Annotated in this window: 50 protein-coding genes, 4 pseudogenes and 3 riboswitches (1 of these 57 only partly in view); of the genes and pseudogenes, 24 read left to right on the top strand and 30 right to left on the bottom strand. The window is 61.6% G+C overall.

Going from position 1 to position 56,664, the window contains the following annotated elements:
• The 3 genes in view from RA24_RS12335 to RA24_RS12325 are tightly spaced (at most 56 nt apart) and all read left to right on the top strand, a layout consistent with a single transcriptional unit that may run on beyond the window.
• A protein-coding gene (locus RA24_RS12335; protein ID WP_039172579.1) for a trimethylamine methyltransferase family protein crosses the window boundary here: on the top strand, positions 1-878 show its 3' portion. 649 nt of this gene lie to the left of the window's left edge; 878 of the gene's 1,527 nt are visible here — the last part of the coding sequence; its start codon lies beyond the left edge, outside the window; its stop codon occupies positions 876-878.
• 56 nt (positions 879-934) lie between these two features.
• Positions 935-1,954, top strand: a complete 1,020-nt coding sequence (locus RA24_RS12330; protein ID WP_029204619.1) for an Ldh family oxidoreductase — start codon at positions 935-937, stop codon at positions 1,952-1,954.
• Entirely contained in the window at positions 1,954-3,192 is a 1,239-nt protein-coding gene (locus RA24_RS12325) for an NAD(P)/FAD-dependent oxidoreductase (protein WP_052269590.1), read from the top strand. Before RA24_RS12330 ends, RA24_RS12325 begins: the two co-directional genes overlap by 1 nt.
• A 407-nt stretch (positions 3,193-3,599) precedes the next feature.
• Here the strand turns inward: RA24_RS12325 and RA24_RS22275 are convergent, their stop codons facing one another.
• The 13 genes from RA24_RS22275 to RA24_RS12265 form a co-directional block, all read right to left on the bottom strand.
• The gene (locus RA24_RS22275) at positions 3,600-4,094 is read right to left on the bottom strand and encodes an IS3 family transposase (RefSeq protein WP_241480940.1); all 495 of its coding nucleotides are present in this window, start codon (positions 4,092-4,094) and stop codon (positions 3,600-3,602) included.
• Positions 4,006-4,542, bottom strand: coding sequence for an IS3 family transposase (locus RA24_RS22270; protein ID WP_152612842.1), 537 nt, complete (start codon positions 4,540-4,542; stop codon positions 4,006-4,008). Before RA24_RS22270 ends, RA24_RS22275 begins: the two co-directional genes overlap by 89 nt.
• Positions 4,539-4,835 (bottom strand): transposase, encoded by a 297-nt coding sequence (locus RA24_RS12315; protein ID WP_036761687.1) that lies wholly within the window; start codon positions 4,833-4,835, stop codon positions 4,539-4,541. The genes RA24_RS22270 and RA24_RS12315 overlap by 4 nt, the downstream gene beginning before the upstream one ends.
• Positions 4,836-5,372: 537 nt before the next feature.
• Positions 5,373-5,738 (bottom strand): energy transducer TonB family protein, encoded by a 366-nt coding sequence (locus RA24_RS22525; RefSeq protein WP_039191877.1) that lies wholly within the window; start codon positions 5,736-5,738, stop codon positions 5,373-5,375.
• A 422-nt stretch (positions 5,739-6,160) separates the two neighbouring features.
• On the bottom strand, positions 6,161-6,544 hold the full coding sequence (locus RA24_RS12305; RefSeq protein WP_039191874.1) for a biopolymer transporter ExbD: 384 nt from the start codon (positions 6,542-6,544) through the stop codon (positions 6,161-6,163).
• A gap of 5 nt (positions 6,545-6,549) precedes the next feature.
• The gene (locus RA24_RS12300) at positions 6,550-6,930 is read right to left on the bottom strand and encodes an ExbD/TolR family protein (protein ID WP_019294400.1); all 381 of its coding nucleotides are present in this window, start codon (positions 6,928-6,930) and stop codon (positions 6,550-6,552) included.
• Positions 6,927-7,568 carry a MotA/TolQ/ExbB proton channel family protein gene (locus RA24_RS12295; RefSeq protein ID WP_019294399.1) on the bottom strand — a complete coding sequence of 214 codons (642 nt, stop codon included), beginning with the start codon at positions 7,566-7,568 and terminating at the stop codon, positions 6,927-6,929. The genes RA24_RS12300 and RA24_RS12295 overlap by 4 nt, the downstream gene beginning before the upstream one ends.
• 11 nt (positions 7,569-7,579) lie before the next feature.
• On the bottom strand, positions 7,580-8,581 hold the full coding sequence (locus RA24_RS12290; protein WP_039191872.1) for a DUF6925 family protein: 1,002 nt from the start codon (positions 8,579-8,581) through the stop codon (positions 7,580-7,582).
• The gene (locus tag RA24_RS12285; protein ID WP_019294397.1) at positions 8,574-9,230 is read right to left on the bottom strand and encodes an adenosylcobinamide amidohydrolase; all 657 of its coding nucleotides are present in this window, start codon (positions 9,228-9,230) and stop codon (positions 8,574-8,576) included. The genes RA24_RS12290 and RA24_RS12285 overlap by 8 nt, the downstream gene beginning before the upstream one ends.
• Positions 9,230-9,985, bottom strand: a complete 756-nt coding sequence (locus RA24_RS12280) for an ABC transporter ATP-binding protein (protein WP_039191870.1) — start codon at positions 9,983-9,985, stop codon at positions 9,230-9,232. The genes RA24_RS12285 and RA24_RS12280 overlap by 1 nt, the downstream gene beginning before the upstream one ends.
• Positions 9,982-10,965, bottom strand: a complete 984-nt coding sequence (locus RA24_RS12275; RefSeq protein WP_039191868.1) for a FecCD family ABC transporter permease — start codon at positions 10,963-10,965, stop codon at positions 9,982-9,984. Before RA24_RS12275 ends, RA24_RS12280 begins: the two co-directional genes overlap by 4 nt.
• Entirely contained in the window at positions 10,962-11,798 is an 837-nt protein-coding gene (locus RA24_RS12270; protein ID WP_029204616.1) for an ABC transporter substrate-binding protein, read from the bottom strand. Before RA24_RS12270 ends, RA24_RS12275 begins: the two co-directional genes overlap by 4 nt.
• A 3-nt stretch (positions 11,799-11,801) precedes the next feature.
• On the bottom strand, positions 11,802-13,685 hold the full coding sequence (locus RA24_RS12265) for a TonB-dependent receptor plug domain-containing protein (protein WP_039191946.1): 1,884 nt from the start codon (positions 13,683-13,685) through the stop codon (positions 11,802-11,804).
• A 160-nt stretch (positions 13,686-13,845) separates the two neighbouring features.
• A riboswitch (cobalamin riboswitch) is annotated at positions 13,846-14,054 on the bottom strand.
• Between the two features lie 278 nt (positions 14,055-14,332).
• Positions 14,333-14,547: riboswitch (cobalamin riboswitch) on the top strand.
• A 143-nt stretch (positions 14,548-14,690) separates the two neighbouring features.
• On the opposite strand from RA24_RS12265, the gene RA24_RS12260 reads away from it, so the two are divergent.
• From RA24_RS12260 to RA24_RS12240, 5 genes are read left to right on the top strand one after another with little or no spacing between them, the layout of a single operon-like run.
• Complete coding sequence (locus RA24_RS12260; protein WP_019294587.1) at positions 14,691-15,476, top strand: DUF4198 domain-containing protein; 786 nt, start codon at positions 14,691-14,693, stop codon at positions 15,474-15,476.
• A 10-nt stretch (positions 15,477-15,486) separates the two neighbouring features.
• Positions 15,487-16,104, top strand: a complete 618-nt coding sequence (gene cbiM, locus RA24_RS12255; RefSeq protein WP_039151022.1) for a cobalt transporter CbiM — start codon at positions 15,487-15,489, stop codon at positions 16,102-16,104.
• The gene (locus RA24_RS12250) at positions 16,101-16,685 is read left to right on the top strand and encodes a cobalt ABC transporter permease (RefSeq protein ID WP_019294585.1); all 585 of its coding nucleotides are present in this window, start codon (positions 16,101-16,103) and stop codon (positions 16,683-16,685) included. Before cbiM ends, RA24_RS12250 begins: the two co-directional genes overlap by 4 nt.
• The gene (cbiQ, locus tag RA24_RS12245; protein ID WP_019294584.1) at positions 16,682-17,470 is read left to right on the top strand and encodes a cobalt ECF transporter T component CbiQ; all 789 of its coding nucleotides are present in this window, start codon (positions 16,682-16,684) and stop codon (positions 17,468-17,470) included. The genes RA24_RS12250 and cbiQ overlap by 4 nt, the downstream gene beginning before the upstream one ends.
• A complete protein-coding gene (locus RA24_RS12240) occupies positions 17,457-18,107 on the top strand; it encodes an energy-coupling factor ABC transporter ATP-binding protein (protein WP_019294583.1) in 651 nt (216 codons plus the stop codon). Before cbiQ ends, RA24_RS12240 begins: the two co-directional genes overlap by 14 nt.
• 535 nt (positions 18,108-18,642) lie before the next feature.
• Here RA24_RS12240 and RA24_RS12235 read toward each other — a convergent pair.
• The 9 genes and pseudogenes from RA24_RS12235 to istA all read right to left on the bottom strand — a co-directional run bounded on the left by RA24_RS12235 (position 18,643) and on the right by istA (position 28,281).
• Positions 18,643-19,545: a DMT family transporter gene (locus RA24_RS12235; RefSeq protein WP_019294582.1), complete on the bottom strand. Its 903-nt coding sequence runs from the start codon at positions 19,543-19,545 to the stop codon at positions 18,643-18,645.
• A gap of 19 nt (positions 19,546-19,564) precedes the next feature.
• A complete protein-coding gene (locus tag RA24_RS12230; RefSeq protein ID WP_019294581.1) occupies positions 19,565-20,410 on the bottom strand; it encodes an ABC transporter permease in 846 nt (281 codons plus the stop codon).
• Complete coding sequence (locus RA24_RS12225; protein ID WP_019294580.1) at positions 20,407-21,354, bottom strand: ABC transporter permease; 948 nt, start codon at positions 21,352-21,354, stop codon at positions 20,407-20,409. The genes RA24_RS12230 and RA24_RS12225 overlap by 4 nt, the downstream gene beginning before the upstream one ends.
• On the bottom strand, positions 21,351-22,139 hold the full coding sequence (locus tag RA24_RS12220) for an ATP-binding cassette domain-containing protein (RefSeq protein WP_272946432.1): 789 nt from the start codon (positions 22,137-22,139) through the stop codon (positions 21,351-21,353). Before RA24_RS12220 ends, RA24_RS12225 begins: the two co-directional genes overlap by 4 nt.
• A complete protein-coding gene (locus RA24_RS12215; protein WP_019294578.1) occupies positions 22,126-22,887 on the bottom strand; it encodes an ATP-binding cassette domain-containing protein in 762 nt (253 codons plus the stop codon). Before RA24_RS12215 ends, RA24_RS12220 begins: the two co-directional genes overlap by 14 nt.
• A gap of 13 nt (positions 22,888-22,900) precedes the next feature.
• Complete coding sequence (locus RA24_RS12210) at positions 22,901-24,460, bottom strand: ABC transporter substrate-binding protein (RefSeq protein ID WP_019294577.1); 1,560 nt, start codon at positions 24,458-24,460, stop codon at positions 22,901-22,903.
• 265 nt (positions 24,461-24,725) lie between these two features.
• Positions 24,726-24,936, bottom strand: a riboswitch (cobalamin riboswitch).
• 319 nt (positions 24,937-25,255) lie between these two features.
• A complete protein-coding gene (locus RA24_RS22265; protein ID WP_152612840.1) occupies positions 25,256-25,657 on the bottom strand; it encodes a hypothetical protein in 402 nt (133 codons plus the stop codon).
• 117 nt (positions 25,658-25,774) lie between these two features.
• Positions 25,775-26,571: pseudogene (istB, locus tag RA24_RS12205) on the bottom strand (IS21-like element helper ATPase IstB).
• A pseudogene (gene istA / locus RA24_RS12200) lies at positions 26,534-28,281 on the bottom strand (IS21 family transposase). The pseudogenes istB and istA overlap by 38 nt, the downstream one beginning before the upstream one ends.
• A 124-nt stretch (positions 28,282-28,405) precedes the next feature.
• Between istA and RA24_RS12195 the strand changes: the two are divergent.
• The 8 genes and pseudogenes from RA24_RS12195 to argE all read left to right on the top strand — a co-directional run.
• A pseudogene (locus RA24_RS12195) lies at positions 28,406-28,825 on the top strand (IS21 family transposase); the annotation flags it as partial.
• A 521-nt stretch (positions 28,826-29,346) separates the two neighbouring features.
• On the top strand, positions 29,347-30,621 hold the full coding sequence (locus RA24_RS12190; RefSeq protein WP_039191865.1) for a flavin-containing monooxygenase: 1,275 nt from the start codon (positions 29,347-29,349) through the stop codon (positions 30,619-30,621).
• Positions 30,622-30,751: 130 nt separating this feature from the next.
• The gene (locus RA24_RS12185) at positions 30,752-31,168 is read left to right on the top strand and encodes a RidA family protein (protein ID WP_019294911.1); all 417 of its coding nucleotides are present in this window, start codon (positions 30,752-30,754) and stop codon (positions 31,166-31,168) included.
• 121 nt (positions 31,169-31,289) lie between these two features.
• Complete coding sequence (locus tag RA24_RS12180) at positions 31,290-31,964, top strand: DUF1028 domain-containing protein (RefSeq protein ID WP_019294912.1); 675 nt, start codon at positions 31,290-31,292, stop codon at positions 31,962-31,964.
• 14 nt (positions 31,965-31,978) lie between these two features.
• The gene (locus tag RA24_RS12175) at positions 31,979-33,475 is read left to right on the top strand and encodes an aldehyde dehydrogenase (protein ID WP_039191862.1); all 1,497 of its coding nucleotides are present in this window, start codon (positions 31,979-31,981) and stop codon (positions 33,473-33,475) included.
• Between the two features lie 33 nt (positions 33,476-33,508).
• Positions 33,509-34,453, top strand: a complete 945-nt coding sequence (locus tag RA24_RS12170) for a LysR family transcriptional regulator (RefSeq protein ID WP_039191859.1) — start codon at positions 33,509-33,511, stop codon at positions 34,451-34,453.
• A gap of 92 nt (positions 34,454-34,545) precedes the next feature.
• Positions 34,546-36,615 (top strand): oxidoreductase, encoded by a 2,070-nt coding sequence (locus tag RA24_RS12165; RefSeq protein WP_039191856.1) that lies wholly within the window; start codon positions 34,546-34,548, stop codon positions 36,613-36,615.
• Positions 36,616-36,617: 2 nt separating this feature from the next.
• Complete coding sequence (argE, locus tag RA24_RS12160; protein WP_039191855.1) at positions 36,618-37,757, top strand: acetylornithine deacetylase; 1,140 nt, start codon at positions 36,618-36,620, stop codon at positions 37,755-37,757.
• 42 nt (positions 37,758-37,799) lie between these two features.
• On the opposite strand, the gene RA24_RS12155 is transcribed toward argE, so the two are convergent.
• A complete protein-coding gene (locus tag RA24_RS12155; RefSeq protein WP_039191854.1) occupies positions 37,800-39,200 on the bottom strand; it encodes an aspartate ammonia-lyase in 1,401 nt (466 codons plus the stop codon).
• 222 nt (positions 39,201-39,422) lie between these two features.
• Between RA24_RS12155 and RA24_RS12150 the strand changes: the two genes are divergently transcribed.
• The 6 genes and pseudogenes from RA24_RS12150 (at position 39,423) to RA24_RS22780 (ending at position 44,745) form a co-directional block, all read left to right on the top strand.
• Positions 39,423-40,553, top strand: coding sequence for an ABC transporter ATP-binding protein (locus RA24_RS12150; protein WP_052269588.1), 1,131 nt, complete (start codon positions 39,423-39,425; stop codon positions 40,551-40,553).
• A complete protein-coding gene (locus tag RA24_RS12145) occupies positions 40,553-41,482 on the top strand; it encodes an ABC transporter permease (protein WP_039191852.1) in 930 nt (309 codons plus the stop codon). Before RA24_RS12150 ends, RA24_RS12145 begins: the two co-directional genes overlap by 1 nt.
• Before the next feature lie 3 nt (positions 41,483-41,485).
• Positions 41,486-42,295, top strand: coding sequence for an ABC transporter permease (locus RA24_RS12140; protein ID WP_039191851.1), 810 nt, complete (start codon positions 41,486-41,488; stop codon positions 42,293-42,295).
• Positions 42,296-42,315: 20 nt separating this feature from the next.
• Complete coding sequence (locus RA24_RS12135; RefSeq protein WP_019294921.1) at positions 42,316-43,353, top strand: extracellular solute-binding protein; 1,038 nt, start codon at positions 42,316-42,318, stop codon at positions 43,351-43,353.
• A gap of 796 nt (positions 43,354-44,149) precedes the next feature.
• Positions 44,150-44,575 (top strand): annotated as a pseudogene (locus RA24_RS22785) (class I SAM-dependent methyltransferase).
• Positions 44,569-44,745, top strand: coding sequence for a hypothetical protein (locus RA24_RS22780; protein WP_241480939.1), 177 nt, complete (start codon positions 44,569-44,571; stop codon positions 44,743-44,745). Before RA24_RS22785 ends, RA24_RS22780 begins: the two are co-directional and overlap by 7 nt.
• Before the next feature lie 1,020 nt (positions 44,746-45,765).
• Here the strand turns inward: RA24_RS22780 and RA24_RS12125 are convergent.
• Genes RA24_RS12125 through RA24_RS12115 form a run of 3 tightly spaced genes read right to left on the bottom strand, consistent with a single transcriptional unit; the run spans position 45,766 to position 49,281 of the window.
• Positions 45,766-47,943 (bottom strand): xanthine dehydrogenase family protein molybdopterin-binding subunit, encoded by a 2,178-nt coding sequence (locus tag RA24_RS12125; RefSeq protein ID WP_039191850.1) that lies wholly within the window; start codon positions 47,941-47,943, stop codon positions 45,766-45,768.
• A 1-nt stretch (position 47,944) separates the two neighbouring features.
• Positions 47,945-48,406, bottom strand: coding sequence for a (2Fe-2S)-binding protein (locus RA24_RS12120; protein ID WP_039191847.1), 462 nt, complete (start codon positions 48,404-48,406; stop codon positions 47,945-47,947).
• Positions 48,407-48,441: 35 nt separating this feature from the next.
• The gene (locus tag RA24_RS12115; RefSeq protein ID WP_039191839.1) at positions 48,442-49,281 is read right to left on the bottom strand and encodes an SDR family NAD(P)-dependent oxidoreductase; all 840 of its coding nucleotides are present in this window, start codon (positions 49,279-49,281) and stop codon (positions 48,442-48,444) included.
• 201 nt (positions 49,282-49,482) lie between these two features.
• Between RA24_RS12115 and RA24_RS12110 the strand changes: the two genes are divergently transcribed.
• Positions 49,483-50,376: an AraC family transcriptional regulator gene (locus RA24_RS12110; protein ID WP_039191835.1), complete on the top strand. Its 894-nt coding sequence runs from the start codon at positions 49,483-49,485 to the stop codon at positions 50,374-50,376.
• 215 nt (positions 50,377-50,591) lie between these two features.
• Here the strand turns inward: RA24_RS12110 and RA24_RS12105 are convergent, their stop codons facing one another.
• From RA24_RS12105 to RA24_RS12090, 4 genes are all read right to left on the bottom strand, one after another.
• Positions 50,592-51,227 (bottom strand): peptide chain release factor-like protein, encoded by a 636-nt coding sequence (locus RA24_RS12105; protein WP_019294899.1) that lies wholly within the window; start codon positions 51,225-51,227, stop codon positions 50,592-50,594.
• Entirely contained in the window at positions 51,224-52,354 is a 1,131-nt protein-coding gene (locus tag RA24_RS12100; protein ID WP_039150982.1) for an RNA ligase RtcB family protein, read from the bottom strand. The genes RA24_RS12105 and RA24_RS12100 overlap by 4 nt, the downstream gene beginning before the upstream one ends.
• A 597-nt stretch (positions 52,355-52,951) precedes the next feature.
• Complete coding sequence (locus RA24_RS12095; protein ID WP_039191834.1) at positions 52,952-54,043, bottom strand: aminomethyltransferase family protein; 1,092 nt, start codon at positions 54,041-54,043, stop codon at positions 52,952-52,954.
• Between the two features lie 16 nt (positions 54,044-54,059).
• A complete protein-coding gene (locus tag RA24_RS12090) occupies positions 54,060-55,601 on the bottom strand; it encodes a trimethylamine methyltransferase family protein (protein WP_039191833.1) in 1,542 nt (513 codons plus the stop codon).
• A 116-nt stretch (positions 55,602-55,717) separates the two neighbouring features.
• Between RA24_RS12090 and RA24_RS12085 the strand changes: the two genes are divergently transcribed.
• Positions 55,718-56,587: a LysR substrate-binding domain-containing protein gene (locus RA24_RS12085; RefSeq protein WP_052269587.1), complete on the top strand. Its 870-nt coding sequence runs from the start codon at positions 55,718-55,720 to the stop codon at positions 56,585-56,587.
• The last annotated feature ends 77 nt before the right edge of the window (positions 56,588-56,664 follow it).

Raw genomic sequence — 56,664 nt, 5'->3', positions numbered from 1 at the left:
TCTTTGGCGAGGAATTTGTCGACAGCAACGTGGTGCTGGCAGCACTTTTGAACTGCAACACGCCGCTGGTTTGGGATGAGACCATGCTGCAGTCTTTGCGGGTCTATGCCGGTGCCAACCAGCCCTGCCTGTTGTCGCCTTTTGTCTTGGCAGGCGCCTCGGCCCCTGCCAGCCTGCAGGGCGGTGTGGCGCTGCTGATTGCCGAAAGCCTGGCGGGTATGGCCTACAGCCAGATCATCCGCCGCGGTGCGCCGATGGTGCTGGGGGTGGCGATCATGGGCGTTTCGATGAAGACCGGTGCCCCGATGATGGGTTCGCCCGAGCCGGGGCTGATGAATCTGCTAGTGGGCCAGATGGCGCGGTTTTACGACGTGCCCTGGCGGACCTGCACCATGTGGACCGGTTCAAAATCGCCGGACATGCAGGCCGGGTTTGACACCGCCAACACCATGTGGCCGGTTCTGCTGGGCGGTGCGAACTACATCGTGCATTCGGCCGGTTTCCTGGAGGGAGCGCTGGGGGTCAGTTACTCGAAATGGGTGCAGGACACGCTGCAGCTTGAGAACTTTCACCGGTTCTTCAGCGGCCTGCAGGAGGAAAACCTGGATGCGCTGCTGGGTGATATCGAAGCGATCGGCCCCGGCGGCCATTTCCTGGGTACCGACCACACCCGCGAAAACCCGATGCATATGAATCCGCTGCAGAACAACGACAGTTTCGAGCAGTGGGAGGCAGAAGGCGCCAAAACCGCGGAACTGGTGGGCCGCGAAGAGGCGCAGCGGATGCTGGACAGCTACGTGCAGCCGCCGATGCCGGACGACCAGCGCAGCAAGCTGGATGAATTTGTTGCCAAAAAGCGCGCGCTGTACCAAGCCTGACACGAGCGGGCGCCAAGGCGCCCCTTTGACCCGACACAAGGACAGGATTTGAGCCCATGACCGCATCTTCGACAAAAACGCTCTCACTCGCCGAAGTGCGGGGTTTGGCCAAATCTGTCCTTGTGGCCGCGGGGATGGACGCGGCGGGCAGCGATGTGATTGCCGATATCGTCACCTGCTCTGAGCGCGACGGCCCGCGCAGCCACGGGCTGCGGATGCTGCCGGTCTATGCGCAGAGCTTCACCTCAGGCTATGCCAATGGCGCCGCGGCGCCGTCGGTTGAAAAGATAGCGCCGGGCGTGCTGCGCGGCGATGCGGACAACGGGTATTACCAGATCGCTGCGGCGGCCGCGCGTGATGAGCTGATTGCCCTGGCGCGGGAAAACGGCATTGCCGCCTTTACCTGTTCCAATTGCCACCACCTGGGGGGGCTGCGTTTTGACACCGAACCGCTGGCCGAGGCCGGGCTGGTGGCGCTGGCGGTAATCAACTCGCTGTCGATGGTGGTGCCGCAGGGGGGCGTTAAGCCGGTATTTGGCACCAACCCGATGTCCTTTGCCTGCCCGCGCGAGGGCGGTGAACCGGTGGTCTGGGATCAGGCGGCCTCGATGGTGGCGCTGATGGATATCCGAATGGCCGCGGCTGAGGGCCACGAGCTGCCGCGGCCGGCTGGGCTGGACCCCGAGGGCAATGCAAGCACCGACCCGAATGCCATCCTGGAAACCCGCAGCCTGTTGCCCTTTGGTGAGCACAAGGGCGCCGCGATTGCTTTTATGATCGAAGTGCTGGGCGCGGCTTTGGCAGGCGGGACCCTGTCCGTTGACAATCAGGAGCGTGAATCCTTCGGGGCCCTCAACATCAAGGGCGGCGCCACCCTGATTGCCATTGATCCGTCCCGTTTCGGAAATGCCGCCTTTGGCGACTACATCACCCGTATCTGCGCCGAAATTGAAGGCAATGGCGCCGCCCGGGTGCCCGGCGACGGGCGGCTGAAAAAACGCGCGGCGGCAGAAGCAGACGGCGTTGAAGTCAGCACCGAATTGCTGGCGCAGCTAAACCAGCTGGCAGGCGCCTGATGAAGCGGGTGGTGATCGCAGGCGGCGGCGTTGTCGGCATCTCCTGCGCGCTGGCGCTGCAGGCCGAGGGCCACAGCGTTACCGTGCTGGAGCCGGGACCGGTGGGCGAAGGCGCCAGCTGGGCCTCCTGCGGCTGTATTGCCGTAGGGGAAATTGTGCCGCTGTCGCAGCCGGGCATGCTGATGAAAGTGCCGGGCTGGCTGCGGGACCCCGAGGCGCCTCTGTCCCTGCGCCCGGCATCTGCACTGGGGCTGCTGCCGTGGTTTGCCCGCTTCACCGCCAATTCAATGCCCTTCCGCATGCGGACGATCGCTGCCGACCTGTCGCGGCTGACCTTTGCTGCAACAGCCGACTTCAAGGCGCAACTGGCGGACATCGGCGCTCCGGAATTGCTGGTGGAGCGCCCGGTGATCAAGCTGTTCGATGATGAGCGCGACAAGGCTACTATGGGCGCGGCCTTTGATCTGGCGCGCGAACTTGGCTGCATCATTGACGACATCTCCGGGCAGGAAGCCCATGAGATGGATCCGGCCATCGCCGCCGATTTCAAATATGCCTCGGTGCTGCGGGACTGGAGCTTTGTCACCTGCCCCAAGCGGCTGGTGGAAAAGCTGATGCAAACCTTTCTGCAGCGCGGCGGCACGGTGCTGCCGCTGGCCTGTGCAGGCTTTCAGCGCGACGGCGCCTGGGTTTCCGGTGTCCAAACAGCTGATGGCCAGCTGCTGCCCGCCGATGAGGTAGTGATTGCGGCTGGCACCCAGTCCAAGGGTCTCTCCAGGCAGCTGGGCATCCCGCTTCGCCTGGAAGGCGTCATGGGTTACTCAACCGGTTTGCAGGATCCAGGCGTGAATCTGAAGCACACGGTTTTCTACCCGGCGGGCGGGTTCGGCATCACACCTTACGAGAGCGAGCTGGCGGTTGCCGGCACGGTGGAATTTGCCAGCCTCTCTGCCGCCCCCAAATGGCGCCGGGCCGATGTGTTGGTCAAACGCGCCCACCGGGTACTGCCAGGGCTGCAGGATAGCCACCGCAGCCGCCGCATGGGCCGCCGCCCCTTCACTCCCGACACCCGCCCCATCATCGGGAGAACCGGCAAACTGGCCAATGTGACACTTGCTGCCGGTCACGGTCAGCTCGGGTTGACGTTAGGAGCCACCACCGGACGGATCATTGCGGACGTCATTGCAGGGCGGCGGCTAGGCGAGGAAATCAGCGCCTTCAGCCCGGACCGGTTTTAGGTTCGGACAATTCAGCATTGCCGGACTTGAGTGCGGCGCATTCAGAAGCGGCAGTTGCCGGTCGGCGCCCCCCCCCGGTCTGGCCAACAACATACTTTGCCGGGTTGGCAATTATTAAACGCCGGAACGCCTTTCCTTCAGAGGCATCCCGTCCAACGTTTAAACTCCTGGCTCACGCTAGACACTTCGAACTGCGGACCCGAAAGAACGGCGCTATTCCGCAAGCCTGCCATCTAACCGCCGCTCGTGAAATGGCTCCTTCCACTTTAACGGGCATGCTGCCGCAGGACGGCTTTGAGCTGGGAGCTGTCCTTTCCAACTGCCCCGCGAACGTCCGGTTTGTCCTGTGTGGATGACGTCTGCAAAGTGGAGTTCGTCCCGATTTCCGGACAGTTTGATTATTGACCCTATGCAGCGTTTTTCCAATCCATGTTTTCATACGCTTGCGCGGGTGTTTGATAGCCGATGGCTGAATGCCGCCTCTGACGGTTGTAGAAGACCTCAATGTATTCGAAGATCGCAGCCTTTGCCTGGGCGCGCGTTTTGAAGCGCTCCCGATGAACCAGTTCCTTTTTCAGTGATGCGAAGAAACTTTCCATTGGTGCGTTATCCAGGCATTCGCCGGTTCGGCTCATTGATTGGATGATCTTCGCGGACCCGAGCAGCGCGCGGTATTCGCTGCCTGCATATTGCACGCCGCGATCCGAATGATGAATGAGCCCAGGAACGGGGCCATTGCGTCCCAGGGCCATGTTCAAGGCATCACAGCACAGTTCGGATCGCAGATGATCGTCCATGGCCCAACCCACGATTTCACGCGTGGCCATGTCCTTGATGGCGGCAACGTAGAGCCATCCTTCGTTCGTATCGACGTAAGTAATGTCCACTGCCTGACAGTGCATTCGCATCGCGAATGTCACGAGAAGGGTCGAGCCAAACCCGGTTCGGAACGGTACAATTGAACTGTTGCTCCAACAGATTTGGTGAGGGTTTGAGGCTGTGATTGCTGTCTGTGGTGCGCGGCTTTCGACGCTTGTGCGGGCGCGGAGAGACCCGGTTTTCCCGCATTATTCTGGCCACACGCCGCTCGGAGACATGGATCCCATCGGCGATCAGATCGCGGTGTATGCGCTTTGAGCCATATCGCTTCTTACTTCGAGAGAAAGCCGCTTTGATCTTGGCCAGCAGGTCTGCGTCCCGGTCGTCGCGCAACTTTTGCCGCTGATTTCGGGCTGGTTGCGACTGAGTAGAACCATAAAACCAACTGCGACCGATCCCCAGAATGCAGCACAGCAGGGAAATGGGATAAAGGGTCTTATGGGCAACGACAAATGCATGTTTCGCGGTCATGTTTTCGCTGCCCTTGAGGCGAAAAAAGCGGAAGCTTTCTCGAGGATTTCATTTTCCAGCTTCAAACGTTTGTTTTCCTTCCGCAGACGATCCAGTTCCGCCGCATCCGCCTGCTGCCTGCGCAGCGCCGCCATTGATCCTGCCGCTTCGATCTCCAAGCGCCACGTCTTCAACTGCGAGCTCGTCACTCCAAGCTCCTTGGCAACACCGCCTTGTGTGGCCCCAGGCTTATAAAGCCGACCAACAGCTGCGGCTTTGAACTCATCTGTGAACGTCCGTCTCGATTGTCCCATTCCATGCTCCATTCGTGGACAGGGGTAATTTACCCCGCTGTCCGGGAACAGGGACGAAGTTCACTGTACCTTGGATTTTCTCGCTGCGTGCGCTCGCAGCACGCCGGATACCGCAGATCCAGAAAAGTACGCGCTGCCTCGCCGCGTTCAAAGCCGCCATGGGTCGAAGTTGCAGCAAAAATTGACCAGGGAAGGATCGAGGCGCCGGACAAAGCCGTCGCTCCCGTCGCCGGGGACAATGGCTGCAGGCCGCCGTATTGCGAACCTTCGTCCTTATAGCAGATCACCGGGGTCGTTCATGCTCACCGGGCGGAAGGCAAAAGTTCGCGGCAGCCAGCCTTCCACAAATTTTGCGCCATTAAATCGGACGTTCAAATGGGAGGTCTGGCGATCTATTGAAAACGAGACATCGACCCTTTGAACGTTGCCAGCGGGCTGGAATGGCGGTTTTTGGGGCAGTATAAGGCTTGTCTCTTTCCATGCCCTTCGCAGGCTACCTAATGTTTCACTATGTGAAGAGGCCGGAGAAAGCTGCAGTCAGCCGGTAAAGGTCGTCCGGAATGTAAAGCTGTAGCCGCCGGGTGCCAGGGCTTTGGGAGCACGCGGCATACGGGCTCTTTTTACCGCGGCTACTGCCGCTTGATCTAACTTGGCGTTGCCGGAGCTTCGGGTAACAGTAACGGTCATCAAACGCCCCTGGGTTGAGACCGTCAGGTGCAGCCGCACTGTCCCCTCCCCGCCGCCGCGGGGCGGGCGTTTCTGCCGCTCGATCCGTGAGATGATTGCTGCGCCCCAGCGGTTCTTGAGACTGGCAGTGCGCTTTGTATCTCCGGTGGTGGCCGCATCTGCGCCGCCGTCGCCCTTGGCCTGTTGGCGGCTGCTGCCGGCAGCTTGCTCTTGCATACTTTCCGTTGAAGGTGCGGGGGATGGGCCGGGTGCCGCTGCAGCGGGCGGAGGTGGTGGAGGCGGCGGTGATACTTGCCGCGCAGGTGCTGTGTCCGCGGCGGGTGCAGCGGCAAGCACAGGCGAACTGACAGCTGCCGGAGCGTGCGGGGCATAAGGCGCAGCCGGAGCGGCAGCCTGCACAGGCTGCTGCGGTGGGTCGGCCGGAGCCTTGGCAGGCGCTGGCGTGTGGATCTCCGGCGGACGGTTCCAGTCAGAGACCTGCTGCGTCAGCGCCTCAGAGGCGGCCGCCAGTGTCACTTGCCCGCTGCCGCTGCTGCCGAAGCCGGCTGCCCTTGTGCCGCCCTCGCGCATTGTCAGAAATTGCAAGGCGTGCAGCGCAGCGGCGGCGGCAAGGCAGGCGGGGAACAAGGCGCGCCGGGTCAAGAGCCTGTGCCTGTCAGGCTGACAGCCTTGATGCCTGCGTCGCGCAGCCGGGAGATCAGCGCCGCAACCTCGCGGGCAGGCACCCCGGCATCGGCGCGCAGAGTTAGGACCTCAAGTTCTGCTGCCTGCGCCGCAACAGCGGCCAGGGCGTCCCCGCCTTCAGCCCCGGAGAAATGCAGCTGGCCGTCTGCGGCCATGAACAGCACCGCCTCCCGCATCGGAGGTTCACCGCTTTCCAGCTCCGGCGGGGTCACCGCAAAGGGCGCGCGTGGCGCGATTTGTGAGGACAGAAGGAAGAAGATCAGCAGCAGGAACACCACATTGATCATCGGCAGGATTGGCTCGCCTGCTTGCCGCTTTTGGGGGGTCGAGAAATTCATGCCGCTCACTCCATCACCACCAGGCCGGTGAAGCCGGCTCCGGACAGCAGACCAGCCGCATCCATCAGCTGCTGCAGCGAGGCGTTGGCGTCCGGTTGCAGGATGATCGCATCCGATTTCTTGTGGGTCAGCGCAGTCAACCTCTCCGCCAGGGCTTCTTCCTCCACTGGAACCCCGTTCAGCCGCAGCCCTTCAGCAGTCACCAGAACCAGCCGCGGCGGCCCCTGATAGGTGCTGCCCGCGCCGCCCATGGCCAATGGCACCACCCGGTCGCGGCCGAATTGCGAGGCGAGCATGAAGAACACCAGCAGAAGAAACACCACGTCGATCATTGGTGCGAGGCTGAGGCGCCTTTTCGCGCGCGGTGTTCCAAAGGCAAGTGTCATTCTGCGGCGTGCCGCAGTGCCGGACGGGCGGCTGCCGCAGTGAACACACGGGTGGCGGCGTCCTCCATTGCGGCTTGCTCACGCTCAGCCAGCCCCTCGATCCAGGAGGCAAGAGCCGAGGCCGGGATTGCCACCGCCATGCCCGCCGCCGTGGTCAGCAGCGCCTCCCAGATGCCGCCGGCCAGCACCGAAGGGTCAGCGCCGCTGCCGCTTTCCTGCAGGGCCTGGAACGCGCCGATCATTCCCAGAACGGTGCCAAGGAGCCCGACCAGAGGCGCTATGGCGGCAATCAGCTCCAGCGGGCGCAGGCCGCGGCGGAGGCCCGCCAGCTCTGCCTTGGCAATGCGGGTGGTCTCCTTTTCCGCGGTCACCGAGCTGAACTCAGGTGTCAGACGTGCCCGCATCGCGGACTGCGTTAGCCGATCCAGCGGCGTGCGGCCCGCGCTGATAGGCGGGGTGTCCCCTGCACTCCATTGATCGAGCCAGACTTCAGCCCGTGGCTTGCGCCAGACGCCCGCCTGTGCAAGCCCGATCACCTGCCAGAAGAACAGCGCCAAGGTCAGCACCGACAGCGCCGCGATCACCCACAGGGCGGGGCCGCCGCGGGCCATGAATTCGAGGAGAGGGGCAAGGGACATCGCAGCCTCCGTCAGTGGCCCGGATTTTCCGGGTCGGTTTGCTCAGCACCGCGGTCAAAGCGTTCGGCGTAAGCCTCGGTCAGCCGGTTCGGACCATGCAGCACCCGCCATTGCCGGATGCCATTGCGCCAGCCGGCCCGGCCTTCGCGGGTGTCGGGCTCTACGGCATCCTCAGCCGGAATTTCCGTCTCCAGCAGCTCCCAGACCGCCTGCTTGCCCTGGCAGTATGCTTCGGCGCCCCAAGTGCTCAGCAGTTTCCGGAACGCGTCAAAGGCGGCGCGGTTGAAGACCTTGTCCTCGCCCAGGCGGCCTATCACCGGGTTCTCAGGATGGACGCCGCAGCAGGGCACCCAGCCTTCGGGGATGGGCGTGTTGGCGGAATGAGTGCGCTCGGCACGCAGCAGTTTGGGCAGCACATGGGTGTGCGGGCCTTCGGGAGACTTGCCGCCGGTGTCGGGACCGCCGATCATTTGATAAACTTCGACCCGGCCAAGGCGGGTCAGCAGCACCCGGTGCGGATGGTGCTTCAGGATTGCCCCCATCGCTGGGTTGCCGTGCTCAAACAGCGAGCGGCCGGCGTTTTCGTTCAGCACCTCCAGCAGCTCAGGGTCGGCGGTGCGGATGCAGAAATCCGCCTGGTACTGGCCCAGCCCCATGTCGAACAACTGGGCGCCGCGGTCTTCGCCGCGCAGCGCATCTTCGTCGGGGCCAAGCGCGGTCAGCGCACCGCGCTGGTTCATCGCGGCGTCATCGTGCGGCAAGCACAGCGACACGGCTTGCGTCCAGCGGTGCGGCTTTGGACTGAGTGTCTCATAGGCGACCGGGCGCACGCCTTCCAGGGTGTCGATGCGCACGCCGCCGCGGGGGGTTACCTGCATAAGCCCGGCATGCTCCTGCGGGGCCGAGTCGCCATAGACATGGTGGAACTCGGCAATGGCGCCAAAGGACCCCATGTTCCAGCCGCAATCTTCTTGCATCAGCGCATCTTTCAGCACCTGTTGAAGCTCAGGCATGTGCTGCCCTCCTGTTGGTTGATTTCCATTCCAGGGCGCCTGTGTGGACGGCCTGGTAAACGGCTTTGCAGATGGCTTCGCCGGTGGCAGTGTGCAGCCCGGCATAGGGGTTTGCGCCAGCGGGAGCAGCTAGTGCGACGCAGTCGGTTCCGGTGCCGGTCGCCGTTCCGCTTGGCAAAATGATGTCAGCGTCCATCACTGCTGCGGTGCGGGCCTGGACCGCGATGCTCATCGCTTCGATCAGTCCGGCGTGGGTCAGCCCTTCGGAGAGGCGCAGTGCGACATTGATGGTCCCCCAGTTGCGGCTGGCGTAGTCCATCCGGCTGCCGACCCGTTCGGCATTGGACAAGCCGACAGTGGCCACCGCATGAGCGCTGATGCCTTCTACAGTGGCTGAGGCCTCGCAATAGCGGCGCACATCCCGCGAGGTCAGGAAGGCCACGGCATCCTCGCAGCCCCTCTGCGCCAGTTCACCCGCGAACCACTCGGTGACATCCAGATCACGCGGCAGGTCGCTGTTGCGGACTTCGCGCCACAGGATGCGGCGGGCGGTAACAAGGCCGGGGCGGTTCACAGCCCAGCTCAGCACTTGCATCTCTGCGCCGAGGTCAAACTCGATCCAGGGGCGTTCCAGGGTGACCGCGCCCATTACAGAACCTCCAGCGGCTGGAACACCGGCCCTTGCGCCGTTGTCTCATGCCAGACCGAGATGCCAAAGGCGCGCGCCATCAAGTTCGGTGTCAGCACTTCGGCGGGCGGCCCGTCGGCGAGGATGCTGCCTTCGGCCAGCAGGATCAGCCTTGTGCAATGGCGCGCCGCCAGTCCCAAGTCATGCAGCGAGACCAGCGCGGCGCGGCCTTCGGCAGCGAGGCTGGCAAAGACCTCCATGGTGGAGATCTGATGCGCCGGGTCCAGCCCGGCGGCAGGTTCATCGGCCATCAAGAGCGGCGTGTCCTGCGCCAATGCACGGGCAATCAGCGCGCGGGCCTGCTCGCCGCCGGACAGGCGGGAGGCGGCGCGCTGACGGAACGGGCCGAGCCCCATGCGCTCAATCGACTGGTCGACCAGCGCCTGATCGCCGGGCGGCAGCCGCAGCCCCTGAGGCAGATGCGGCAGGCGGCCAAGCGCCACCAGCCGCTCTACCGGGATCGGCCAAGCGATTTCGCGCGATTGCGGCATCCAGGCCGCCGCGCGGGCGCGTTCCGCGGCACTCATCTCCGCCAGCGAGCTGTGCCCCTTCGCCGGGATCAGCCCCAGGGCGGCGCGCATCAGGCTGCTTTTGCCAGCGCCGTTTGGCCCCAGCAGGCCGACGAATTCACCTGTTTGGATTTCAAAGGACACATCGCGGAGCACCGGGCGGTTCCGCAAGGTGACGGAGAGGTTCCGGACCGAAAGCACGCTCATGCCAGCCCCTTCCGCGTCTTATAGATCAGGTGCAGGAACAGCGGCGCGCCGACCAGGGCGGTGACCACTCCCAGCTTGAGGTCCCGCGACGGCAGGATTACCCGCACCGCAATGTCAGCCAGTTGCAGCATGATGGCGCCGCCAAGTGCCGAGGCCCACAGCAGCCGCGACGGCTGGCCGCCAACCAGCGGGCGCAGGATATGCGGCACCACCAAGCCGATGAAGCCGATAGCGCCCGCCACAGCAGTGGCGCCGCCGACAATGGCGGCAGTCCCGACAACCAACAGCAGCCGCAGCCGGTTCAAGTTCATCCCCATGGTCTGCGCCGCATCCTCGCCAAGGGTCAGCGCATCCAGACCCCGCGCCAGTGTCAGCAGGATCGCGCCCCCCGATAGCGCAAAGGGCAGCACCAGCCAGACATGCAGCATCGAGCGGTCCGCCAGCGAGCCCATCATCCAGAACACGATCTCATTGGCGGCAAAGGGGTTGGGCGACAAGTTCAGCACCAGCGAGGTCAGCGCCGCCGCCATCGCCGAAATCGCAATGCCCGCCAGGATCAGCGTCAGCGAGCCGCCCTGCGGCCCGGCCAGCGCCATCACCAGAAACACACCTGCCAGAGCACCGGCCAGCGCCGCCAGCGGCAGGCCCAAGGTGAGGCTGGCCGCCAGCCCGGTGTTGATCGCCAGCACCGCCCCCAGCGCCGCCGAGGAGGACACACCGATCAGCCCTGGCTCAGCCAGCGGGTTGCGCAGGTAGCCCTGCATCTCGGCACCCGCCAGCCCCAGCCCGCCGCCGATAATCACTGCCAGCAGCGCCCGCGGCAGCCGGATTTCCCGCATCACCAGGGTGAGCGGCCCGTAACCCTCGTCAAACAGAGCGGCCAGGCTTTCGCCGGCGCCCACATCGGCCGGCCCCACCGTGAGCGACAGCAGGAACAGCGCCAGCACCGCTGCGGCCAGAACCAGCATCAGACGGGTCATTCCCGGCTCTCCTTCTCCATGAACAGACGGCGCTCTGCGGCCAGGGTTTCCACCGCGCGCAGCACATGCGGGGTGCCGCAGACCCAATCCGCATCGCGCATCTGCCCGGCGCCGCTGCGGGCGGCCAGCTGCCGCACCACCGGATGCGCCAGATTGTCCTCACTGCGCGAGGCGCGCGGATAGGGCGACGTGCCGATCAGCAGATCCGGCGCGGCCAACGCCAGCAGTTCCAGCGGCATATGACCGGAGTGCGCATAGCCCAGTTCATCCGCGATATTGCGCAGCCCCGCCGCGCGCAGGATCCGGCCCGCGAGGGTCATACTGCCGGAAGTGAACCCGTTGGCGGCATAAAGCGCGGCGCGTGCCGCCTCCGGTCCGGCTTGCTCAAGCGTTGCCAGTCGCTTGTCGAAGTCTGCCAGCAGTGCGTGGGCCGCTTCTTCGCGGCCCAGAACCTGACCCATCTGCAAGATACGTGCGCGCACATCCTGCAGCGAGCTGGCGGGCTCGAACACCACCACCGGCACGCCAAGACGGCGCAGCATATCCGTGGTGGCAGGTGTCGAATAGGCGCCGGCAATCACCAGGTCGGGCTGCAGCAGATAGATCTCTTCGGCCAGCCCGTGGTTGGCGGGATAGGCCATGGCCGCGTCCGCCATGGCCGAGGCGCGTGTGTCCTGCGCGATGTAGGAGACCGAGGCCAGCTGGCCGGGCGCCGCAAGCAGCATCGCCAGCTGGTCAGTGCAGAGGTTCATCGACACCACGCGCGATGGCCCGGCAAAAGTACCGGTGGCGGCCCACAAAAGGGCCAGGGCTATGCCGGGGAGCCTGCGCATGGGTCAGAACGAGGCCCGCACGCCGATATAGGCGGCGCGGCCGCGCTTGGCGTAGCCCCAGACGTCGGCGTAGTCCTCGTCGAACAGGTTGGTGACGCGCCCAGTCAGCACCACGTTATCCGTCAGCTCATACTGAGCAGCCACATCAAAGGTTGTGTAATCCGGCAGCTCAGCGGTGGCAAACGAGTCAAAGAACTGGCTGTCCCAATTGCCTGCCACATGCCGGATGTCCGCGGTGACAGAGCCGCGGCCATTGAAAGTATCCAGTGTGGCACTCAGCAGAAGCTCGTGCTCCGGGCGGCGGATCTCGACCGAGCCATCGGGGTTGGTGGCGTCCAGATAGGTGTAGGACAGACGCAGATCGAGGTATTCGCTGGCTTCCAGGCTTGCTGCCAGCTCAACACCCTTGCGATCACTGTCACCGGCTTGGTTGCGGTAGGAGAACGTGGTTGCGTTCACCATGTAGCTCTCGATCTCGCCTGTCAGCGTCTCGTCGAAATAGGTCACATCAACCAGGCCGCGCCCTTGAAGGAACGGCACCTCAATCCCGAAATCGAAGCTGCGATTTTCCTCCGGCTGCAAGTTCGGATTGCCGAGATAGGTGGTGGAGCCGAATGTGCTGTTGGCAAACAGCTCAAAGTAAGAGGGGTTCACAACACCGGTTCCAGCCGAGCTGTGCAGGCGCACACCGCTGTCTGCAAAAGTGTAAGAAGCACTGGCGGTCCAGCTGGTGGCGTCTTCGAATACGCTGTTGTTGTCGTGGCGCACCCCGAGCTGCAGGTCCAGGCCGTTGGCAAAGCTGCCGCGGTATTCCAGGGCAATCGAATTGGTTTCGCGCGCAAAGGCCGGGTTGGAACTGCTGGAGTCCTTTTCCCATTCCAGCATCGCGTTAAGAAGGTGGTCTGCTTGATCCGCTAACTGCCCGTCCAGGCCGAAGCTCAGCAGGTACTTTGCTGCTTCCGTTTTGGTCTCGGTCGGGGTGCCGCCATTGAAGGACCGGTCAAAGTCAGTGCGTTCGATTGACAGGCGGTGTTTCAGGCGGCCGCCCAATGTGTCCAGTTCAGCATAGACTTGCGCCAGTTGCTCATCCCGGTCACTGAATTGCGTCGGATCATCCACGACATAGCTGGCCGCATCCGTTGCGGTGAAGGAGGTGCGGTCGCTGTCATAGCGTTCATCCGACGTGCGGAAGTTGAAGCCAAGTTTCAGCCGGTCGGTGACCAGGTAGTCGCCTTTCAATTGCAGTGTATTGCGGCGGATGCCGTCTTCTTCACCGCCATCGCCCGAGGTGTCATAGCCGTCGTCATTGTCATGGGCGAAGCTGAAGGCGATACCGCCGCGCTCGGTCCGCGACGAAACCCGGGCCGAGGCCCGGTAGCCGTCGGACCCCGCTTCCGCGCTGCCGCCGTATTCCGTGCCGATGCCGCCGGACTTGGTGATGATGTTGATCACACCGGCCGAGGCGTTGGAGCCGTAGAACACCGATTGCGGGCCGCGCAGGACTTCGATCCGCTCGATATTGGCAGTGTCCAGGCCGGACAGAATGTACTCGCTGTCACCGCCCGAGGCTTCGACGCCGTCGATCAGGATCAGCGTGTGATTGGCTTCTGCGCCGCGGATGCGGACCTGAGTAAAGCTGTCGCCGGAGCCGTTCACCATCAGGCCGGGAACCGAACGCAGCGCGTCCTGGACGGTGGTGATGCCGCGATCATCGATCTCCTCGCTGGTCAGGACCGAGACGGAGCGGCCGTACTTCTGGGCCTCGACCGGCGTGAAGCCGCCGGAGATGATGATCTCCCCCAGATCGGTGACTTCTTCATCCTGAGCGGTTGCGATTACAGGGGCGGCGGCCAGGGCGGCGGCCAGGGACAGGCTTGCCTTGCGCATATTCCATTCCTCCCGGCCCACGCAGCAAGCACAGGCCAAGCGGCTGCCCATACCGGGCAGCATGTTCATAATTTTGGTCTTTGGAAGGCAATGCCCCCGCAGACGGTGAAAACTGCCACCACTACGGAAGGTCCGTTATCTTCGGCGCGCCCCGCACCGCGATAGGGTGATCATCCTGGCAGGTCTCCTGACTTGCGGGTCGAGGCTTTGCTGCGCCTTCCCGCCCCTTGGGGCAGTGGCATACCGCAGCATTGCTCTCCGCTCACAGTTGCGGGGGCAGTCACGGATTCGGCGCCTGTTGGCTACACCTCACCGTGTTCCCTTTTAACCGGGTGGTCTCCCAGCCGGACCAGAATGGTCGGGACTTAGGCAAACTGAACTTATTCTGTCAAGCGGGAGAATTCGCAACCTGAGTAGAAATGGCCTTGGGCTGGCATCCATATCGCCGAATTTGCCTTTCCAATTTTTCAAGTGACGATGATTGATTACGCATACAAAAAACTTCGAAAGGCAGCGGTGTTTCCCCGTTCCTCTGATAGGAACATGCCTGCCTATTGATCCCTGCAGCACTGCAGGAGAAAAACCATCGGCACCGGACGGCCAAGTGAACAGAACATGATTCTCTTGACTCAGAAATTCCGGTTTGCCATTCAGCCAAGGTGACCGGTTCCGCGAGTGTTTCAATGCGCAGCGGAAGAAATAGGGAACACGGTGCGGCGTACCCAAAAGGGACCAAATCCGTGACTGCCCCCGCAACTGTGAGCGGTGAGTGACGCTGAATACGCCACTGGGAACATCCCCGGGAAGGCCAGCCGAGCCAGGACCCGCGAGTCAGGAGACCTGCCGGACACGGGGACTGAGGCTCCGCTTGCGGGGTTACTGCCCTTTTCCACCGGACGCCGGGGTGCGCGTCTGGCGCGTGTGCCGTTCAGGCGTTTCCGTGCCGCTACTCCCCGTTGTTCATTCCTGATTGCAGGTGCGCCTGTATCGTCGAATGAGGACGAAATGAAACTGAACTACCTGGCCGCTGCTCTGGCCGTTTCCCTGCCGGTTACCGCTTCGGCGCATTTCCAGCTGAACTACACTGAACAAGCGCTGATCGAAAAGCCCGGCGACGTGCCGATGGGCCTGGTGTTCTGGCACCCGATGGCCAACGGCCATGCGATGGACATGGGCAAGCCGGAAGAGTTTTTCATGATCCACAAAGGTGAAAAGACCGACCTGTCGGACCGCCTGGAACCCGCCACCTTCAAAGGGGCTGAAAACGAAGCTTCGGCTTACAAGGCCTCGGTCCCGGTCAAGCGGTCCGGCGACTATGTCGTGGTGACGGTCCCTTCGCCTTACTACGAGGAAAGTGAAGACATCTATATCCAGCAGATCTCCAAGGTCGTGCTGAACCGCAACACGCTGCCCACAGACTGGGACCAGCCGGCTGGCCTGGCGACCGAGATCCTGCCGCTGAACAAGCCCTATAACGTCATCGTAGGCTCCACCTTTTCCGGTCAGGTTCTGGCGGACGGCAAGCCGGTTCCGGGTGCCGAGATCGAAGTCGAGTTCATGGCGTCGGAGCCGGATCTGGAAAAATTCTCAACCACTGATCCCACCGTGGGTGAGATGCCGGGCGGCGCAATTGTTGCCATCGCCGACCAGAACGGCGTTTTTTCCTTTGGCATTCCGAAAGCAGGCTACTGGGGCTTTGCGGCACTCGGGTCCGGTCCGGCGACCGAGCACGACGGCAAGGAACTCAGCCAGGATGCTGTTCTGTGGATCCACGCAGAAGAGCTGAAGTGAAAGTAGACCGATGCATATCGTAGACGGCGCACTGTCGAACCCGGTTGTGATCGGCGGCGCGGTTGCCGCCGTCGGCGGTATTGCCATGGGTCTGCGCAACCTGCCGCTGGAGCGGATTCCCGCGGCGGGTGTTCTGTCGGCCAGTTTCTTTGTGGCCTCCCTGATCCATGTCCCGATCGGGCCCAGTTCGGTTCACCTGATCCTAAATGGCCTTGCCGGGCTGGTGCTGGGCTGGGCCGCGTTCCCGGCTTTGTTTGTCGGGCTTCTCCTGCAGGCGGTCTTCTTCGGCTTCGGCGGGCTGACCGTGTTGGGCGTGAACGCCGTGAATATTGCCCTGCCCGCTGTTCTGGTCGGCCTGATGTTCCGGCCGCTGGTGGCGCGCGGCTCGCCGCTGCAGGGGGCTATCTGGGGCGGCATTGGCGGCGGTGCAGCAATTGCCTTCACAACCCTCGCAGTCGCAGTATCGCTGATGCTGTCCGGTGATGAGTTCATCCTTGCCGCCAAGCTTGTGTTCTTTTCCCATATCCCAGTGATGCTGATCGAGGCGCTGTTGTCCGGCGCCGCCATTTTCCTGGCCCGGCGGGTGAAGCCCGAACTGTTTGTTGACACGAAAGGAAGCCTGGCATGATCCGCTCCTGCGTGCTGATCCTTGCCCTGCTGGCACCGCTGCCGGCATTGGCGCACAATGTGATTTCCTCGGTGTTTCCATCTGGATCGGACATTGAGGGCGAGGTCGGCTTTTCCAATGGTGATATGGCTGCGGACTTGCTGATCGAGGTCTTTGACGAGGCTGGCGGCAAACTGGGTGAAACCAGGACCGACGCTGACGGCTTCTTCCTGTTCACCCCGTCAGAACCGGTGACGCATATCTTCCGCGGCGACCTTGGTGCCGGCCATGTTGCCGAAGTGATCATGGACGCCGCAGAGGTCGCACAGATCATGGGCCAAAGCCCAAGCATGGCAGCGCTTGCGGCGACTAGCACCGCAGACGTCACTTCGGCCTCCAGGTCTGCCGGTTTGTCCGATCAGGCCCGCGCTGAGCTTGCCACCATGATGCGCAATGAATTGCGCCCGCTTCGGCAGGAGCTTACCGCGTTTAAGAACAAGTCCGATTTTCAGTCTGTTCTTGGCGGCATCGGCTACATCTTTGGTCTTTTTGGTCTGGGCTTTTACATCGCTGCGCGGCGCAGAATCGGTGGCAAAGCATGACCTATGTCCTGACAGGCGCCGAAAGGCCGCTCAGTGGCATCGGTGCCTTCCGCGCCAAGGTCACCGCGCTTGACCCGCGGATGCGCATCGTAATGACCGCGGTCTATGCCGTTGTGGTGGTCTCCCTTAGCAACCTTTGGGTGCTGTCAGCTGCGCTTGGCCTGTCGATGTGGCTACTGGCTTTCTCCGGGCTGCCGCCCCGGAAGACGCTGAAGCGGATGGCGATGATGGACAGTTTCATCATCTTCATGCTGGTGCTGCTGCCGTTCACTGTTCCGGGCACCCCAGTCCTTTCTGTTTGGGGGCTGGAGGCGAGCTGGGAAGGCCTGCGGCGCGCGGCCGAGATTGCCCTGACCGCAAATGCCGTCATCCTGGCGGTCATGACGCTGGTCGGGTCCATGGAGCCCGTGACGATGGGACATGCTCTCTTTGCCCTCAAGACGCCGGAGCGGCTGGTGCATCTGATGATGTTCACTATCCGCTACATCGATGTCCTGCGCGAGGAATACCAGCGCCTGAGCACCTCGATGAAGCTGCGCGGCTTCCGCCCCGGCACCAACTGGCACACCTACCGCAGCTACGGCTATCTGGTGGGGATGATGCTGGTGCGCGCCATTGAACGGTCGGAACGCATTCTGGCGGCGATGAAATGCCGGGGCTTCTCCGGCCGTATCATCCTCCTGGAAGACTTCCGCCTGCGCAGGGCGGACCTGTTGTTTGCCGCGGCACTTACCGCCGCCCTTGCCGCCCTGATCTGGGCAGAGGCCTTTTATGCCGCTTCTTGATCTGAATGATATTCATTTTGCCTACCCTGGGCTTGATCCGGTGCTGGAAGGCGCCTCGATGAAGCTCAATGCGGGAGAACGGCTGTCGATTGTCGGACCAAATGGAGCAGGGAAATCCACGCTCCTAAAAATCATCATGGGATTGATTGCACCCGATAGCGGTTCTGTCACAGCATTCGGAAAACCTTGCAACAGCGAACCGGACTTTCACGAAGTGCGCCGCCGTGTGGGGTTCGTTTTCCAGGACGCCGATGACCAGCTGTTCTGCCCGACTGTGGCCGAAGATGTCGCCTTCGGCCCGCTGAACCTAGGCAAGTCCAAGCAGGAAGCCCTGGCGGTGGTTGATGCAATACTGTCACGCCTGCGGCTGATGCACCTGCGTGACCGGGTCACCCACAAGCTGTCGGGCGGTGAGAAACGGCTGGTGACGCTGGCCACGGTTCTGGCAATGGAACCGGAAGTGCTCATACTCGATGAGCCGACCAACGCGCTGGATCCAGAAAATTATGCACGGCTGGCTGAGATTCTGAAAGAGCTCGACCAGGCGGTTCTGCTGGTCAGCCATGATCCTGAGTTCCGTGAACAGATTGCTCCAACAGGGTATCACCTGATGGAGCGGACACTTACAAGGGTATAGCGGTTTTTTGGCTGAACAGGGCTTTAGCACACACGCTTCCTGCTAAAAAACCGCCGCTCCTGGTTAGCCATGCTGCGAATGCGGCCAATATCCGCAAAGTCCGGTCCCTGATCCGTCTCTGATCAACCTATGCTGCAACGCCGATCAATGGCCGCGTTGAACGCCGCGGGGCAGCGCGCAATTTTCTGCATCTGCGATATCCAGTGTGCAGCAAGCGCGCGCAGCGAGAAATGCCAATGAGCAAGTTGGGCTCACAGTCAAATTTCGCCGTCTGCCACACGAACATCTGCTGCCGATACGGGAACGTCTGGTCACCGTTCCAGGTCGCACGATTTCAAGGACTTGGCCGTAACTCTGGGTGGCCGCTTCTGTTGCCTCAGAGCCATCGGATTCGCCGCGTGAGCAGTCAGCAAAAGAGAGCCCCTTTGCGGTCAAAAGTTGGCTCGCCGCCTGCGCCATTTTCATACTTCGTGATCAGCAAAAAGCCGTCGTTTATGGTATTTCCAATGAAAGACTATGTTGTGAGGCAACTAGCCTACATTTGTTTGCTTGGCTCCCGTCCAGGTGATCTTCCTTTTGCACGGTCTTTGAATGTAATCGCCCACATCGCGGCCAGGATCATCAGCGTCGAAAGGTAGAAAGCACCGTCTGGGACAAGCCGGAACAGCATGAAATCCGCTAAAACGGCAAAAATCAGCGACAGATACTCGAATGGTGCGAGTTTTGAGATTTCGCTGTGCTGCAGAGCAAGGGTCATCATGATATGGGCAATGCCACCTGCAATTCCTGCACCGCAGAGGTAGACCAGCTGCAGAAAGTCAGGCTGGACCCAGCCCCAAAACACAGAAACTCCCCCAGCCACTGCACAGGTCAGTGCAAAGTAGAAGGCTATGGCTCCGGCGTTTTCCGTTTGAGCAAGGCTGCGGATCTGAATTTTGGCACCGGCCGTGAAGATCGCCATGGCGAAGGCCAGGCCTGCTCCGATCAAATAGGGTTGATCCGGTGTCGCAGCAGTCAAGCCAGGCAGCACTAGAACGAGCATTCCCAGGAACCCCAGGACAACGGCAAACCAGCGCATCCCGTTCACTTGTTCACCCAATAAGAATCGCGCCAGAACCACTGCCAGGACCGGGGCCAGATAGCCTATGATCGACGCATGGGCGAGCGGCAGGTATTTTAGCGAAGCAAATGAGGCGAACAGCGCAGTGCAGCCCAGTAGGCAGCGGGCAATATGGGACAGGGGTCGTTTAGTCCGCAAACCGCTAGGAAAGTCCCGTGTCCACATCAGGAACAGAACCAGTGGTATCAGGGCGACGGCGCTTCGAAAAAACACCACCTGGCCTAACGGGACCTCGTCGGCAAGCAGCTTCACAAACACGACCATGACTGTGAAAAACAAGGTTGCGCCGATGCGCAGTGCGATACCTGTGGCTTCCATTGTTTTGCCTCTTGGTGGGTTATCTGGTCTGTGCCAGTACGTCTCGGAGCCTGTCTCCAGCCAGATTGATTGCCAGCACGGAAACCAGCACGGCCAGACCCGGAAAAATCATAATGTGAGGAGCGGTCTGCATATAGGGTTTGCCATCCAGCAGCATGGCCCCCCATTCGGCGGTGGGCGGCTGCACTCCGAACCCCAGAAAGCTGAGCCCAGACACTGCAAGGATCGTGCGTGACCAGCTGCTGGTCCAAAGAACCAGCAGTGATGGCAGCACATTCGGCAGAATGTGGCGCCACAGGATCAGCCAGTCAGTCAGGCCGTTCAGGCGGGCCTGAATAACAAAATCCCGTTCTCCGATGGTCAACCCCAGACTGCGGGCAAGCCGCGCGAATTTCATCCAACTGACCAGAGACAGGGCAACCACTAGGTTGACAGTGCTGGGGCCGAACAGCCCGGCAAAGGCAACCGCTGCGATAAGCTCCGGAAAGGCAAAGAAACTGTCTGTCACTCGCATCAGCAGGGCGTCGGGGAAGGAACCGGAACGGGCAGCCAGCAGCCCGACGAGCGTCCCTGCGATCAGCCCCGCCAATGACACCACAAGCGCCAGCCCCAGAGACCAGAACGCACCATAAAGCAGCCGGGTGCCAATATCGCGGCCCAGATGGTCTGTGCCGAACCAGTGTGCAGGTTCAGGCGGCGCCAGTCGGTTGAGAAAATCCGCCTGTGCCGGCTGGTAGGGTGTCAACCACAATCCGATGCACAGCCCCAGTGCCAGCACCGCCAGTACCAGACCTGTTCTGCGCTTGAACCGGGACAGCGGGCTGTCCGGCAGCTTGGCGCCTTTTTGTAGGAGAACCTCACTCATACCCTCTGCTCCTGCGTGCGGGTCGCCGGGTCACTGGCGGCCTGCAGTGCCTCAGCCAGTGAATTGATCACGACATAAGCAACGGCAAAGAACATCACCAGAAACATCACCATAGGCAGGTCGCGCGACAGCACGGAGCCAGCCAGCAAAGACCCCAGCCCAGACCGGGCAAAGGTCAGCTCGACGATGATCGCGCCTTCCAGCAGGCTAGCAAAGTCGATCGCAATCATGGTCACAGCGGGCACCATCGCGTGGCGCAGCACGTGCCGAAAGAAGATCTCGCTCTCGGAAATGCCGCGCAGGCGCAGGGTTTCGACAAATGGCTGATTGGCCGCCTCCAGCATGAAGCTGCGAAGCAGACGGGTCTGCGAGGCCATCACCCAGAACGCCAGCGTCAGCGCTGGCAGCACCAGATGCGCGGGCGTGCCGGTGCCATATGACGGGAACCACCCCAGATGCACGGCAAAGCCCAGGATCAGCAGCAAGCCCAGCCAGTAGCTCGGCATGGCTGCGCCAACTGAGGAGAGCATCACGGCAGCCCGGTCCAGCCATGTCCCCGGGTGGCGCACCGCAAGACTGGCCAACAGAAACGCAACAGCCAGCCCCAGCCCCAGAGACGTTAGCGACAGGGTCACTGTTTCACCAAGATTGCCAATGAAAATGTCCCAGACCGACGTTTGCGAGGCATACGACAGGCCAAAATCACCGCGCAGCACATTGCCAAACCAATAGAGGTACTGGAGCCAGAACGGCTCCTCTAAGTGGAACTCGGCGCGAATGGCCTGGAGCAGTTCTGGTGGGAAGGCAATTTCTTCGGGGTAGCGCGCATGGGCAATAGCCTCAGCTCGGTCGCCGGGGGAGAAATAGCTGAGCGTGAAGGTAATCAGGCTGATCCCCAACAGAACAAAGGCAAGGCCCGGCAGGCGCGACAGAAAATACTTCATGCGGCCTCACTGGCGTGGCTCAATGTGCCGAGGCTGCGGGCGGCCTCGATCAGGTTTTCCGCATAGGGGCTGGCCGGTGCGGCAATGAACTCATCGCATGGCTGATAGGCTTCGACCTGCCCCATGCGCAGAACCAGAACCTTATCAGCATAGGCCGCGGCGAACCCCAGATCATGGGTGACCACAAGATATGCGGTCTGCGTCTTGCGCCGCAGCACTTCCATTTGGCGGGCGATCTTCTTTTGCACCAGAGCATCCAGCGCGCTCAGCGGCTCATCAAAAAAGATGAGCTTGGGCCGGGCGATCAAGGCCCGCGCCAGACAGGCCCGCTGTGCCTGACCCAGAGAGACCTGACCAGGGAACCTGCTGTAAAACTCCGATCCCAGCTGGACATCTTCCAGTGCGGCAAGAACGGCACTCTTGCGCTCCTGGACGGTCAGGTTTTGGCGGTAAAGGCTTTCCTGTATAGAGGCGCCAAGTGTCAGCCGCGGGTTCAGAGCAGCCAATGGATCCTGCATTACCCAGCGGGTCTGCGGCAGGCCAGGGTGCGTTGGCACAGCCCCGGTGATATCCGTGCCAGAGGGCGTGAACACTAGCCTGCGGCAAGTTGCGGGCAGAAACCCCTGCACGGCTTTCAGCAAGGTAGACTTACCTGCGCCGCTTTCTCCGATGACACATAGCATTCCACCCTGCTGGATGTCACAGGAAACATCTTGCAACAGCACTTTGTCTCCGGCCCTGACTGTCAGGCCTTCGAGTTGAAAGACCGGGTCATTCGGCGGCATGGCTGATCTCTGGCTTGGCTTTGTCCCAGCAGCGGTGCGCCACTAGCTCGCGGGAATAGGTATGCTGCGGGTTGGACAAAAGGATGTCAGAAACTCCGCTCTCAACAATCCGGCCGCGCTGCATAATTGCAATCCGTCCTGCAAATCGTGCGGCCAGCGCCAGGTCGTGGGTCACCATCATCACCGCGATCTCATGTTCCGCGGCGATGCGCCGGGTTTCCTGCAGCACCTGCGATGCAATCAGCGGATCCAGCGCTGAGGTCGGCTCGTCCAGGATCAAAAGTTTCGGAGCATCCATCAGGGCCATCGCCAGCAACAGACGCTGCTGCATACCTCGACTCCACTGATGCGGGTAGCTACCGCCCGGATCCGGCAGGCCAAGGGCCGATAGAATGTCCCGCTGATGTGAGGTGTGTTTTACCCTTTTGCGGCGGGCCAGCTGGTCCCATTGCCAGCGCAGGCGGCGCAGCGGATCAAAGCCATGGGCCGGGCTTTGCGGCACATATGCAATGCCATCCAGAGTGGTTTTTGCGGGCGAGGCAAAAGCACGCTGCGCGCCGTTGAACAGAATGTGCCCGCTGGTCGGACGCGCAGGGCGGGTCAGGCCCATCACGGCCCGCAAAAGAGTAGATTTGCCCGCACCGGAGCCGCCCACAACCGCCAGCCATTCTGTCGGCGCCATCTCAAGACTGACATCATGCAGAATACCCTGCCCGCCAATTTCGGCGGACAGGGCCTCGATTTTCATCAAAGGTGCCTGTTTACTCGGCAATCGCCAGCTCCGGGCTCGCCAGATAGGTTTCTGCCGGGTGGATGCGGTAGCCCTCAACCTTGCCATTGCCGACCGAAACCTGTGTCTTGTGGAACAGCGGGATCACCGGAAGGTCACGGTTGATAATGGCTTGAACCTCGGCATAGACCGGTTTGCGCTCTTCGCTTGAAAACAGGCTACGGCCCTTTTTAAGCAGTGCGTCCAGCTCAGGGTTGGAGTAGCCGGAAACATTATAGCTGCCATCCGTCGCCACCAATGTGCTGGGGAAGTAATCCGGATCGCCTTGCGGGGCGGTGCCCCAGGCCTGTAGGTGCAGGTCGATTTCGCCAGCTTTAAGTGCCTCGTTGTTTGCGCCGAATTCACCCATTGCGATTTCCGCGCCCAGACCGATCTGCTGCAGCATGATCTGCGAGATTTCCAGTGTCGGCCGCAGCGCAGCCCGGCCTTCGTAGCTACGGATCTTCAGCACGATGTCTTCGCCGTTCAGCTCCCGGATGCCATTGCCGTCACTGTCGGTAATTCCCGCCTCATCCAGCATGGCCAGCGCTTTGGCCGGGTCATAGGACAGGCTGATATCGCCGTTTACCCAGGATTTCATGCTGGCTGGGAAGATGCCATTGGCCGACTGCCCACCGACACCTGCCAGGGTCGCCGCAACGATGGTGTCACGGTCCAGGCCCAGCGAAACGGCATTCAGAAGCGTCTGGTTGGACAGTGGACCGTCATTCACCCGTGGCTGCAAGAAGAACAGTCGCGCGGTTGCCTCCGAGAACAGCTGGCCTTTGCCTTCTTCAAGCAGCTTGGCGAAATCCGGTTCCGGGTAGTTGGTGACCAGATCAACATCACCCGCCTGCAGTGCCAGTGCCGCAACCGAAGGGTCGCTGATCGCGTCGATCACCAGACGGTCAAGTTTCGGCGCGCCGCCCCAGTAATCGGCAAACCCAGTGGTCACATAAGTTTTGTCCGTTTCCGCATTTTCAAAGACAAACGGACCAGTGCCCACCAGCGGCATTGCATCGGTGCCGTCTTTCATGACAGCCGCCGACGGTTCGGTCAGCGACCACAGGAAAGCTGAGTTCGGTGCACTGGTGCGGAAGACCAGCGTTTTATCGTCAACCAGCTCGATGGATTCGATGTTCAGAAGCTTGACCAGGCGCGGGTTATTCCCGGGGTGGCCCTCTTCGCTCAGCTTTTCAAACGACTCTTTGACAGCCTGGGCGGTGACCGCAGAGCCATCATGGAATTTTACACCCTCGCGCAGGGTGATTTTCCATTCCCGTTCAGACAGGTTTTCAAAACCGGTGGCAAGGCGCGGCTGAAGGGTCATGTCATAGCCGATACCAATCAGCGTTTCCGACACGCCTGCCCGGTTGCTGAGCCAGCCATTCTGGCGGGCACGGGGATCAGGAATGCTGCTTTTGGGGCCAAACGGCGCGGCAATCACCATTTCCAATTTGGTTTCTGCGGCTGCAGGGCTCAAAAGCGCCGCAGCGGCGAGGCAGGTTGCGGCGAGGGTTTTGGTCCAGAAAGCGCGTGAATAATTCGGCATGTCCTTGGTCCTTAGGTTTCTGACAAGGGAATTTTGGGGTGAGGTGTACAAGTTATGTGATAATATAACAAGCGCTGATTCAGTGGACAGCTGCGTCAGCTCAGGTGTTAGGCAGGCAGCTGCGGAACCTGCATGGACAAGATGATGTCAGGGACGGCAACCGCACCTGCGGCTACGTCCAAGCAAGCCCAAACAGTGGGAGCAAGTTTCCGAGATACGCAGGATGCGTGCCATGAGGCCTCCTTCCAGGACGCCCCGTCCCGGTGTGGTTGAAATCGCGATGGCAGGTCTCCTGACTTGCGGGTCTTGGCTGCGCCATCCTTCCCAGCCATACGGCCAGTGGGTGCTTGGCGTCGCTATCCGCTTACAGTTGCGGGGGCAGTCACGGATTTAGCGCCTGTTGGCTACACCTCACCGTGTTCCCTTTTCATCCTCTCAGCATTTTGCCTTGAGGAACCATCGAAAGCAGGTAGGCGAACGCTGACAGAATTGTCAATTGCCCCGAACCAATAGGTAAGGGCTCGAGGTGGGCCAAAAGCTGCAAGTTTCAAGAGGGTCAGTTTCAATGGAAATGACCTTTGCAGCTAATGGTTCAGCCAAATTGCCTCAGTAGCCTGTATTGTAATGAACCGGCCTGTCAGGCAGTGCCTCTATTAAGTTGGCTTCCCTGCGCGAAGCCGACACTCGGGGCACCCCTAGCTGCAATTGGGGCGGAAGTCAGCTCCGTCCGGCGACCTGTGGATTCGGGTGACAGATCTCTCTGCAGCATGCTTGAACGGCTGTTTTTTACGCCGCTCAGCGGCGCCCAAAATGATGCAGTTGCGACGATTTTGTTGCGGCGAGCACGCGCAGCGAAGAAATCCAAGGTACAAGTTGGGCTCGAACCTGCCGTCCATTGCATGAAGCTGCGACGTCAGCTGCCTGCGTAAAGAGGACACAGGATGGCGCCTTGGCTGCGTTTGCAGCGAAAACCGGCCTGTCTTGGGTCAGAAATGCTTGACAATTGGGGTGGAAATGCCTGGCAGGTGCAGGCAATTTTTCCTTAAAAACAGTCAGCATCGGGTCAGCTTTGCCTGACGTTTGACACAAATTGTCGGGCGACACATAGTTTTGCCATTTGCGACAGAACCTTTCCTTTTTCGTGTCTCCAACATCCCCGCTCGCGCCTCCTGTTCCGCCAGTGGTGTCAATCGGCATGGAACTTTGACCCCCTATAGGCATCCAAAATTGACCCCCTGTTTGACGTGCGGTTAGCTGGCCCGATGCGGTGTAGCCTCCACCAAGCGAAGCCGTATCGTGCCAGCGTCGGCTCGACTATTCTCGGGTTTTGAAGCGCCAGCTCTCGTTGCCCGTTTCGACGATGTCGCAATGGTGGGTAAGGCGGTCGAGCAGCGCGGTAGTCATCTTGGCGTCGCCGAAGACCGAGGGCCATTCGCCGAAGTCGAGGTTGGTCTTCACGATGATCGATGTGCGCTCGTAGAGGCGGCTGATGAGATGGAACAATAGCTGACCACCGGTTTGTGCGAAGGGGAGATAGCCAAGCTCGTCGAGGATCAGGAAGTCGAGACGGCACAGCAGATCTGCCGTGCGCCCCTGTCGGTCGGCGCGGGCTTCCGCATCGAGTTTGTTCACCAGGTCCACAACGTTGAAGAAGCGCCCCCGTCTGCCGCGGCGGATGCACGCCCGAGCGATGCTGACGGCAAGGTGGGATTTACCGGTCCCTGTGCCGCCGATCAGCACGACATTGCGTTGCTGCGCCAGAAACTCTCCGGTCGCCAGATCACGGACCAGCGCCTCGTTGACCGGCGTGCCTTCGAAGCTGAACTCATCGACCTCTTTCGCCAGGGGCAGCTTGGCAATCGTCATCTGGCATTTGATCGAGCGCGCCTGCTTCTCACTGATCTCGGCGTTCAGCAGATCGCCCCCTCTCGGCAGCATGCTGCGCATGCGCCTGCCGGGCAATGGATGATCTGTTGCGGTTCGTGCTGACGCTTCACCGCCGTGGCGATGGTCTCATCGTAGGCGGCCTTCATGCCGTAGAGCTTCAGCTGGCTCGTCGTGCCGGAGGCACGCCTACGGCGTGACGCGTCCAGCACCTGTGATCTTTCCACGGATGTGTCTCCTTAGGCGGTCATAGCGTTTGCAGTCGGCCACGGGCTCGCAGGTCAGTCGCGTCGTGCCAGAGGCACGCATTCAGCGTGACGCGTCCGGCGTATCGATGGTCAGCGGCGGCTCACGATGCCGGGCCAGAATGTTGGTGACGACCGAGGCCGCGGAGGCCCCTTCGTTCAGCGCTTCGGCACAGGCAGCATCCACTGCATCCAGCCCATCGGTGGGGATCATTCTCAGGATCTGGACCATCCACTGCCCGGCAGGGCATTGCGCAGCAATGTCCCGAGAGGGGGCTGGTCGCCATTGGGCACCTTGCCCAGTTTGCGCTGAATGCGCCTGATCGCTGATGGCAGCTCCCTGTCCTTGAAGGGAGCCCCATTCCTGAGGGCGTCCCGCTGCCCGGCAGCGCATGCGTGCATGCGCGAGAGGGGGCTTGCGGGCCAGCACCGGGATGTAGTGCAGCGGATCGTAGATGGCCTTGTCGCGCCCGAAGGCTCGTTCATGCCGCCCTACGATCTTGCCGTCCTGCCAGAACTCGACCCGCTCGGCATAGGCGCGGATCTCGACTGGCCGGCCGACGGCGCGGCCATCCACCGAGTAGCGGTTCTTGTCGAACCGGACGAGACAGGTCTTCGAGACTGATGCCGGAACAGCGTGGAAACCATCAAAGGGGCCGACGTATGGCACCAGACTCGCCCGCTCATCCTCGAAGACCTCCCAGATCGTGCGGTCTCGAAGCTCTTGGTGCGGATGAGATTTGGCCCAGGCGGCGCAGCGATCCTCGAGCCAGGCGTTTAGTTCGGCGTAACTCTTAAACTTGGGCCTGGGCACGAAGAAGCGACGCCGGACAACGCCTGCCTGGTTCTCGACCTGTCCCTTCTCCCAGCCCGATGCTGGTGTGCAGGCAACGGGATCGACAAGATAATGCCCGCACATCTGCTGGAAGCGCCGATTGTAGGCCCGGTCGCGGCTAACGAAGATCGTGTCTACCGCCGTCTTCGCGTCCATTGTCCTCGGACCAGTGGCGGACAATTTCCGCTGTCGTAGATCCCGCGCGTGCAGGCCCCGCCGAAGAAGGCGAAGGCCTTGTCATGGGCATCGAACATCGAGCCATTGGGAGCGCCATTGGTCCAAGCGGCAATGGCGAGGCTCCTGCGTCTCGCGCGGATAGGCCCGGACAAACAGCATGCGGCTGTGGCAGAGCCGGACATGCGCCACCTTCACAGTGGTGGTCGCACCGTCGATCACAACAATCTCGTGGCTCCAGTCAAATTGGTAGGCCTCGCCCGGATCGAAAATCAGCGGGACATAGGCGGCCGCGGTGGCCTCTTGTTTTTCCTTGGACCACGTGGCCGCGTAACGCCGGACAGCGTCATAGCCGCCGTCATATCCAAGGGCTCTCAGTTCTTCGAAGATCCGGATGCGGGTTAACCGCTCGCGCTTTGGCTTCCTCGCATTCGCCGCCAACATCTCTTTGAGCTTGTCTTTCCATGGCCCGATCTTTGGCAGAGGCTGAACGCGGCGTTCGTAGGTTGCTTCCGTCACACCAGACCGGATCACCTTCCGCACCGTATTCCGCGATACCCGCAGTTCCCGGCAGATTTGCTTGATCGGCTTGTTCGGCATTGGCCTCGGACCAATGGCGGCTCAATGCCTCAATCCTGAAAATACGCCCGCCGGATCTTTGCTATCGTCTCCACGACCAACATCCCACTCTGTGCTCCCCGATAACCTCGAGGGCATGATTCACATCAGTGTAAGGGGGTCATCTTTGGACGCCGATTTCCCCGCTACGGGGTCAAAATTGCATGCCTGTTCACACGTTCGGGTGCTGTTGTGCCCCGGTTTCAAGTCCCGCAGCGTCCGAGCAAGCTGGATCCATTCGCGGACAAGCTGTCTGCTTGGCTTGCCGCGCAATCGCGCAAGCCCCGCAAGCAGCGGCGCACGGTTAAGCAGCTGCATGTGGACCTGGCGGCTCTCGGCTTTACCGGCTCGTACGGGCGGGTGGCGGCCTTCATGCGGGCATGGCGCGCGGTACGCCAGCGCGTTCAGCAGTCGTCAGGCCGCGGCACGTTTGTTCCGCTGGCGTTTCAGCCGGGCGAAGCCTCCCAATTCGACTGGAGCGAAGACTGGGCGATTCTCGGTGGAGAGCGCACCAAGCTCCAGATTGCCCATATCAAGCTGTCGCACAGCCGGGCCTTCCTGGTCCGAGCCTACCTTCTGCAATCCCATGAGATGCTGTTCGACGCGCACTAGTATGCGCTCCGGGTCTCCGGCGGCGTGCCCCAGCGCGGGATTAATGACAGTGGGAATTGCCCGCCACTGGTTCAAGGGCAATGACCGCGCGCACAGCGGTTGAACGGGTCGGCAAAGGCGTTGAGCTGAATAAAAGTCTAGTTCAGCCTGGACCATCTGAACGAAACATTGGTGCTTTAGTTTGAGGGCAGCTGTCGAGTGCCCCACAGTGTATCCAATCCTCAAGGGCTTTTCATGCCCAGACAGTTTGGGAATGTCCCGAATGACTAGCAGTGCAAACAATACTGTATGTTGCCACAGGTTTGCACAGGCGAAACCGCGTCGATCAGGGTTTTTCTTCAGGGCTTTGCCGCGAAAGCCCCGTGAGTTGTCTATTTTGATTTCAGCTGCTGGTTAGCTGCAACCGAAGCAGGGGTAAGTCACACAATTCTTTTTCCGAACTTGTTGTTGTGAGCATTCTGATGGGGAAGACCGGTAGGGTAGCAGCCCGCGCCGGAGTGTCAGAAGAGGGTTTGGAAATGGCTGTAGAAAAGGTAGACACGCTAGTTGTTGGTGCCGGGCAGGCCGGTGTGGCCATGAGCGAGCATCTGACCAGCCACGGCGTACCGCATCTGGTGCTGGAAAAAAACCGGATTGCAGAGGCCTGGCGGACCGGGCGCTGGGACTCGCTGGTTGCCAACGGCCCCGCTTGGCATGACCGTTTCCCGAACCTGGAGTACGAAGGAACTGACCCTGAGGCCTTTCCGGCCAAAGAGAGGGTTGCGGACTACATGGTTGAATATGCGGAACGGTTCAATGCGCCGATCCGCACCGGAGTTGAAGTGACCAGGGCCGGGCGTATTGACGGCACCGGCGGTTTCCGGGTCGAAACCTCGGATGGTGTGATCGAGACAAAGCGGATTGTGGCGGCAACCGGCGCATTCCAGCATCCTGTGATCCCGCCTGTGGTGCCCGAGGGCGCAGGGGTGAACCAGCTTCACTCTTTCCACTACCGCAATCCGGATCAGCTGCCCGAAGGTGCAGTGCTGGTGGTCGGGGCGGGGTCATCCGGTGCGCAGATCGCCGATGAGCTGAACCGGGCAGGCCGCAAGGTTTATCTTTCGGTGGGGCCGCATGACCGCCCGCCGCGGATGTACCGGGGCCGCGACTTTGTCTGGTGGCTGGGGGTGCTGGGCCTGTGGGATCAGGCTGCGCTGGAGCCGGGCAAGGAGCATGTGACGATTTCCGTCAGCGGCGCCTATGGCGGTCAGACCATGGATTTCCGCCGCCTGGCAGGCGAGGGGGTGACGCTGCTGGGCCTGACCGAGTCCTATGACAATGGAACCATGAAGTTTGCCGACGATCTTCCGGAAAACATTGCCAATGGTGATGCCGACTATTTGAAGATGTTGGACTTGGCAGATGCTTATGTCGAACGCACTGGTGTTGATCTGCCAGAGGAGCCGGAGGCGCGCAGGGCCTTCCTCGACCCGGACAGCCTGACCAACCCGGTACGCGAGCTGGATCTTGCGGCAGAAGGCATCACTACCATCCTTTGGGCCACCGGCTTCCGCCAGGATTTCACCTGGATGAAAGTGGATGCCTTCGACGAACGCGGCCGCCCGCTGCATCAGCGCGGAGTTTCGGCAGAGCCGGGGGTCTACTTCTTGGGCTTACCCTGGCAGTCTCGGCGCGGCTCGACCTTTATCTGGGGGGTCTGGCATGATGCCAAGCATGTGGCTGACCAGATCGCTATCCAGCGCCACTACGAGGGCTATCGTGGCCCCGGCGAACACCGCGCCGACGCGCTCTGAGCGCGGCGCTTAGCAGCAGCCTAAGCAAGGGGTAGCCAGACGGTAGTTTTGCTGCCCCGACGTGTGTGCGACAGTCACCAGAAAAACAACGCTGGCCGCACACTTTATCCCGCCATGCCAGGAGGACATCATGGCCCATACCCGTATCCGCAAGTTCAACACATCGGACACTTATCCGGAACAGAACCTGGACAATGATCTGTGCCAGGCGGTGGTGACACACGGCGGCAAAACCGTTTACCTGCGCGGCCAGTGCCCGCAGAACCTGGACGATGCGAAGAACATTGAAAGCCACGACCCGGTGGAGCAGACTCACAAGGTGATGCAGAACATCCAGCAGTTGATTGAAGAGTGCGGTGGCACAATGGAGCATCTGGTGAAGGTCGTCGTCTACATCACCGATGTGCGCCACCGCGAGGCGGTTTACCGCACCATGGGCGAATACATTAAAGGGGTGCATCCGGTGTCGACCGGCCTGGTTGTGCAGGCGCTGGCGCGGCCCGAGTGGCTGGTGGAGATCGACGGCACCGCGGTTATTCCGGACTGATCCGGAAGCGGGAAGGGGGCTGTCTGCCCCTCTTGAGCCTGCGGCTCAATTCACCCCCGAGGATATTTCCGGCCAGATGAAGAATGGATCCGTTTCCAGTGGCTGGTGAGGAGGAAAGACGATGACATTTTCGCTTGTGGCGCGCTGCGCGGAAACGGGCATGTTCGGGGTGGCGATTTCGTCCTCCTCTCCGGCGGTGGCAGCACGCTGTTCATTTGCGCGGGCGGGTGTTGGCGCTGCCGCAAGCCAGAATGTAACCGATCCAAGCCTCGGTCCGCTGGCACTGGACCTGATGGAGCAGGGCATGAGCGCCGCTGAAGCGGTTGCGGAAGTTCAGCGGCGCGGCAGGTTCATTGAATACCGGCAAGTGCTGGCCGTAGACAAAAGCGGCGACACGGCCATTCACTCCGGGCCGAACTCCCTGGGCATCTGGACGCAAGCAGAAGGCCAGGATGTGGCCTCGGGTGGCAACCTGCTGGCCAACGATGGCGTATGCCAGGCCATCGTGGACGGGTTCGCGGCTTCAACCGGCCATCTTGGCGACCGGCTGATTGCCGCGATGCGGGCCGGGCTGGCAGCTGGCGGCGAGGCCGGGCCGGTGCATTCTGCGGGCATGAAACTGGTCGACAAGGTGAGCTGGCCGGTGGCCGACCTGCGCTGTGATTGGACCGGGGATTGCCCGATCGAAAACATTGCTGCGGCCTGGGATATCTACAAGCCGCAGCTGGATGCCTATGTCCAGCGCGCGCTCGACCCGCGCGAGGCGCCGTCTTACGGCGTGCCGGGCGACGAATAAACAGGAGTGGGACTATGCTGGACTATACATTTGACGACTGGAAATCCCGTGCAGCGGCTCTCTCATTCCGCAGCCAGGCTTTCATTGATGGCAAATTTACCGACGCTGTGTCGGGTAAGACTTTTGCAAGTGTGAACCCGGCGACGGGCGAAGTGCTGGCGCAAGTAGCCGAATGTGATGCAGAGGACGTGGACCGTGCGGTGGCTGTCGGCCGCCGCGCGTTTGAGGACGGACGCTGGTCGCGGATGGCGCCGGGTGACCGCAAGGCGGTGATGCTGAAGCTGGCGGATCTGATCCGGGAAAATCTGGAGGAGATGGCGCTGCTGGACAGCCTGGACATGGGCAAGCTGGTGACCGATGCGGCCACCATCGACGCGCCCGGGTCGGCGCATTTTTTTCAGTGGTATGCCGAGGCCATCGACAAGGTCTATGACGAGGTGGCGCCGACCGGGCCGGGTGATCTGGCATTGGTGTCGCGCGTGCCGTTAGGTGTTGTGGGCGCGGTAACACCCTGGAACTTCCCGCTGGACATGGCGACCTGGAAAGCGGCGGCGGCGCTGGCGGCCGGGAACTCCGTGGTACTGAAACCGGCGGAGCAGTCGCCGCTGTCTGCACTGCGGCTGGCCGAGCTGGCGGCAGAGGCCGGGGTGCCGGACGGGGTATTCAACGTGGTGCCGGGCTATGGTGCCACTGCGGGTAAGGCGCTGGGGCTGCATATGGATGTGGACTGCCTCGCCTTCACTGGCTCCACCGCCATTGGCAAGATGTTCATGCAGTATTCCGGGCAGTCGAACCTGAAACAGGTCTGGCCTGAAACCGGCGGCAAAAGCCCAAATCTGGTATTCGCCGACTGCGAGGACCTGGATGCAGCTGCCGACATGGCTGCCTTTGGCATCTTCTTCAACCAGGGTGAGGTCTGTTCGGCCAACTCGCGGCTTTATGTCGAGCGTTCGGTCAAGGATGCCTTTGTCGAGAAGCTGATTGCCCGCGCCGAGGCGGCCCAGCCGGGGGATCCGCTGGATCCGGCCTCGAAAATGGGCGCCATCGTGGATGAGAAGCAGACCGAGGGCATCATGCGTTTCGTTGAGGCGGGCAAATCCTCGGCCAATCTGGTGGCGGGCGGTGAGCGCGTGACCGTCGGTGGCAAGGGCTGTTTTGTGCAGCCGACGATCTTTGACGACGTGAGCCACGACAACCCGCTGGCGCGGGATGAAATTTTTGGCCCGGTGCTGTCGGTCATTCCGTTTGATAGCGAGGAGGAGGCCGTCGCCATGGCCAATGACTCGATCTATGGCTTGGCGGCTTCGGTCTGGACGGACAACCTCAGCCGCGCCTGCCGGGTGTCGGACAAGCTGCAGGTGGGCACGGTCTCGGTTAACACGGTGGACGCGTTGTCGGCGCAGACGCCCTTTGGCGGTATGAAGCAGTCAGGCTTCGGACGCGATCTGTCGCTGCATAGCCTGGAAAAATATACCGCGCTGAAAACCACTTGGATCAAATACCGGGCTTGATCGGCCCGGTCCTGCTCCGGCATAGTCGCTGACATGCCTTTGCGTTTCACACTGCGCCAGCTGGAGTATTTCGTCGCCGTGGGCGAGGCCGGGTCTATTGCCCTGGCCTCGGAGAAGGTGAATGTCTCCTCGCCGTCGATCTCGGCGGCGGTGTCGCAGCTGGAAAATGAGTTCGGCCTGCAGCTGTTTGTGCGTAAGCACGCACAAGGGCTGTCGCTGACCCAGGCCGGGCATCAGTTCATGGATCAGGCGCGCGCGGTTCTGTATGAGGCCGGGGCGCTCAGCCGACTGGCGGACAATATCTCGGGTTTCGTGCAGGGGCCTTTGTCGGTGGGGTGCCTGCTGACCTTTGCCCAGCTCATCGTGCCGGGCCTGCGCCGCCAGTTCGAGGCGCTTTATCCGGCGGTGACCATCAGCCAGACGGAGCGCGATCAGGCCGGGCTAATCAACCTGATCCGGCAGGCGCGGATCGACGTTGCGCTGACCTATGACCTGAACATCCCGGCGGACCTGACATTCAACGCGCTTGCGGAGCTTCCGCCCTATGCGCTGCTGAGCGAAGATCACCCGCTGGCGGACCGCGACAGCGTCACGGTGGAAGATCTGGCCGCGCATCCGATGGTGCTGCTGGATCTGCCGCTGAGCGCTGAGTATTTCCTGTCGTTCTTCGAGGATGCCGGAGTTACGCCGCAGATTGCCGAGCGCACCCGCGACATGGCGGTGATGCGCGGGCTGGTGGCAAACGGCTTTGGCTATTCCATTGCCAATATCCGTCCAGTGACAGGCATGGCGCCGGACGGGCGCAAGCTGAGCTTCGTGCCAATTGCAGGCAAGCTGCGTCCTATGCGGATGGGGCTGCTGACGGCTGAGGGCGCCGAGAACGTTCTGACCGTTAAGACTTTCATCCATTATTGCCGCGAACGGATCACTGACGGCACCGTGCCGGGCATCCGCATCGGGGACGGCGGCGGGGCTTAGGCAGCGGCTAATCAGTGCTTCCGTAAGCGCAACTTTCGCCTTTGGGCCGGTCCTGTACCTTTGAAGTGCTCTTGCACCGAAGGAGATGGAAATTGCGCGATCCCCGCTATGATATTCTGTTCGAGCCGATGAAGATCGGTCCGCTCACCGCCCAAAACCGCTTTTACCAGGTGCCCCACTGCAACGGCGGCGGCTACCGGGACCCCTCTGCGGCGGCAGCGATGCGGGGCATCAAGGCCGAGGGTGGCTGGGGCGTGATCTTCACCGAACAGTGCGAGATGCATCACACCTCGGAAATCACCCCCTTCATCGAATTGCGCCTGTGGGAGGACAAGGACATCCCGCAGCTGCGCAAGATGTCGGAGCGGATGAAGACCCATGGCGCACTGGCCGGCATTCAGCTCGCCTATTCCGGGATCAACGGCCCGAACCTCTACACCAAGGAGGTGCCGCTGGCGCCCTCTGCACTCCCGATCCGCACCTTCACCAACGACCCGGTGCAGGCCCGCGCGCTGGACAAGCAGGACATCAAGGATCTGCGCCGCTGGTTCGTGAATGCGGCGAAACGGTCGAAAGAGGCAGGCTTTGACCTGATCTGCCTTTACGGCGCGCATGGCTTCGGCATCTTCCAGCACTTCCTGAGCCGGGCGACCAATCAGCGTTCGGATGAATACGGCGGCTCACTGGAGAACCGCGCGCGTTTCAGCCAGGAAGTCATCGCTGACATGCGTGATGCGGTGGGCGATACCATGGCGATTACTCTGCGCGTCAGCTTGGATGAAACCATTGGCGAGCTGGGCTTTTCCAACGCAGAAGTGCGCGATTACATCGAGATGAACAAGGACCTGCCGGACCTCTGGGACCTGGCGCAGGGAACTTGGGAGGATTGCTCCGGCCCGAGCCGATTCAAGGAAGAGGCCGCGCAGGAGCAGCTGGTGCGCGGCATTCATGAGCTGACCGACAAGCCCATCGTCGGCGTCGGCCGCTTCACCAGCCCGGACGTGATGGCAAAGATGGTGAAATCCGGCACGCTGGACTTCATCGGCTGCGCGCGGCCCTCGATTGCCGATCCCTTCTTGCCGAAGAAGATCGAGGAAGGCCGGATCGAGGACATCCGAGAATGCATCGGCTGCAACATCTGCATCACCGGCGACATGACCATGTCGATCAGCCGCTGCACCCAGAACCCGACCTTCATGGAGGAATGGCGCAAGGGCTGGCATCCGGAAAAGATGAATACCAAGGGCGACAGCTCCAACGTGCTGGTCGTCGGCTCGGGTCCGGCCGGACTTGAAGCCGCTTGGGCGCTGTGCCGCCGCGGGTATGACGTGGCGGTGGCCGAGGCCAAGGACGTGATCGGTGGGCGTGTGACCCGCGAGCGCACACTGCCGGGTCTCAATGCCTGGGGCCGTGTCGTGGATTACCGCGACTACCAGCTGAGCCAGCGTCCGAACGTGGAGATCTACCGCGAAAGCCCGCTGGATGCGGAAAGTATCCTTGAGTTCGGCTTTGAGAACATCTGTATCGCCACCGGCTCCACCTGGCGCCGGGACGGGGTCTCGCGCCAGCATGTGGTGCCGATGCCGATCGCCGAAGGTGCCAAGGTCTATACGCCCGACGACCTGATGGACGGCACCATCCCCGAAGGCCGCGTGGTGGTCTATGACGACGACCACTACTACATGGGCGGGGTTCTGGCGGAACTGCTGGCCTCCAAGGGTGCGCAGGTGACGCTGGTCACGCCCTCAGCCTTTGTCAGCGATTGGACCAACAACACGCTGGAGCAGGTGGCGATCCATCCACGCCTGGTGGAGGCCGGGGTGGAGATTGTGCTGAACCGCGGCTTGACAGAAATCCACGCGGGCCATGTGGTCAGCAACTGCACCTACACGGACCGCACCTGGAACATCGAGGCGGATGCCGTGGTCATGGTCGCCTCGCGCACCGGTAACGACAGCCTCTTCGAGGAACTGCGCGCCCGTGAGGCGGAATGGGCGGATGCCGGCATCAAGTCGGTCAAGATCATAGGCGACGCCAGCGCGCCGGGGCCGATTGCCTGGGCGACCTATGCAGGCCACCGTTATGCGCGCGAGCTTGATGGCCCGGATATCGGCGATGCGCTGCCCTTCCGCCGCGAGATTACCGAGCTGGCCGTGGACTGACGATGACAGCAACGCTGGACATACTGGAGCGGCTGACCGGGTTCGACACGGTCAGCCGCAACTCCAATCTGGAGCTGGCTGCCTATATGGAGGGCTTCCTGGTTGAGCGCGGTTTCGCAGTGGTGCGGCTGCCGTCGCCGGATGGCTCCAAGACCGGGCTGTATGCCGAGAAAGGCCCCGCTGGGCAGGGGGTTCTGCTGTCTGCGCATACGGATGTGGTGCCGGTGGACGGGCAGAAGTGGACCCGCGATCCGTTCCGGCTGACCCGGGATGGAGGCCGGGTCTATGGCCGCGGCACAACCGACATGAAGGGCTATGTCGCCAGCGCACTGGCGCTGGCGGATCGTGCCGCAAAGGTGGATCTAAAGGAGCCGCTGAAAATCGCGCTGTCCTATGACGAGGAGGTCGGCTGCGTCGGCATTCAGGAGATGCTGGAGCGCCTGGCTCCGCTGATCGGCAAACCGCGGGCCTGTTTTGTGGGGGAACCGACGGAGATGAGAGTCGCCATCGGCCACAAGGGAAAAGCTGCCCTGCGCGCGGTGTGCCAAGGCCAAAGCGGCCATTCAGCGCTGGCCCCCAATTTCACCAACGCTTTGCACCTCGCGGGGGATTTCCTGGCGGAGCTGCGGGCATTGCAAGAAGATTTTGCCGCCGTTGGCGCGCGGGACGCAGCCTATGCAGTGCCCTATTCCACGGTGCATGTTGGTAAAATGAATGGCGGCACCGCGCTCAACATCGTGCCGGACCGGTCAGAGCTGACCTTTGAATACAGACATTTGGCGGCGGACAACGGGGAAGACATTCTGGCCCGCATTCAGGCCGCCGCCGAACGGGTCAGCAACCGCTACCCGGCTGAGGCCTGTATCGAGGTGGAGCAGTACAACGCTTACCCCGGCCTGGACGTGCCTGCAGATAGCCCAGTAGTCCCTTTTGCGCAGAAGCTTGCCCAGAGCGATGGCACCACCAAGGTCGCCTTTGGCACTGAGGCCGGGTTCTTTGACCAGTTGGGTGTGCCCACTGTGGTCTGCGGCCCGGGCTCGATGGAGGGGCAGGGTCACAAACCTGACGAATATCTGGAGCTGAGTCAGGTTGCCGCCTGCGACGCGATGATGGACCGGATCCTGAACGATCTGACAACTTGAGAAACACGGCACGGCGACAATCGCCTATCTGCAGGCCAGAGTTTATCGTTCCGGCTCATTTAGCATGGCAGCGGGTGAAAGGATTCCCTCAATGCTGGCGGCAGGCAAGCTGCCCTGCTCCTTCAGCACCGCACGGATGCTGCGGCCCGAGGCCAATGCCTCCTTGGCGATCCTGGCAGCGGCATCATAACCCAGATGCGGCGCCAGAGCGGTGGCCAGCACCAGGCTGTTGTCCAGAAGGGCGGCGCAGCGGCCCTCATTGGCGGTGATCCCCGAAACGCATTTCACAGTCAGCACGTCAACGGCATTTTTTAGGATACGGATGGATTCCAGCAGGTTATAGGCCACCACCGGCTCCATCGCATTGAGTTGCAGCTGCCCTGCTTCCGCGGCCATGGTGACGGTAAGATCATTGCCGATTACCTGGAAGCAAACCTGATTGACAACCTCAGGGATCACCGGGTTCACCTTGCCCGGCATGATCGACGACCCCGCTTGCACCGCGGGCAGATTGATCTCACAAAAACCGGCGCGGGGGCCGGAGGACAACAGCCGCAGGTCGTTGCAGATCTTCGAGAGCTTCACCGAGACCCGTTTCAGGATACCGGAATAGGCGACAAAGGCGCCAAGGTCAGAAGATGCCTCGTTCAAGTTGCCTGCCTGCTTCAGTTCAAATCCGGAAAGATGCGAAAGGTATTGCAGCGCCAGCGGGGCATAGCCGGGTTCTGCGTTTACCCCGGTGCCGATGGCAGTGCCGCCAAGGTTCACTTCGGTCAGCAGTTGGCTGATGTCGCGCAGCCGGTCGATGTCCTCGCCAACGGTGGTGGCAAAGGAGGCGAATTCCATGCCCAATGACATCGGTACAGCGTCCTGCAACTGGGTGCGGCCGACCTTGGCGATGCAGCAAAAGGCCTCTGCTCGCTCGCCGAATGCCTGCTGCAGCCGGTGCAGCGCCTTGCACAGCGGTCCGGTGCTGGCCAGAACCGCCAGCCGGATCGCTGTCGGGTAGACGTCATTGGTGGACTGGCCATGGTTCACGTCGTCATTCGGATGCAAGTGCGCGTAGTCGCCGGGTAGGTGTCCCATCCTCAGCAGCGCCAGATTGGCAATAACCTCATTGGCGTTCATGTTGGTGGAGGTGCCGGCCCCGCCCTGGATCATGTCGACGCAGAAGTGCCGGTGATGGCGGCCGCGCGCAATCTCATTGCATGCGTCCACAATCACCTTTGCTTTGTCCGGCACCAAGCCGCCGGTTTCCGCGTTTGCACTGGCTGCCGCGGATTTTACCATCGCCAGCGCTCGCACCAGCGCCGGGAAATGCGACAGCGGCACCCCAGTGATTGGGAAGTTTTGCCGGGCCCGTTCTGTCTGGATGCCAAGTAGGCAATCTGCGGGCAGCTTCATTTGGCCGATGGAGTCCCATTCCGTGCGCGTATTATGCATTGCCGTCTGTCCTGCCGCTGGAAGTATTTTCCAAGGCCATAGCCAGATCCGCAGGCGAGCCGAAGATGCAGTTTCCGTTGCAAGGCTTAGGGTCAGGCGAAGCAGGTGATCAACTCTCCAGTGTATGCTCTAAGGCATTGTTTTGGAGTGACTTTCAAAGATTAGGCAAAGACTAACATTTGCTGAGGGAGTCAATTCTTAAAGCAGTCCCCAAGCCTTCCTATGCTGGATCAAACGACACGCGGCAGAGGGGAGGCGCAAGTGCCTGGCAACAAGACAGATGCGATTGATGTGCGCAATGCGGTCAAACGCTATGGGGACTTCACCGCCCTCAAGCGGATCTCGTTGACCATCAAGGACAATGAGTTTTTCACCCTGCTGGGCCCTTCGGGCTGCGGCAAGACCACTCTCCTGAGGATGATCGCCGGCTTCGAGGATGTGACTGAGGGTGAGATCCTGCTTTATGGCGACGAGATCGAAAAGCTGCCGCCGCATCAGCGGCCGGTGAACACCGTGTTCCAGAACTATGCGCTGTTCCCGCATATGACCATTCTGGACAACGTGGCCTTTGGCCTGGAGATGCGCGGCAAATCCAAATCCGACGCCCGCAAACGGGCGGGCGAGATGCTGGAGCTGGTCCAGCTGTCGCAATTCGCTGCACGCAAACCGTCCCAGCTCTCAGGCGGCCAGCAGCAGCGTGTGGCGCTGGCGCGTGCGCTGGCGCCACAACCGAAAGTCCTGCTGCTGGATGAACCGCTGTCGGCACTCGATCTGAAGCTCAGGAAGGCCATGCAGCTGGAGCTGAAGCACCTGCAACGGGAGACCGGGATCACCTTCATCTTCGTGACCCACGACCAGGAAGAAGCGCTGACCATGTCCGACCGCATAGCGGTGATGTCGGCGGGTGAGCTGCAGCAGCTGGGCAGCCCGACCGAGATCTATGAGACACCGCGCAACATGTTCGTGGCAGACTTCATCGGCGAAACCAACCTGTTGGAGGTCTCCGTCGATCAGGTCATGAACGGCCGCGCGGTCTGCCACCTGGGCGGCGGTCACGCGCTGACCTGCAACTCGGTCGAGGGCATTGGCGAAGGCGCCAAGGTGCATATGTCGGTGCGGCCCGAGCGGCTGTTCATGTCCGACGCGCCGGTGGAGGCCGAAAGCCTCAAGGGCCGGGTCGCCGAGAACATCTTTGTCGGCACCGACATCAGCACGCTGGTGGATCTGGCCGAGGGGCCGCAGTTCATCGTGCGCACTTCCAATTCCGACCGCGGCAACAAGCGGATCTTTGAGCCGGGCAGCGAGATTTTCGTCAACATGGAGCTGGGGGCCGGGCGCCTCCTGATGGACTGATGGCAGCAGGCGCAGCAAGCGGCGGCTCAGCCCGCGCAGATACATACAAGGACGCCCGCGGCTGGCTGCTGCTGCCGTCCTGGGCGGTGCTCGGCATCTTTGTGCTGGGTCCTGTCATGATGATGCTGATCTATTCTTTCCTGACCAAGGAATTCCGCGGTGGGGTGATCTGGGAGCCTTCACTCGCGGCCTATGACCAGTTCTTCTTTGACCGCGGGCTGTTCGGGGATGAACCGCCCAGCATCGAATGGACCTATATCACCATCTTCTGGCGCTCGATCTGGCAGGCCGGGGCGGCAACGCTTCTCAGCCTTCTGATCGGCTTCCCGACCGCCTATTTCATCGCCACCCGGCCGGAAAACGTGCGCCCCGTCTGGGTGTTCCTGATCACCATCCCCTATTGGGTGAACCTGCTGATCCGCACGGTTTCGATGAAATTCCTGTTGCGCGACCAGGGGCCGCTCAATGATTTCCTGATTGGCACCGGCCTGATCGACTCCCCCATCCACATCGTCAACACCAATTTTGCGGTGCAGCTGGGCCTGTTCTACTCCTACCTGCCGTTCATGGTGCTGCCGGTCTATGCGGCGGTGGAACGCTACAACTTCTCGCTCAGCGAGGCGGCAGCGGATCTCTACGCCAGCAAATGGACCACCCTGCGCCGGATCGTGCTGCCTGCGGTGAAACCCGGCGTGGTGGCGGGCTGCATCCTGGTGTTTGTGCCCTCGATGGGTTCCTTCCTGGCGCCCGATCTGCTGGGCGGCGCCAAGAACTTCATGATCGGGTCGCTGATCGAAGAGCAGTTCAAGGGCAATGCTGGCAACTGGCCGTTCGGCGCTGCCGCGTCGATGATCCTGCTGACCATGGTGCTGATCATCCTGATGTTCTCCGCCCGCCAGCAGGCCAAAGCAGACAAGGCAGGAGGCTGAACCATGGCGCATGTGAATGAAAATATCAAATCCTACAAGGGCTTCCGCTCCATCACACTCCTGTGCCTGGCGGTCCTTTATGCGCCGCTGGTGATCGTCACCATCTACAGCTTCAACGCCTCCCAATCGATCACCAACTGGGAGGGGATCTCCTTGCGCTGGTACGCCGATGTGTTCACCGGGCCGGAAAGCGGGAAGTTCAAGGTCGCGGCCTTCAACAGCTTCACCATCGCCATCATCGCGGCGACGGCCAGCACAACAATTGCCACCCTGGCGGCAACCGCAATGGTCCGCGGCGGCAACTTCAAGCTGCGCACGGTGTCCTTCGGCCTGATCTCGCTGCCCCTGATGGTGCCGGAGATTGTAACGGCGGTTGCGACGCTGATCTTCTTCAACGCGATCGGCTTCACCCGCGGCTACATGACCATTCTGGTCGCCCATATCGCCTTCTGCATCCCCTTTGCCTACCTGCCGATCTCGGCCCGGATGCAGGGGATCGAGGACAGCTTTGAGCAGGCGGCGATGGACCTTTACGCGACCAAGCGTCAGGCCTTCACCAAGATCCTGATGCCGCTGATGGCGCCGGGCATCATCTCGGGCTTCCTCTTGGCCTTCATCGTCTCGCTCGACGACTTCATCATCACCAACTTCGTCAAGGGTGCAGGCGTTGAGACCCTGCCTACCGCGATCTTCGGCTCCGTCAAACAGGGCATCAAACCCAACATCATGGCGATCTCGACCATGCTGCTGAGCGTCTCAATCGTAATGGTCACCATCAGCTACTTCGTCAGCAAATCCGACAATACAAAATGATCCAACCTGGAGGGAAACACATGAAAAATCTGCTGAAATCCAGCGCCGCAGCTCTTGCTCTGAGTGTTGCTGCCACTGCCGCCGCCGCCGAGGGCAAACTGGTCCTCTACCATTGGTTCGAATACATGCCGCAGGAGGTGCTCGACAAGTTCACCGCCGAGACCGGCATCGAGGTGACTATGGACACCTACGATTCCAATGAATCCATGCTGGCGACGCTGAAGGCGGGCGGTATGGGCACTTATGACCTGGCAGTGCCGGGCGACTATATGGTCAGCATCATGGCGGGCGAGGGGCTTCTGGACACCATTGCCAATGGCGAACTGGCGAACAAAGGCAACATCGCGCCGGAATGGGCCGACCCCAGCTTTGACCCGGGCCGCGCGTCCTCGATCCCCTACCAGTGGGGCTCCACCTCCTTTGCGGTGAACCGCGACGCCTACAGCGGCGACATCCAGACCACTGCCATTCTGTTTGAGCCCCCGGCAGAGCTGTCGGGCAAGATCAACATGCTGGACAGCCAGGGCGAAGTGATGGCGATGGCCTCGCTGCATCTGGGCATTCCGCAATGCTCCACCGACCGCGAGCAGCTGAAAGCGCTGAATGCCATGCTGCAGGACGCCAAGCAGCATTGGGCATCCTTCAACTCGGATACTGCCAAGGAAGTGCTGGTGTCAGGGGATGCGGCTGTCGGACAAATCTACGATGGTTTCGCCGCCAAGGCGCGGGAGGAAGGCGCCAATGTGGAATACGCATATCCGACCCAGGGCTATGTTGCCTGGATGGACAATGTGGTGCTGCTGAAGGACGCGCCGAACCGGGAAAACGCGCTGAAATTCATGGACTTTTTGCTGGAACCTGAAAACATCGCGGCAGTCACCAACTATGCCCAGTACAATGCCGGGGTGACTGGGGTAGCCGGCTTCCTGGATCCTGCACTGGCCGCGCAGCCGGAAAAGAACCCTCATGCGGATGCGGGCGATGGGGTGTTTATCGAGGTCTGCAATCAGGAGGCCCAAGCGGTCTATGACCAGATTTGGACCAACCTTAAGAAGTAAGAACCTTACCTGATTTCCCCAATAGGCAAGCTGTCCCGGGCATCAATTGCCCGGGCTTTTTTGGTTGAAAACTCTGACTGGGGCCGCCAATGACAAATAAGTTCGGCAAAACTTACTCAGCGCTGAAAAGGCGAGTGCAACAAGGAACGCAGATCAGGACCCCTAGCAGCCTTTGGCGCAGACGCAGCGAATACTCACTGTGTCCGGCTCCTTGTGAGTGGCTCGTTCCAGCCTCGCTGCGCGCTGCATCAATGGCGGGTTTCATCGCCGCGACACAGCGCCAGATTTGAGCGCATGAAGCATTTCTTCCGCAGCAAGCGCGCGCAGCAAAAAATCACAATGACCGGGTTGGGCTCTGAGGGTGAGTTCGCTGCTGTCAGGGCAAATGGTCGGTCCAGGCTGCTTCGTCTATCGCTGCGCTGTCAGTGCGCCGCCAGATGAGCGAGGAATATGACATTTTCTGCATCCAGACCGGTATAGCCTGCATGGTTGAGAAGGACATCCACATTGTCGCCCGGTTGGCCGGTACCCCCTTGGCGGGATGCCGGGATGCCAATCACGCGAACTGACCACGCTGATTGCCAGCCTCGGCCTCGCCCTTTTGGACGAGGTTGTTAGGCGTGGAAACGTGCCTCGTCCTCCTCTTTGTCTGGAGGCAAACATGGCACAGAATATCTACGACAATCCCGATTTTTTTGCTGGCTACAGCCAGCTTCCCCGGCAGGTTCACGGGCTGGAAGGTGCGCCGGAATGACCGGCAATTCGGGCGCTGTTGCCCCGACTGTCAGGCAAGCGCGTGGCGGACCTGGGCTACAGCTTCGGCTGGGCAGCACGGTGGTTCTTCGGTCAGGGGGCTGCTTCAGTTCTTGGGTTTGACCTGTCTCAGAACATGATCGAATGTGCGAGGGCCGACACCGAGGATTCCGCAATCGAATACCGGATTGTTGACTTGGAAACGCTTGAATTGCCCTAGGCGGCATTTGATCTGGTCTACAGCGCTTTGACCTCCCACTACGTGCAAGATTTTGAACGGCTGATCCGCATGATCCATGCGGCGTTGGCGCCTGGCGGGGACCTGGTCTTCACCATCGAGCATCCGATCTTCATGGCAGCCGCCCGCCCCCAGTGGACGCAAGATGAAGACGGCCGAAAGACCTGCCGGTTAACGGCTATTCTCTTGAGGGCGAGCGCCGCACTGACTGGTTTGCCAAGGGCGTGCTGAAGCACCATCGGACCCTGGCGACAATGATCAACACGCTGATCAGCGCGGGGTTCGACCTGCGCCGGGTGGAAGAGTTTGCGTCCACACCTGAACAGACTGCGGAGTTGCCGGACCTGGCCGAAGAACTGGAGCGGCCTATGATGCTGCAGGTTTCGGCGCGCAAAATCTGATCCTATCGCCGCCCAGTCTAATCGCTTGGGCGGCGGACTTTCCAATGACCGGGTTGGGCTCGAACCTGCCGTCCACTGCATGAATCAGTAACGTTAGCTGCCTGCGTAAACAGGACACAGGATGGCGCCTTGGCTGCGTTTGCAACCAAAAACGGCCCGGCTTGGATCAGAAATGCTTGGCAGGTGCAGGCAATTTTCTCTTAAAAACAGTCCGCATCGGGTCAGTTTTGTCTGACGTTTGACACTTAATTGTCGGGCGACACAAAGTTTTGGCATTAGCGACAGAACCTTGCCTTTTTCGTGTCTCCAACATCCCCGCTCGCGCCTCCTGTTCCGCCAGTGGCGAAGCCTTCCCTGATTTTCACTTCGGAAGACCTCGTGTCTTCCGGAGGGCATGCGGACCAATCAAATGAAAATGCCGGGGCAGGGGGGAGCGGGCGCAGCCCGTCGATGCCCTGCCGCGACCCCTGGAACATGCAATCCGCGCGTGCCGCGAGGACTTCTACTGTTTCTTTCTGAAGGCCGCAGTTGCCCAGCTGCCAATCAGCTCAGCCTTGTCCCGCAAAAAGGATCGTCACCCTCCGGGACGGAAACTGGGTAGTGCAAACGACTTGTGTCCGCGGTGAAAAGTGGCTCGGAACGAGACGCTTTCCGCCGCTCCCGGCCGCAGGGAGATTGAGCTATCCAATATCCGTCCAGATGCCGATGCAGTCGGTATCCGGATAGAGCCCGGTCACGAGCTGAAAAGTGCGGGATTTTCTGACCCAAGAATGGGCTCTGAAGACGAGCTCGGCAATGCGGACCTTATGCCTACACGGCAGGGCCTGCTAAACAACAGTCTGCAATGAGGCCTACAAAGCGTATTCAGCACCTGAAACAACGTTTGCGGTACTTTCCTAAACTGGACGTCGGGCAAGTAAATGGCGGTGCCAGACGAACTGTTTGCACGCATAAAGTTGAATGCCGCCCTGGGCCGAATTACCTGCACCGGGCTGAATACCGTCCGGTGCAGGCTGCGGTTCAGGCGAAGCTGACGCCATTCAGGTTCATTGGCAGCGCCGTCACCCGCGGGCCGTTGACTGCAATGGCATTGGCCAGCGCCGGCGCCGAGGGAGGCGTGCCGGGCTCACCGACCCCCGTGGGCATCTCTGCAGAGGGCACGATATGCACTTCGATGGCGCCGATGTCGCCGATCCGAAGCGGCTCATAGTCGGGGAAGTTGAACTGGTCCACTTCGCCCCCGGTCAGAGTGATCACGTTGCGCATCGCGTGGCCTAGGCCATAGCCGATACCGCCCTCCATCTGCGCTTTGATCACATCCGGGTTGACCGCGATGCCGCAATCCACCGCGCAGGTGACCTTCTCGATCTTCACGCCGCCATCGGCATTGCCGGAGATCTCTACCAGCTCGGCCACATAGCTGCCAAAGCTCTTGTGGACGGCGATGCCCTGGCTGCGGCCCTCCGGCGCGCTGCCCCAGCCGCCTTTGTCGGCGGCCAGTTTCAGCACCCCCGCCAGACGCTGCTGATCGGCACCGCCGCCTTCCAGCAGGGCGAGGCGGAATTCCACCGGGTCGCGGCCCGCGGCGCGGGCGGCCTCGTCCATCATCACCTCCATCACATAGGCGGTGTGGGTGTGCCCGACCGAGCGCCACCACAGCACCGTGGTCGCCTTGGCCACGTCGCTGAGGCCCACGAACTGTCCCGGGATCCTGTAGGGGCTGTCCGCCACGCCCTCGACCGAGCTGTGATCGACGCCGTTGTGCACGAGCATGCTCTCGAAGGCGGTGCCTTTCATGATCGACTGCGCGGCGATGCGGTGGTCCCAGCCGGCGATGTTGCCATCCGCGTCCAGACCCACCCGCACCCGGTGCGCCACCGCGGGGCGGTAGTAGCCGCCGGTGATGTCATCCTCTCGCGACCAGACAAGTTTCACCGGGCGTGAACGGTCGGTCAGGGCAAAGGCCAGTGCCGCCTCCACCTGGTAATCCGCTGTAGGGGTGGCGCGGCGGCCGAAGGAACCGCCTGCAAACATCGTATTGATGCGGACCTTCTCCATTGGCAGCTGGAAGATCTGCGCCAACGCCATATGCGGGCCGGTGGGGAACTGGCAGCCATCGTGCAGGGTGACGCCGCCGTCCGCGTCCGCCTCAATGGTGCAGGTGAGCGGCTCCATCGGCGCGTGCGCCAGCAGCGGGAAGTAGAAGGTCTGCTCCACCACCTTGGCCGCACCCTCGATCTGCTGTGTGATGGCGGTGTGGTCTGCGCCGGTCACGTTATACTCCGGCTCCGCGTTTACCGCGGCCAGAAGTTCCTCGCGGATCTGCTCCGAACTGCGACTTTCGGCGTTTGAGAAGTCCCAGTCCACGGTGATCGCGTCGCGGGCCTGGAACGCGGCCCAGGTGTCCTCGGCATAGACCGCGACGCCCGCCTGGTTGGGCAGCACGGCGGCGCGGATGTAGCCTTTGACCGCCTTGGCGCCGGCATCGTCAAACCCGCTGGCTAGCCCGCCCATCCGCGGGGTGCGGATGATGACGGCAATCATCTGGTTCTGCAGATGCAGGTCCATCGCAAACTTCGCGGTGCCGTTGGTTTTGGGCAGGGAGTCCTTGCGTTTGACGTGCGGGTTGCCGATCAGGCGGAATTCGCTGGGGTCCTTCAGCCGCGGCTCTGCCGGCGCTTCCATCTGCGCGGCGGCGGCGACAAACTCTGCCAGCGGCGCCTCCTGGCCGGCGCCCTTGATGACGCCGTCCTCAAGCGTCAGCTCCGCGGTGTCTGCGCCCCAGGCGTCGGCGGCGGCCTTGATGAGCATCTCGCGCGCGGCGGCCCCGGCCTGGCGGTACTGCATAAAGGAATTGGCCATCGCGGTGGAGCCGCCGGTGCCCTGCATCTGGCCGAACGCCAGGTTGGCATAGCGCGAGGGGTCGGAGGGCGCGAATTCGTACTGGATGTCCTCCATCGAAACACCCAGCTCCTCGGCGATCAGCGTGGTGAGGCCGGTGGCCGGGCCCTGCCCCTTCTCGAAGTGCTTGACGATGGCGGTGACGGTGCCGTCTGCGCTGATCTTCACAAAGGGGTTCAGCTGTGCGGGAGCGGCGCCGGCTGCAAGGGCGCCGTTCGGACGGACGCCGACATACAGGATGGCAGCGGCGGCTGCAGCGGATGCGAGGAAGCCGCGGCGGGAGGTGTTGAGGGTCATATCAGGCCTCCATCATCTGGGATGCGCGCTGGATCGCGGCGCGGATGCGCTGGTAGGTGGCGCAGCGGCAGGCGTTGCCGTTCATGTAGCTGTCGATTTCCTCAACCGTCGGCTTGGGGTTTTCGCTGAGCAGGCCCACGGCGGACATGATCTGGCCCGACTGGCAGTAGCCGCATTGCACCACGTCCAGCTCCACCCAGGCGTCCTGCACGGCCTTGGATACCTTGGAGTCCAGCCCTTCGATGGTGGTGATCTCGGCGCCCTCGGCGTCCTCGACATAGGTCTGGCAGGAGCGCACGGGTTCGCCGTCCAGATGCACGGTGCAAGCGCCGCAGGCGGCCACGCCGCAGCCGAACTTGGTTCCGGTGAGCTTCAGCTCATCGCGGATCACCCACAACAGCGGGGTTCCGGGCTCGGCCTCGACCTGATGCGTCTGGCCGTTGAGTTTCAAAGTAATTGCCATGGCTGTGGGGCCTCCCCTTGGCTGGAATGACAGGTTCAGGATTTTTCGAAATCGGCAAAGGCGCCGGCGTAGTCGGGATGCCAGCGCGACAGGGCCGGGCGGTTTTCCAGGATATCGCCCAGGGCCCAGGCAACTCGGCGCCGGTCGCGGGCCGGCGTCACGTCGTTGTCCGGGCAAAGAATGTAGAAATCGCCCGCTGCCATGCGGGTCAGCAGGTGATCCACGGTCTGCTCCGAGGTCCAGGCAGAGGCGGGTTTCTCCAGAATGTGGCGGGCGATCATGCCGGAATAGGTGAAGCCGGGGACAAACAGATGCGCGGTGATGGGCGCCCCGGACTGCCGCAGGTCATGGGTCAGCATCTCTGTCAGCACCTTCACGCCGGCCTTGGAGACATTGTAGCCCGGGTTGCCCGGCGGCGTGGTGATGCCCTGTTTCGAGCCGGTGTTGATGACAACCGCCGGGCGTGCGGCGGCGATCATCCGCGGCAAAAAGGTCTGCACGCCGTTCAGCACTCCGAACAGGTTCACCTCGATCATCGCGCGCCAGGCCTCGGGTTCTTCCCAGCTGCCGGAGGGGCGGCCGATGCCTGCGTTGTTCATCAGCACCGCCACCTCACCCGCGGCGAAGGCAGCATCCGCCAGGGCCTGAATGGCCCTTACGTCGCTGACATCGGTGGGAACGGCCAGAACCTGCGCACCCGGCCGAACCTGGCTGCGCAGCTTCTCAGCCGCCTGATCCAGCGCCTCGCCCGGCAGATCGGCCAGAACCACGTCCAGCCCGGCCCGGGCAAAGCGTTCCGCGGCGGCAAAGCCAACCCCGCTGGCGCCGCCGGTCACAACCGCTAGGCCGCCTGCTGCAAGTGCGTCTTTATACATGGATGTGTCCTCCCAGAAATGCCGTGCTGCCGGTCAACTGCCGGGATTTGGCTATGCTGCTGGACCTTAACCTAGTGCCCGCCGGGCCGGTTCCTGTGCCCGATCCTCCGGATGATCTGCCTGATCCTCCGGGATGCCGGGATTTGCAGTTCTTCCCCTGCCCCTGCCCGCCTATAGTCTGATCAAAGAGGAGGAGCGCCGATGGTACCGCAGGACCTGATTTCCGATGTTGCGGCATTTGTCCGGGAGCAAGGCGCGCTGGACACCGGCTGCGAAACCGGCGTGGGCGGGCTTTTTGCCTTTTGCAGCGAGAAGCGCACTGAATTTCAGGCGATGATCTATGAGCCGGTGATGTGCCTGGTCCTGCAAGGCGCCAAGGAGGCGCACCTGGAGGACCGCACGGTCCGCTACGGCGCAGGCAAATCGCTGATCGTCAGCCATGCCTTGCCGGTGTCGGCCGGGGTGATCGATGCTTCGCAGTACAAACCCTATGTCTCGCTGGCGTTGCAGCTGGATCTGGCGATGGTGCGCAGCCTCTATGACGAGATCGGCACCTTGCCGGATGCACGGCGGTCCTCTCATTCGATGAGCGTAGCGGACGGCGATGCCGCTTTGTTCGATGCCGTCGGGCGGCTGTTCCGGCTGGCGCAGGACCCGGTGGAGGTACAGGCGCTGGCGCCCCTGGTGCTGAAGGAGATCCATTTCCGCCTGCTGCGCGCCCAGCACGGCGGGATGCTGCGCCAATTGCTGCTGCACGAAAGTCCGGCAAGCCGGATCACCAAGGCGATTGCCCTGATCCGTGAACAGTACAAGTCCCCGCTGCCGGTGGCAGATCTGGCCGCGGAGGCAGGCATGAGCCAATCCACGTTTCACGAGCATTTCAAGGCGCTGACTTCCACCACGCCGCTGCAATACCAAAAGGAGTTGCGGCTGATGGAGGCGCGCCGCCTGCTGCTGGGTGGCGGCAAGTCGGTGGCTTCGGCGGCCTATGATGTCGGTTATGAAAGTCCGACTCAGTTCAGCCGTGAATATGTGCGGAAATTCGGGGTTCCACCGCGACACGAGAAATTGCCTTCCATACCGGCAGCCGACTAGAGCTCTCCGGGAATGCCTCATTGGCATACTGAAAATGACATCGGCTTCTTCCATGTCCGAGCCGCCGGGATTTTCAGACTAGAGTGTTTTCGGTCATCTTGAATGGCTGGTTTGGGGAGGCAGCTCTGCTGTGACAGTAACCCCTTTCAACGGCAGGTATGGGCCGATACAGTGCAATCAGCAGATGGAGGGGCGGCAAAACGCTGCCCCTCCTGTCATTTCACCTCTTTGAATTGTCTCCCTTCAAAGGTCCAGCGCGGCTCACCACGTTGAAGCTGTCCGTGGAGCGCCCAGGTTTCGTCCTGGCGGGCAGCGTCGGCTTCTGCTTTTTCGGCAGCAGCTAGCGCGGCAAGCCGTTCCATCGCCAGACGGCGGTTCTGGTGCTGCGAGCGGGTGTCGCGCACGACGACGGCGTAGACTTGCCCATCGGCGCTGGTCCAGCGCGCCCTGATCGCGCTCGACGTTTTGTTCTGGTGCTGGCCGCCAGGGCCTCCCGCGCGAATGGCCTGCATTTCAACGGATGCCGGATCAATCCGCACCGCGTCAGTGGCCGCAGGCAGACGGAAAATCTGCACAAACCAGTTCTTCCGTTTGTGCCTGGGGCGCAGCTCGCTCTGGCACCGCCAAAGGACGGTACCTTCGACAGCGCACGCCAATTCTGCAGCGCGAGCGCCGCTCAGGATCACCACCGCTGAGGCGGGGCCGTGCGTGGCGTCCCTTGTCGCGACATCGAGTTCGACACCGTATTGCGTGGCCTTTGCTCCCAGCCAGGACAACAGATGGCCCACAGCCTGACGGCATTCACCCGGACCATTGCCGCTGGACAAGAGAAGGGCTTCCCTGCTGCTCATGCCGCACCTCTCGTCGTCTTGTAGGTGACAAGCGGCAGAAGACGCGCGACCGCGTTTGCGATCCCAAAGTCCGCCAGGTTCTGCAGTACCTGTTCCGGGTCTTTGTAGGCCTGGCCGGCTTCTTCCAGCAGAAGATCGCGGTCCCCGCAAATGACGCGCCCGCCGAAACGGGTGCGGGTCAGGGCTGCCAGATCCGAACGGGTCTTGCGGATCCGTCCATGCATGGAGGACCGGTCATACTTCCTGCCTGCCCCATGAGAGACGGAGCCAAGCGCCCCGGGTACGGCATCCGGCACCTCCAGGAGGTAGCTTGGCGCTTCGCGCGATCCCGCGAGCGGGACGAGGCCACCCTCCGGGCAAGCCGCCCCTTTGCGGTGCAGCCAGCCATCTGAACGCGGCACGGCATGATTATGCACCGTGTCGCAGATCAGCCGGGCCTCACTGCCAAGCGCTTCAGACGCGGAAGAGGCAATCAGCGCCCGGTTCACGCGCGCCCAGCGGGTAGCCGCATCATGAAGGGCGAGATAGCGCGCCGCCGCATCGCTTCCCGCCGCGAAGCCCTGTTTCCAGCTGTCGTCCAGCCCCTGAAAAATCCCGGCGCCGCGCCCGCGCGAACCGGAATGCACCAGCAGGCACAGATCATCTTTTTGCAGGTCAGTACGGGTGTGATCCATGACTTCGCCGACCACCTGCACTTCGCAGAAATGGTTGCCGCCGCCGATTGTGCCGAGTGCCTCTGGACCGATCAGTCCCGTCAGGCCAGCTGCATCCAGTGCTGCAAGCGCCTGATGAAGATCAGCCCCGTCTTCCAGTACAGCCAGCCGCCGGGCGGCCTTGTCGAGTTTGAGCCGGCGCCGAGGCAGATCGAGGCGAAACAAAGCCATACCGCAGCCGATATCCGGCCCGACAAGCTGGGGCCAGATCCGGTCGGCCAGAAAAGCTGCACCAACGGGGCCGAAGCGGCCTGGATGCAGATCCGGAAATCCGGCGACGGCCGTCATGCCCGGCCAGCCAGCCACCTGTTCAAGTTGCTCTTCTGCACGCCCGTCGATCCAGGCCGCACGATTGTAGAATTTGGAGATACGGGCGCACGCGGCGCTCCGTTCCCCGGAAATGGGATTGCCCATCGTTCATCTTTCCATAGCAATAGAAGCGGCCCGAGAGGGTCGCGGATGGATCGGCACGATGTTGGGAAACCCCGAATTGGGGATCAGAACCGCGTCAGATCCTGCGGAAGGGAAATGTTGATGGTTACGGTCATGGCTTACCCTCCTGTCTGTTGCGGATGAAAAGTTGGGAATGGATAAGCCGCAGATGCCGCTCCCGGAAGTCCTTGATCTCAAAATCTGGGACGGTGATGCAATCACGCGACAGGGAGGCTTACCCAAGATGTGACGGCAGATGGCTGTTTGCCTCTTACCCGGTGCCTGCAAGCCGACAATGAAACGTGGTTGATGCTGCACCATGCTTTAATGGCCGTTTTGGTGAAGCTGCGCTGCGGCGGTGAGAGATAATGCGAAATGAGGCTATGGGCTGACTGAGCCAGTAAGGTGCTAGCCGCACCAATCGTCCACTGAAAGACCCTGGCTGATCGTTTCGTCCCTTTAAGGTGGATAGGGAAGCTCCTGTAACCGCTTTTGGTGAGCCAAAGTGCTGAAAGGCGGGCGTGAGTGTCAATTGGACCAATGTCTCTCACGCCCGCCCGCGGTATTTATTTCGCCAGGTTATTGATGCGTCCGTGTCTTTTGCGGGTCGTAGACCGGGCTGACAACCACTGTTGCGGCGGTTTGAAGAGTCTCGCCTTTAAGCCACAGAACCGTTCCAGCGGCGATCCCAGGACGGACATGTGCCAGCGCCAGCGATTTGCCCATCCGGTGAGAAAAGCAGGGGCTGTTGATCACACCGATCTCATCACCATCCAGCAGCAAGGTCTCTCCGCCCTCCACTATGTCAGAATGGTCAATGTCGACGCAGACATTGGAAATCTTCTCGCGGCCCTTCAACGCCATCACCGCCTCTTTGCCGCGGAAATCGCTCTTCGTGGTGCTGACTGTGAAACCCAGGCCGACTTCCCAAGGAGTGTGGGCCTCGGTCATGTCATAGCCGTAGAACAGAAGCCCTGCTTCAATCCGTACCTTGTCAAGCGCGGTGAAAGAGCAAGGCATGACACCCGCCTCTGCCAGCTTGTCCCAGATACCGGTGATCACCGCGGCGCTGGCAAAGATCTCATAGCCGCGTTCGCCCGAATATCCGGTGCGCGAGATCCGGCAGGGGTGACCAAACAGGACAGCAGGCGCGTGTTCAAAATAGCCCAGCCCGGCAAGATCGATGTCGCAATGGGTGTTCAGGATATCCAGCGAGGCCGGACCCTGGACCGAGATATCATGCAGGTCGTCGGTGAACTCCAGCCAGACGTCACGGCCCTCTGCCGAGGCTTCCAGCAGCGCCATAGTGTCGCCCGAGCCATGCACGATCATCCATTCATCGCCGCCGTTGTTTGAGACAATGGCGTCGTCGGCAATACCGCCCGCTTCGGTCAAAACGCAGAGGTAGGCCGATTTGCCCGGCGCCAGTTTGGACAGGTCGCGGGTGGTCAGGTGATCCAGCACCGCCTGCGCATCCTTGCCGCGGACAAAGACCTTCTTCAGCGGCGACATGTCGAACATGCCGGCGCGCTCCCGCACCGCGTCGTGTTCGTCATTCGGGTCGGTGCTGTAGGTCCAGGCCGTGCCCATGCCGTTCCAATCCTCCAGCCCCGATCCGAGGGCAATGTGGCGGGAAGCAAGCGCCGAGGTGCGGCTCAATTCTTCGGTCATGTTTCAGTGTCCTTTCTCAATACCATTCGTCGGGCATGTCGGCTTTGCGCCCCGCCACGAAGTCGTTCAGGGCTGTGCGGATGGCTGCTGGCATTTCCGGCGGCTGATACTCCGTCAGCATCTGCCGCCAGCGGGCGGCAGCGCGCTGGTCAACGGTCTGGCGGCCATTCTCGCTCCATTTTTCGAAGGGGCCGCCTTCGGGCACCTGCGGTTCAAAATTGGCGGTGGTGTAATGGCGCAGGGTGTGGCTGGTAGACAGGAAGTTCTCGCCCGGACCCGCCTCGGCGTAGGCATCACGGCCGAAGGCCTCGCCGTCCGTGCCGAACCCCTGCAGCATCTTCAGCATCGCGCCGCAATGGTCGAGGTCCATCACGAATTTCTCGTAGGACATCACCAGACCGCCCTCGAGCCAGCCCGCCGCGTGCCAGACCTGATGCCCGCCGGACAGGAGAGTTGCCCACATCGCACCGGCGCTGTCCTGCATCGCCTGGCCGTCGGCGGTGTTGGAGGCAGTGACCTGACCGCCGCCGGAACGCACCGGCACCCCCAGTCTGCGGCCCAGCTGGCTCAGCGCCATGGTGGTCAGGTTCGCCTCCGGTGAGCCAAAGGTCAGCGCCCCGGTGCGCAGGTTCATGGAAGAATGAAAGCTGCCGAAGACGACCGGGCAACCGGGGCGCACCAGCTGGCTGAGGGCAATGCCCGCCATCGCCTCGGCCAGTGTCTGGGCGGCAACCGCAGCCGGTGAGAGCGGCCCCATGGCGCCAGCAAAGATGGCGGGCGAGATGCAGACGCATTGGTTGGCCGCCGCATAGATACGCAGGGAGGCGGACATCACCCCGTCATAGATCAGTGGCGAATTGACGTTGATATTGGCCTGCATCACCGCGTTTCGGTCCAGGAACTCCGAACCGAAGGCCAGCCGGGCCATTTCTATACTGTCCTTTGCGCCCTGCGCGGATGTCACGCTGCCCATGAAGGGTTTGTCCGACAGGGTGAGATGGGCCAGCATCATGTCCAGATGCCGCTTGTTTACCGGCACATCAGTCGGTTCAACCACGGTGCCGCCGGTATGGTGCAGAGCAGGCGACATATGCGAAAGTTTGACGAAGTTTTCGAAATCCTTCAGCGCGGCATAGCGGCGGCCTTGCTCTAGGTCGGTAACAAAGGGCGAGCCGTAGCCGGGCATCAGCACCAAGCTGTCGCCACCCAAGGTCACCGTGCGGGCGGGATCACGGCCATGCAGCTGGAATTCGGCGGGAGCGGTTTTGCATAGCTGGCGCACATGGCCCTGTTCGAAGCGGACCCGGACACCGTCAACGCGCGCTCCGGCAGCGGCAAACAGCGCAAGTGCCGTACCATCGCCGCGGAATTCGACGCCGATATGTTCCAAAATCCAGTCCGCCTGGGCTTCAATGCGCCGGAGTGCGGTCTCGTCCAGCAAATCATATACAGGGATTTGGCGGCGCCTATACGTGGGTGCCGCCTGGGGCGCGTTGTGCCTGGTCAGCCGCCCCCGGCGCGACTTGCCGCGCTGGGTGATATGTGTGTTGGCGTTCATATTTCCCAACGCTGTGACTCCTGAGAAATGTTCCGCGGTCCATATTTTAGGAATCTGGCCAGCCAACAATCGATTTTATTTGCTCTACGTGTTCAGGAAATTTATACGCTTTTGTTATGCCCATAGAATTCCGCCATCACGACAGCCTGCGCCTGTTTGCTGAGATCGCCCGTTACCGCAGTTTTTCAGATGCGGCTGGGGCGCTGAACATGACCAAGGGCGCCGTCAGTTATCAGGTGAAAACGCTGGAGGATGATCTGGGGTTTGCGCTGTTTCAGCGCAATGCCCGCGGGGTCGAGATGACGCCGGACGGGCTCAAGCTGCTGGCTGCCTGCCAAAGCCTCTATGAAGAGATCGAAGCCGAAATCCTGGCCCTCAAGGGGCTCTCCGCCAGAACCTTGACGGTGGGTGTCTCCACCTATTTCGCCGCCCGCTGGTTGTCGCCGCGGCTGATGTCCTTCATGCAGGCGCATCCGGATATCCAGCTCCGGCTGCAACCGATGATCCGGCTTTTCGATCTGGAAGCCCAAGGTGTTGATATCGCAATCCGTTGGGGAAACGGGCAATGGGAGGATGGCGACGTTACGCCGTTCCTGCCGTGCCCGGCTTTTCCCGCAGGCAACGCTGCAGCAGTAGAAACAGTGAAGCGGCTCGGCTGGGAACAAGCGGTTTCAACCTTTACGCTGTTGCGTGATCATGATGACAGCGATGCCTGGACAGACTGGCTGAATGCCGCAGGCTTGCCGCACCGGACGCGGCGGGACACACTGATCATCCCTGACCCCAATGTGCGGGTCCAGGCGGTTGTTGATGGTCAGGGGGTCGCCCTGATGGACACGCTGATCGAGCAGGAACTGGAAGAGGAGAAGCTGTTCCGCCTGTCACCACATGTGCTACAGGACTACGGCTACTTTCTGGTGCGTCCGCGCAAAGCTGCTTCCCAAGACTGCGCCGCAGCGTTTTCAAGATGGTTGCAAACCCAATAGATTGGCAAATCTTGCTGAATTTCTTCTTTGAACTTTTGTGCGAACAGGCTTGTTCCCCTGTCCGTCGTCAGAGATTT

The sequence above is a fragment of the Leisingera sp. ANG-M6 genome (genome assembly GCF_000813905.1).
Classification (GTDB): Bacteria; Pseudomonadota; Alphaproteobacteria; order Rhodobacterales; family Rhodobacteraceae; genus Leisingera.
The sequence above is the reverse complement of the archived record's forward strand: the minus strand, read 5'-3'. Positions and strand labels throughout refer to the sequence as shown.

Bases quoted from the DNA above. Each gene is read 5' to 3' on its own strand.
- RA24_RS12330 (WP_029204619.1), top strand. From the start codon at position 935: ATGACCGCATCTTCGACAAAAACGCTCTCACTCGCCGAAGTGCGGGGT.
- RA24_RS12325 (WP_052269590.1), top strand. From the start codon at position 1,954: ATGAAGCGGGTGGTGATCGCAGGCGGCGGCGTTGTCGGCATCTCCTGC.
- RA24_RS22275 (WP_241480940.1), bottom strand. From the start codon at position 4,094: ATGCACTGTCAGGCAGTGGACATTACTTACGTCGATACGAACGAAGGA.
- RA24_RS22270 (WP_152612842.1), bottom strand. From the start codon at position 4,542: ATGACCGCGAAACATGCATTTGTCGTTGCCCATAAGACCCTTTATCCC.
- RA24_RS12315 (WP_036761687.1), bottom strand. From the start codon at position 4,835: ATGGGACAATCGAGACGGACGTTCACAGATGAGTTCAAAGCCGCAGCT.
- RA24_RS22525 (WP_039191877.1), bottom strand. From the start codon at position 5,738: ATGCAAGAGCAAGCTGCCGGCAGCAGCCGCCAACAGGCCAAGGGCGAC.
- RA24_RS12305 (WP_039191874.1), bottom strand. From the start codon at position 6,544: ATGAATTTCTCGACCCCCCAAAAGCGGCAAGCAGGCGAGCCAATCCTG.
- RA24_RS12300 (WP_019294400.1), bottom strand. From the start codon at position 6,930: ATGACACTTGCCTTTGGAACACCGCGCGCGAAAAGGCGCCTCAGCCTC.
- RA24_RS12295 (WP_019294399.1), bottom strand. From the start codon at position 7,568: ATGTCCCTTGCCCCTCTCCTCGAATTCATGGCCCGCGGCGGCCCCGCC.
- RA24_RS12290 (WP_039191872.1), bottom strand. From the start codon at position 8,581: ATGCCTGAGCTTCAACAGGTGCTGAAAGATGCGCTGATGCAAGAAGAT.
- RA24_RS12285 (WP_019294397.1), bottom strand. From the start codon at position 9,230: ATGGGCGCGGTCACCCTGGAACGCCCCTGGATCGAGTTTGACCTCGGC.
- RA24_RS12280 (WP_039191870.1), bottom strand. From the start codon at position 9,985: ATGAGCGTGCTTTCGGTCCGGAACCTCTCCGTCACCTTGCGGAACCGC.
- RA24_RS12275 (WP_039191868.1), bottom strand. From the start codon at position 10,965: ATGACCCGTCTGATGCTGGTTCTGGCCGCAGCGGTGCTGGCGCTGTTC.
- RA24_RS12270 (WP_029204616.1), bottom strand. From the start codon at position 11,798: ATGCGCAGGCTCCCCGGCATAGCCCTGGCCCTTTTGTGGGCCGCCACC.
- RA24_RS12265 (WP_039191946.1), bottom strand. From the start codon at position 13,685: ATGCGCAAGGCAAGCCTGTCCCTGGCCGCCGCCCTGGCCGCCGCCCCT.
- RA24_RS12260 (WP_019294587.1), top strand. From the start codon at position 14,691: ATGAAACTGAACTACCTGGCCGCTGCTCTGGCCGTTTCCCTGCCGGTT.
- cbiM (WP_039151022.1), top strand. From the start codon at position 15,487: ATGCATATCGTAGACGGCGCACTGTCGAACCCGGTTGTGATCGGCGGC.
- RA24_RS12250 (WP_019294585.1), top strand. From the start codon at position 16,101: ATGATCCGCTCCTGCGTGCTGATCCTTGCCCTGCTGGCACCGCTGCCG.
- cbiQ (WP_019294584.1), top strand. From the start codon at position 16,682: ATGACCTATGTCCTGACAGGCGCCGAAAGGCCGCTCAGTGGCATCGGT.
- RA24_RS12240 (WP_019294583.1), top strand. From the start codon at position 17,457: ATGCCGCTTCTTGATCTGAATGATATTCATTTTGCCTACCCTGGGCTT.
- RA24_RS12235 (WP_019294582.1), bottom strand. From the start codon at position 19,545: ATGGAAGCCACAGGTATCGCACTGCGCATCGGCGCAACCTTGTTTTTC.
- RA24_RS12230 (WP_019294581.1), bottom strand. From the start codon at position 20,410: ATGAGTGAGGTTCTCCTACAAAAAGGCGCCAAGCTGCCGGACAGCCCG.
- RA24_RS12225 (WP_019294580.1), bottom strand. From the start codon at position 21,354: ATGAAGTATTTTCTGTCGCGCCTGCCGGGCCTTGCCTTTGTTCTGTTG.
- RA24_RS12220 (WP_272946432.1), bottom strand. From the start codon at position 22,139: ATGCCGCCGAATGACCCGGTCTTTCAACTCGAAGGCCTGACAGTCAGG.
- RA24_RS12215 (WP_019294578.1), bottom strand. From the start codon at position 22,887: ATGAAAATCGAGGCCCTGTCCGCCGAAATTGGCGGGCAGGGTATTCTG.
- RA24_RS12210 (WP_019294577.1), bottom strand. From the start codon at position 24,460: ATGCCGAATTATTCACGCGCTTTCTGGACCAAAACCCTCGCCGCAACC.
- RA24_RS22265 (WP_152612840.1), bottom strand. From the start codon at position 25,657: ATGCCGATTGACACCACTGGCGGAACAGGAGGCGCGAGCGGGGATGTT.
- RA24_RS12190 (WP_039191865.1), top strand. From the start codon at position 29,347: ATGGCTGTAGAAAAGGTAGACACGCTAGTTGTTGGTGCCGGGCAGGCC.
- RA24_RS12185 (WP_019294911.1), top strand. From the start codon at position 30,752: ATGGCCCATACCCGTATCCGCAAGTTCAACACATCGGACACTTATCCG.
- RA24_RS12180 (WP_019294912.1), top strand. From the start codon at position 31,290: ATGACATTTTCGCTTGTGGCGCGCTGCGCGGAAACGGGCATGTTCGGG.
- RA24_RS12175 (WP_039191862.1), top strand. From the start codon at position 31,979: ATGCTGGACTATACATTTGACGACTGGAAATCCCGTGCAGCGGCTCTC.
- RA24_RS12170 (WP_039191859.1), top strand. From the start codon at position 33,509: ATGCCTTTGCGTTTCACACTGCGCCAGCTGGAGTATTTCGTCGCCGTG.
- argE (WP_039191855.1), top strand. From the start codon at position 36,618: ATGACAGCAACGCTGGACATACTGGAGCGGCTGACCGGGTTCGACACG.
- RA24_RS12155 (WP_039191854.1), bottom strand. From the start codon at position 39,200: ATGCATAATACGCGCACGGAATGGGACTCCATCGGCCAAATGAAGCTG.
- RA24_RS12150 (WP_052269588.1), top strand. From the start codon at position 39,423: ATGCTGGATCAAACGACACGCGGCAGAGGGGAGGCGCAAGTGCCTGGC.
- RA24_RS12145 (WP_039191852.1), top strand. From the start codon at position 40,553: ATGGCAGCAGGCGCAGCAAGCGGCGGCTCAGCCCGCGCAGATACATAC.
- RA24_RS12140 (WP_039191851.1), top strand. From the start codon at position 41,486: ATGGCGCATGTGAATGAAAATATCAAATCCTACAAGGGCTTCCGCTCC.
- RA24_RS12135 (WP_019294921.1), top strand. From the start codon at position 42,316: ATGAAAAATCTGCTGAAATCCAGCGCCGCAGCTCTTGCTCTGAGTGTT.
- RA24_RS12125 (WP_039191850.1), bottom strand. From the start codon at position 47,943: ATGACCCTCAACACCTCCCGCCGCGGCTTCCTCGCATCCGCTGCAGCC.
- RA24_RS12120 (WP_039191847.1), bottom strand. From the start codon at position 48,406: ATGGCAATTACTTTGAAACTCAACGGCCAGACGCATCAGGTCGAGGCC.
- RA24_RS12115 (WP_039191839.1), bottom strand. From the start codon at position 49,281: ATGTATAAAGACGCACTTGCAGCAGGCGGCCTAGCGGTTGTGACCGGC.
- RA24_RS12110 (WP_039191835.1), top strand. From the start codon at position 49,483: ATGGTACCGCAGGACCTGATTTCCGATGTTGCGGCATTTGTCCGGGAG.
- RA24_RS12105 (WP_019294899.1), bottom strand. From the start codon at position 51,227: ATGAGCAGCAGGGAAGCCCTTCTCTTGTCCAGCGGCAATGGTCCGGGT.
- RA24_RS12100 (WP_039150982.1), bottom strand. From the start codon at position 52,354: ATGGGCAATCCCATTTCCGGGGAACGGAGCGCCGCGTGCGCCCGTATC.
- RA24_RS12095 (WP_039191834.1), bottom strand. From the start codon at position 54,043: ATGACCGAAGAATTGAGCCGCACCTCGGCGCTTGCTTCCCGCCACATT.
- RA24_RS12090 (WP_039191833.1), bottom strand. From the start codon at position 55,601: ATGAACGCCAACACACATATCACCCAGCGCGGCAAGTCGCGCCGGGGG.
- RA24_RS12085 (WP_052269587.1), top strand. From the start codon at position 55,718: ATGCCCATAGAATTCCGCCATCACGACAGCCTGCGCCTGTTTGCTGAG.